Origin of the sequence: Allocoprobacillus halotolerans (assembly GCF_024399475.1) — a bacterium.
Lineage (GTDB): Bacteria > Bacillota_I > Bacilli_A > Erysipelotrichales > Coprobacillaceae > Allocoprobacillus > Allocoprobacillus halotolerans.
The window spans coordinates 1,321,031-1,378,701 of sequence record NZ_CP101620.1; the positions used below are offsets into that span (position 1 = coordinate 1,321,031).

The 57,671-nt window shown below is 31.2% G+C and carries 53 protein-coding genes, 9 tRNA genes and 3 pseudogenes (1 of these 65 cut by a window edge); 44 read left to right on the forward strand and 21 right to left on the reverse strand.

Annotation, left to right across the window (positions count from 1 at the left end):
* The first annotated feature begins 407 nt into the window (after positions 1 to 407).
* From NMU03_RS07900 to NMU03_RS07995, 20 genes and pseudogenes are all read left to right on the forward strand, one after another.
* A complete protein-coding gene (locus NMU03_RS07900) occupies positions 408 to 1,811 on the forward strand; it encodes an IS110 family RNA-guided transposase (protein ID WP_290137705.1) in 1,404 nt (467 codons plus the stop codon).
* A 254-nt stretch (positions 1,812 to 2,065) separates the two neighbouring features.
* Positions 2,066 to 4,129 carry a helix-turn-helix domain-containing protein gene (locus tag NMU03_RS07905; protein ID WP_290142096.1) on the forward strand — a complete coding sequence of 688 codons (2,064 nt, stop codon included), beginning with the start codon at positions 2,066 to 2,068 and terminating at the stop codon, positions 4,127 to 4,129.
* Positions 4,130 to 4,247: 118 nt separating this feature from the next.
* Positions 4,248 to 4,969: pseudogene (locus NMU03_RS07910) on the forward strand (aldo/keto reductase); the annotation flags it as partial.
* A 114-nt stretch (positions 4,970 to 5,083) separates the two neighbouring features.
* Complete coding sequence (locus tag NMU03_RS07915; protein ID WP_290142299.1) at positions 5,084 to 5,314, forward strand: hypothetical protein; 231 nt, start codon at positions 5,084 to 5,086, stop codon at positions 5,312 to 5,314.
* An 88-nt stretch (positions 5,315 to 5,402) separates the two neighbouring features.
* Positions 5,403 to 6,707 (forward strand): N-acetylmuramoyl-L-alanine amidase, encoded by a 1,305-nt coding sequence (locus tag NMU03_RS07920; protein ID WP_290142097.1) that lies wholly within the window; start codon positions 5,403 to 5,405, stop codon positions 6,705 to 6,707.
* Between the two features lie 9 nt (positions 6,708 to 6,716).
* A complete protein-coding gene (locus NMU03_RS07925) occupies positions 6,717 to 7,157 on the forward strand; it encodes a PH domain-containing protein (RefSeq protein WP_290142098.1) in 441 nt (146 codons plus the stop codon).
* A 132-nt stretch (positions 7,158 to 7,289) separates the two neighbouring features.
* Positions 7,290 to 8,699 (forward strand): annotated as a pseudogene (locus NMU03_RS07930) (amidophosphoribosyltransferase).
* A gap of 92 nt (positions 8,700 to 8,791) precedes the next feature.
* Complete coding sequence (locus tag NMU03_RS07935; protein ID WP_290142099.1) at positions 8,792 to 9,115, forward strand: adenine nucleotide alpha hydrolase family protein; 324 nt, start codon at positions 8,792 to 8,794, stop codon at positions 9,113 to 9,115.
* Positions 9,116 to 9,153: 38 nt separating this feature from the next.
* Complete coding sequence (locus NMU03_RS07940) at positions 9,154 to 9,627, forward strand: tRNA lysidine(34) synthetase (protein WP_290142100.1); 474 nt, start codon at positions 9,154 to 9,156, stop codon at positions 9,625 to 9,627.
* A gap of 1 nt (position 9,628) precedes the next feature.
* The gene (locus NMU03_RS07945; protein WP_290142101.1) at positions 9,629 to 10,321 is read left to right on the forward strand and encodes a tRNA threonylcarbamoyladenosine dehydratase; all 693 of its coding nucleotides are present in this window, start codon (positions 9,629 to 9,631) and stop codon (positions 10,319 to 10,321) included.
* 58 nt (positions 10,322 to 10,379) lie between these two features.
* Positions 10,380 to 10,793 carry a hypothetical protein gene (locus NMU03_RS07950; protein WP_290142102.1) on the forward strand — a complete coding sequence of 138 codons (414 nt, stop codon included), beginning with the start codon at positions 10,380 to 10,382 and terminating at the stop codon, positions 10,791 to 10,793.
* A 260-nt stretch (positions 10,794 to 11,053) separates the two neighbouring features.
* The gene (locus NMU03_RS07955) at positions 11,054 to 13,051 is read left to right on the forward strand and encodes a penicillin-binding transpeptidase domain-containing protein (RefSeq protein ID WP_290142103.1); all 1,998 of its coding nucleotides are present in this window, start codon (positions 11,054 to 11,056) and stop codon (positions 13,049 to 13,051) included.
* A gap of 90 nt (positions 13,052 to 13,141) precedes the next feature.
* A complete protein-coding gene (locus NMU03_RS07960; RefSeq protein WP_290142105.1) occupies positions 13,142 to 13,300 on the forward strand; it encodes a hypothetical protein in 159 nt (52 codons plus the stop codon).
* Between the two features lie 17 nt (positions 13,301 to 13,317).
* A complete protein-coding gene (locus NMU03_RS07965; protein WP_290142106.1) occupies positions 13,318 to 13,797 on the forward strand; it encodes a helix-turn-helix domain-containing protein in 480 nt (159 codons plus the stop codon).
* Positions 13,798 to 13,930: 133 nt separating this feature from the next.
* The gene (gene tnpA / locus NMU03_RS07970) at positions 13,931 to 14,377 is read left to right on the forward strand and encodes an IS200/IS605 family transposase (protein ID WP_290142107.1); all 447 of its coding nucleotides are present in this window, start codon (positions 13,931 to 13,933) and stop codon (positions 14,375 to 14,377) included.
* A gap of 102 nt (positions 14,378 to 14,479) precedes the next feature.
* Positions 14,480 to 15,190, forward strand: coding sequence for a hypothetical protein (locus NMU03_RS07975; protein ID WP_290142108.1), 711 nt, complete (start codon positions 14,480 to 14,482; stop codon positions 15,188 to 15,190).
* 172 nt (positions 15,191 to 15,362) lie between these two features.
* A complete protein-coding gene (locus NMU03_RS07980) occupies positions 15,363 to 15,734 on the forward strand; it encodes a hypothetical protein (RefSeq protein ID WP_290142109.1) in 372 nt (123 codons plus the stop codon).
* Between the two features lie 105 nt (positions 15,735 to 15,839).
* On the forward strand, positions 15,840 to 17,828 hold the full coding sequence (locus tag NMU03_RS07985; protein WP_290142110.1) for an ATP-binding cassette domain-containing protein: 1,989 nt from the start codon (positions 15,840 to 15,842) through the stop codon (positions 17,826 to 17,828).
* Positions 17,829 to 17,904: 76 nt separating this feature from the next.
* Positions 17,905 to 19,890 carry an ATP-binding cassette domain-containing protein gene (locus tag NMU03_RS07990; protein ID WP_290142111.1) on the forward strand — a complete coding sequence of 662 codons (1,986 nt, stop codon included), beginning with the start codon at positions 17,905 to 17,907 and terminating at the stop codon, positions 19,888 to 19,890.
* A gap of 12 nt (positions 19,891 to 19,902) precedes the next feature.
* Positions 19,903 to 21,687, forward strand: coding sequence for an ATP-binding cassette domain-containing protein (locus NMU03_RS07995; protein WP_290142112.1), 1,785 nt, complete (start codon positions 19,903 to 19,905; stop codon positions 21,685 to 21,687).
* Positions 21,688 to 21,893: 206 nt separating this feature from the next.
* On the opposite strand, the gene NMU03_RS08000 is transcribed toward NMU03_RS07995, so the two are convergent.
* The 15 genes from NMU03_RS08000 to NMU03_RS08070 all read right to left on the reverse strand — a co-directional run bounded on the left by NMU03_RS08000 (position 21,894) and on the right by NMU03_RS08070 (position 31,566).
* Entirely contained in the window at positions 21,894 to 23,456 is a 1,563-nt protein-coding gene (locus NMU03_RS08000; protein WP_290142113.1) for a DDE-type integrase/transposase/recombinase, read from the reverse strand.
* A 464-nt stretch (positions 23,457 to 23,920) separates the two neighbouring features.
* Positions 23,921 to 25,777, reverse strand: coding sequence for a vWA domain-containing protein (locus tag NMU03_RS08005; protein ID WP_290142114.1), 1,857 nt, complete (start codon positions 25,775 to 25,777; stop codon positions 23,921 to 23,923).
* Entirely contained in the window at positions 25,774 to 27,417 is a 1,644-nt protein-coding gene (locus NMU03_RS08010; protein ID WP_290142115.1) for an AAA family ATPase, read from the reverse strand. The genes NMU03_RS08005 and NMU03_RS08010 overlap by 4 nt, the downstream gene beginning before the upstream one ends.
* Positions 27,418 to 27,523: 106 nt before the next feature.
* A tRNA-Glu gene (locus NMU03_RS08015) sits at positions 27,524 to 27,599 on the reverse strand.
* 7 nt (positions 27,600 to 27,606) lie between these two features.
* Positions 27,607 to 27,682 (reverse strand) — tRNA-Asn (locus tag NMU03_RS08020).
* 10 nt (positions 27,683 to 27,692) lie between these two features.
* Positions 27,693 to 27,765: transfer RNA gene (locus NMU03_RS08025), tRNA-Gly, on the reverse strand.
* 8 nt (positions 27,766 to 27,773) lie between these two features.
* Positions 27,774 to 27,862 (reverse strand) — tRNA-Leu (locus tag NMU03_RS08030).
* A gap of 16 nt (positions 27,863 to 27,878) precedes the next feature.
* Positions 27,879 to 27,953: transfer RNA gene (locus NMU03_RS08035), tRNA-Lys, on the reverse strand.
* Between the two features lie 6 nt (positions 27,954 to 27,959).
* Positions 27,960 to 28,043, reverse strand: a tRNA-Tyr gene (locus NMU03_RS08040).
* A gap of 5 nt (positions 28,044 to 28,048) precedes the next feature.
* Positions 28,049 to 28,124: transfer RNA gene (locus NMU03_RS08045), tRNA-Thr, on the reverse strand.
* Positions 28,125 to 28,127: 3 nt separating this feature from the next.
* Positions 28,128 to 28,203, reverse strand: a tRNA-Val gene (locus NMU03_RS08050).
* A gap of 4 nt (positions 28,204 to 28,207) precedes the next feature.
* A tRNA-Gln gene (locus tag NMU03_RS08055) sits at positions 28,208 to 28,283 on the reverse strand.
* Positions 28,284 to 28,393: 110 nt separating this feature from the next.
* The gene (locus tag NMU03_RS08060) at positions 28,394 to 29,674 is read right to left on the reverse strand and encodes an aspartate aminotransferase type Ic (protein ID WP_290142116.1); all 1,281 of its coding nucleotides are present in this window, start codon (positions 29,672 to 29,674) and stop codon (positions 28,394 to 28,396) included.
* Between the two features lie 75 nt (positions 29,675 to 29,749).
* The gene (locus tag NMU03_RS08065; protein ID WP_290142117.1) at positions 29,750 to 30,874 is read right to left on the reverse strand and encodes a sensor histidine kinase; all 1,125 of its coding nucleotides are present in this window, start codon (positions 30,872 to 30,874) and stop codon (positions 29,750 to 29,752) included.
* Positions 30,871 to 31,566 (reverse strand): response regulator transcription factor, encoded by a 696-nt coding sequence (locus tag NMU03_RS08070; RefSeq protein WP_290142118.1) that lies wholly within the window; start codon positions 31,564 to 31,566, stop codon positions 30,871 to 30,873. Before NMU03_RS08070 ends, NMU03_RS08065 begins: the two co-directional genes overlap by 4 nt.
* Before the next feature lie 238 nt (positions 31,567 to 31,804).
* On the opposite strand from NMU03_RS08070, the gene NMU03_RS08075 reads away from it, so the two are divergent.
* Genes NMU03_RS08075 through NMU03_RS08085 form a run of 3 tightly spaced genes read left to right on the forward strand, consistent with a single transcriptional unit; the run spans position 31,805 to position 34,182 of the window.
* Complete coding sequence (locus tag NMU03_RS08075) at positions 31,805 to 33,121, forward strand: PTS sugar transporter subunit IIC (RefSeq protein ID WP_290142120.1); 1,317 nt, start codon at positions 31,805 to 31,807, stop codon at positions 33,119 to 33,121.
* Positions 33,122 to 33,143: 22 nt separating this feature from the next.
* Positions 33,144 to 33,413: a hypothetical protein gene (locus NMU03_RS08080; protein ID WP_290142122.1), complete on the forward strand. Its 270-nt coding sequence runs from the start codon at positions 33,144 to 33,146 to the stop codon at positions 33,411 to 33,413.
* A 49-nt stretch (positions 33,414 to 33,462) separates the two neighbouring features.
* Positions 33,463 to 34,182, forward strand: a complete 720-nt coding sequence (locus tag NMU03_RS08085; RefSeq protein WP_290142123.1) for a 6-phosphogluconolactonase — start codon at positions 33,463 to 33,465, stop codon at positions 34,180 to 34,182.
* Between the two features lie 184 nt (positions 34,183 to 34,366).
* Here the strand turns inward: NMU03_RS08085 and NMU03_RS08090 are convergent, their stop codons facing one another.
* Positions 34,367 to 35,770 (reverse strand): IS110 family RNA-guided transposase, encoded by a 1,404-nt coding sequence (locus NMU03_RS08090; RefSeq protein ID WP_290137705.1) that lies wholly within the window; start codon positions 35,768 to 35,770, stop codon positions 34,367 to 34,369.
* A gap of 340 nt (positions 35,771 to 36,110) precedes the next feature.
* Between NMU03_RS08090 and NMU03_RS08095 the strand changes: the two genes are divergently transcribed.
* Positions 36,111 to 37,517, forward strand: coding sequence for a 6-phospho-beta-glucosidase (locus NMU03_RS08095; protein WP_290142124.1), 1,407 nt, complete (start codon positions 36,111 to 36,113; stop codon positions 37,515 to 37,517).
* A gap of 76 nt (positions 37,518 to 37,593) precedes the next feature.
* Here NMU03_RS08095 and NMU03_RS08100 read toward each other — a convergent pair whose 3' ends face one another.
* The 3 genes from NMU03_RS08100 to NMU03_RS08110 form a co-directional block, all read right to left on the reverse strand.
* The gene (locus tag NMU03_RS08100) at positions 37,594 to 38,457 is read right to left on the reverse strand and encodes a MurR/RpiR family transcriptional regulator (protein ID WP_290142125.1); all 864 of its coding nucleotides are present in this window, start codon (positions 38,455 to 38,457) and stop codon (positions 37,594 to 37,596) included.
* Positions 38,458 to 38,483: 26 nt separating this feature from the next.
* Positions 38,484 to 38,855: a hypothetical protein gene (locus NMU03_RS08105; RefSeq protein WP_290142126.1), complete on the reverse strand. Its 372-nt coding sequence runs from the start codon at positions 38,853 to 38,855 to the stop codon at positions 38,484 to 38,486.
* 983 nt (positions 38,856 to 39,838) lie between these two features.
* Positions 39,839 to 40,264, reverse strand: a complete 426-nt coding sequence (locus NMU03_RS08110) for an IS1/IS1595 family N-terminal zinc-binding domain-containing protein (RefSeq protein ID WP_290142128.1) — start codon at positions 40,262 to 40,264, stop codon at positions 39,839 to 39,841.
* A gap of 921 nt (positions 40,265 to 41,185) precedes the next feature.
* Here NMU03_RS08110 and NMU03_RS08115 point away from each other — a divergent pair.
* The 8 genes and pseudogenes from NMU03_RS08115 (at position 41,186) to pyrG (ending at position 48,848) form a co-directional block, all read left to right on the forward strand.
* Positions 41,186 to 41,899, forward strand: coding sequence for a MurR/RpiR family transcriptional regulator (locus tag NMU03_RS08115; protein WP_290142129.1), 714 nt, complete (start codon positions 41,186 to 41,188; stop codon positions 41,897 to 41,899).
* 158 nt (positions 41,900 to 42,057) lie between these two features.
* Positions 42,058 to 43,398, forward strand: coding sequence for a PTS sugar transporter subunit IIC (locus NMU03_RS08120; RefSeq protein ID WP_290142130.1), 1,341 nt, complete (start codon positions 42,058 to 42,060; stop codon positions 43,396 to 43,398).
* A pseudogene (locus NMU03_RS08125) lies at positions 43,395 to 44,818 on the forward strand (6-phospho-beta-glucosidase). Before NMU03_RS08120 ends, NMU03_RS08125 begins: the two are co-directional and overlap by 4 nt.
* Positions 44,818 to 45,693, forward strand: a complete 876-nt coding sequence (locus tag NMU03_RS08130) for an ROK family protein (RefSeq protein ID WP_290142134.1) — start codon at positions 44,818 to 44,820, stop codon at positions 45,691 to 45,693. The pseudogene NMU03_RS08125 and the gene NMU03_RS08130 overlap by 1 nt, the downstream one beginning before the upstream one ends.
* A gap of 23 nt (positions 45,694 to 45,716) precedes the next feature.
* Complete coding sequence (locus NMU03_RS08135; RefSeq protein ID WP_290142135.1) at positions 45,717 to 46,355, forward strand: RDD family protein; 639 nt, start codon at positions 45,717 to 45,719, stop codon at positions 46,353 to 46,355.
* 55 nt (positions 46,356 to 46,410) lie between these two features.
* Complete coding sequence (locus NMU03_RS08140; protein WP_290142136.1) at positions 46,411 to 46,764, forward strand: MurR/RpiR family transcriptional regulator; 354 nt, start codon at positions 46,411 to 46,413, stop codon at positions 46,762 to 46,764.
* 14 nt (positions 46,765 to 46,778) lie between these two features.
* Positions 46,779 to 47,135 carry an SIS domain-containing protein gene (locus tag NMU03_RS08145; protein ID WP_290142300.1) on the forward strand — a complete coding sequence of 119 codons (357 nt, stop codon included), beginning with the start codon at positions 46,779 to 46,781 and terminating at the stop codon, positions 47,133 to 47,135.
* A 108-nt stretch (positions 47,136 to 47,243) separates the two neighbouring features.
* Complete coding sequence (gene pyrG / locus NMU03_RS08150) at positions 47,244 to 48,848, forward strand: CTP synthase (protein ID WP_290142137.1); 1,605 nt, start codon at positions 47,244 to 47,246, stop codon at positions 48,846 to 48,848.
* A gap of 45 nt (positions 48,849 to 48,893) precedes the next feature.
* Here the strand turns inward: pyrG and NMU03_RS08155 are convergent, their stop codons facing one another.
* A complete protein-coding gene (locus NMU03_RS08155; RefSeq protein ID WP_290142138.1) occupies positions 48,894 to 49,448 on the reverse strand; it encodes a nitroreductase family protein in 555 nt (184 codons plus the stop codon).
* Between the two features lie 107 nt (positions 49,449 to 49,555).
* Between NMU03_RS08155 and NMU03_RS08160 the strand changes: the two genes are divergently transcribed.
* The 3 genes from NMU03_RS08160 to NMU03_RS08170 all read left to right on the forward strand — a co-directional run bounded on the left by NMU03_RS08160 (position 49,556) and on the right by NMU03_RS08170 (position 51,337).
* Positions 49,556 to 49,873: a winged helix-turn-helix transcriptional regulator gene (locus NMU03_RS08160; RefSeq protein ID WP_290142140.1), complete on the forward strand. Its 318-nt coding sequence runs from the start codon at positions 49,556 to 49,558 to the stop codon at positions 49,871 to 49,873.
* A gap of 70 nt (positions 49,874 to 49,943) precedes the next feature.
* A complete protein-coding gene (locus NMU03_RS08165; protein WP_290142142.1) occupies positions 49,944 to 50,690 on the forward strand; it encodes a 4Fe-4S binding protein in 747 nt (248 codons plus the stop codon).
* Positions 50,684 to 51,337 (forward strand): HAD family hydrolase, encoded by a 654-nt coding sequence (locus tag NMU03_RS08170; RefSeq protein ID WP_290142143.1) that lies wholly within the window; start codon positions 50,684 to 50,686, stop codon positions 51,335 to 51,337. The genes NMU03_RS08165 and NMU03_RS08170 overlap by 7 nt, the downstream gene beginning before the upstream one ends.
* 148 nt (positions 51,338 to 51,485) lie before the next feature.
* Here NMU03_RS08170 and NMU03_RS08175 read toward each other — a convergent pair whose 3' ends face one another.
* On the reverse strand, positions 51,486 to 52,127 hold the full coding sequence (locus NMU03_RS08175) for a TetR/AcrR family transcriptional regulator (protein ID WP_290142145.1): 642 nt from the start codon (positions 52,125 to 52,127) through the stop codon (positions 51,486 to 51,488).
* A gap of 140 nt (positions 52,128 to 52,267) precedes the next feature.
* Between NMU03_RS08175 and NMU03_RS08180 the strand changes: the two genes are divergently transcribed.
* The 9 genes from NMU03_RS08180 to NMU03_RS08225 form a co-directional block, all read left to right on the forward strand.
* Positions 52,268 to 53,143, forward strand: a complete 876-nt coding sequence (locus NMU03_RS08180) for an SDR family NAD(P)-dependent oxidoreductase (RefSeq protein ID WP_290142146.1) — start codon at positions 52,268 to 52,270, stop codon at positions 53,141 to 53,143.
* Between the two features lie 4 nt (positions 53,144 to 53,147).
* A complete protein-coding gene (locus NMU03_RS08185; protein ID WP_290142147.1) occupies positions 53,148 to 53,774 on the forward strand; it encodes an SDR family NAD(P)-dependent oxidoreductase in 627 nt (208 codons plus the stop codon).
* A gap of 39 nt (positions 53,775 to 53,813) precedes the next feature.
* Positions 53,814 to 53,987: a hypothetical protein gene (locus tag NMU03_RS08190; RefSeq protein WP_290142148.1), complete on the forward strand. Its 174-nt coding sequence runs from the start codon at positions 53,814 to 53,816 to the stop codon at positions 53,985 to 53,987.
* 129 nt (positions 53,988 to 54,116) lie between these two features.
* A complete protein-coding gene (locus NMU03_RS08195; protein ID WP_290142150.1) occupies positions 54,117 to 54,965 on the forward strand; it encodes a Cof-type HAD-IIB family hydrolase in 849 nt (282 codons plus the stop codon).
* Positions 54,966 to 55,013: 48 nt separating this feature from the next.
* Positions 55,014 to 55,862, forward strand: a complete 849-nt coding sequence (locus NMU03_RS08200) for a MurR/RpiR family transcriptional regulator (RefSeq protein WP_290142152.1) — start codon at positions 55,014 to 55,016, stop codon at positions 55,860 to 55,862.
* 9 nt (positions 55,863 to 55,871) lie between these two features.
* Positions 55,872 to 56,102, forward strand: coding sequence for a MurR/RpiR family transcriptional regulator (locus NMU03_RS08205; RefSeq protein ID WP_290142154.1), 231 nt, complete (start codon positions 55,872 to 55,874; stop codon positions 56,100 to 56,102).
* A 226-nt stretch (positions 56,103 to 56,328) separates the two neighbouring features.
* Positions 56,329 to 56,706 carry a MurR/RpiR family transcriptional regulator gene (locus NMU03_RS08210; protein ID WP_290142155.1) on the forward strand — a complete coding sequence of 126 codons (378 nt, stop codon included), beginning with the start codon at positions 56,329 to 56,331 and terminating at the stop codon, positions 56,704 to 56,706.
* 468 nt (positions 56,707 to 57,174) lie between these two features.
* On the forward strand, positions 57,175 to 57,585 hold the full coding sequence (locus NMU03_RS08220) for a Gfo/Idh/MocA family protein (RefSeq protein ID WP_290142158.1): 411 nt from the start codon (positions 57,175 to 57,177) through the stop codon (positions 57,583 to 57,585).
* Positions 57,585 to 57,671, forward strand: the beginning of a protein-coding gene (locus NMU03_RS08225) for a hypothetical protein (RefSeq protein WP_290142160.1). Its footprint extends 366 nt past the window's final position; only the first 87 of its 453 coding nucleotides appear in the window; the start codon lies at positions 57,585 to 57,587; its stop codon lies beyond the right edge, outside the window. Before NMU03_RS08220 ends, NMU03_RS08225 begins: the two co-directional genes overlap by 1 nt.

Below are 57,671 nucleotides of genomic sequence, written 5' to 3' on the forward strand. Positions count from 1 at the left end.
TCCTGCTTTTATTTTACACTTTTTTCAAAAAAAATAAAGATAATCATCAATATATGAAAAACATGTTATAATTCTCCTCGTATAATATGTATAGAAGTTTGAATTAAGGATTTCTCTTTTTAAACAACTGAGATATCTCAGTTGTTTAAAAAATCCTTGCTTCTACACTCTCTTTTAAGATAATAGTTTCGTTTTGAATCAAGGTTTTATTCTTTTCTCCTGCGGCCATCTTGTTATGTTCCGCTTCTAAAAGACTTAATCCTCTGTTCAAGGCGTACTTTATACCCGAATGAGTTTGTTGCAGCAGTGTATTCTCACTTGTCTCCGCATTTACGAGGTTGCGTTTGTCTTGATTTAGAGGTGCAATTCAAAACCATTTACATACTTTAGAAAGAAGGTCATTTTTTATGAAAAATTACAATTACAATCTTTATGTTGGCATTGATGTCTCTAAAGGCAAGGCTGATGCTGCTGTTCTGGCTGTCCCTGAATTAAGATCGGTCAAACCTCATTTCCTTAGAAAAAAATTATCTTTTAAGTTTATTAAATCTGAAGTTGTTGAGTTTTTAAATACTGTTAGAAAGTATTCCAGTGATCAGTACTGTCTCCACACTTATTTTGCTTTGGAAGTCACTGGCATATATTCTACTAATATCTACACCTTTATTAAACAAAACTGTAATAGCGATGAAGAAATCCATCAGCTTAATACGGATTTCGTTAATAAATGGAGAGAAAGCCATAATATATCTAAATCTGATCCTTTGGATGCTCAAACCATCTGTTCCATTATCGGTACTGATGATCAGGTCAAATATGTTTCAGATTCTGTTTTTGAAAACAAAAACGGATATCAAGATCTTAAGGCTCTCGTTCACAGACACTATCAGATTAAAAAACTCTATTCTCAGGAAACTAACCGTCTCATTGCCCTTTGTGATTGTTATTTCCCTGAACTTCAGTATGTTTTTGAACCTAAATCAGCTGCTTTCCTGGCTGTCTTATCTCAATATCCTACTTCGCATGATATCATAAATGCTTCCAAAAATGAAGTGTTTCATCTTGTTTACGAAGCAACTAGACATCGCTGCAGTATGGATAAGATTGATAAGCTTTTCAATTATGCTCAGGATACACTGGTTCCACATGTATCCGATCATATGAGATATGTTATTTCCAACACTGTTGAAAGCATCATCCATATTCGTACACAATTGAAACTGATTGAAAAAGATATCAGAAAGCTTGCTGCCACTTTTAATGTTTACAGTCTGCTGTTGACCATCACTGGCTGTGGTCCTTTGACTGCCGCTGTTATCATCGCTGAAACCGGAGACATCTTCAGATTCAAAAATGCTGATCATTATGTCTCTTACAGTGGTTCATCACCACGTAACAAGCGTTCTGGCAAGTCTGTGGAAATCATGGGCAAGATTTCCAAGAAAGGCTCAAAATACCTGAGACACGCTCTTTACATGATTGCCGAATTTGCCAGACGACATAATCCTGTTCTTAAACACTTATTTGAAAGAGTGAAGAACGGAAATAAAAAGCGTCATAAATTAGCGGTCATTGCAGTTGCCAATCGCATTGCCAGATATATCTATTCAATCATGAAAAACGAAAGCAGTTTTATAATCATGCATGAAAATATCATGCGATTACCAGAAGAAACCCGAAATACGTTCTTCAATTCAATATCTTTAGATTTTCCAAAGAATACCAGAAAACAGATTTATCAGTATTCTGATATCAATGGTGAAATCCATCGCTTTGTTTATAGGAACGAAGCAACGGAATCAGTAGCTTAAAAACAAAGAAAACCTAAAATGTAAGAGCTTTCAAACACTGAGTTTTGAGAAGTTGTTTTTAGTGCACCCAAAAATCCACTAAAAACATCAAAGAACATCGGATTGCTCCTCTAAATCAGGACAAACACTATTAAAATCATTTTTTTAAATTAATTATTGACATTTAATAGTTTGTCTTATAGGAGAGTAAATCTCTTGAAGATAAGTTGTTATTTTATGAAAAATTCTCATAATGGTAGATGGGAGGAAAAAATATGGATAATCAAAAAATTGGTCAATATATTGCATATAAGCGTAAACAACAAGGAATGACTCAAAAACAATTGGCAGAAGCTTTACTTGTCACAAATAAAGCTGTGTCAAAATGGGAAACGGGTACGAGTCTACCCGATGTTTCTTTATTAAAAGACTTGGCTCATATTTTAAATGTGACAGTTGATGAATTGTTGAATGGTGAAGATGCTTTAGAAAAAGAAAACAGTCCTAAATATCATTATCAGACAATTACGATGACAAAAGCTTTATATAAAGATTATTTTCAACAAATGTACTATGATCATTCATCTTTATTCGTTATTTCTATCATTGGAGGGTGTTTATGCATTTGTGGAGGCTTGGCTATCTATTTATTAAATCGTTATTTACAACATCATTTTGATGTTATTGGATTGTTTATGATGATGGTAGGAATGATTTGTTTAGTGAGTGTAAAAGGTAAACAGTTTTTACAGCTTCATTTCTATAAATCAAAAGATATACAATATCAGATGAATTCTCAAACTTTTGACTATATTCAAGATGGTCAAAAAATATCTTATTTTTATCAAGATATTCAAAATATATGGATATTTGAGACATTCTTTGTTTTTAATATTCAAAATAAAAAGTTCTATATGGATATAAAAGATTTAGATATGATTCAACAACATAGTTCACCAATAATCCATGAAAGAATCACTCAAAAAGAAAAAATAATTCTATGGGTCAAAACCGTCTCACTATTAATTTTTATTTTATTAGTGTGTCTAGAATTAGGTTATGTTGTCATTTTGAAAAGATTAGGATTTGAGTATTTCTTTGATGTGTTAGAATGGTATGTTATCGTAACAATGCTTATATCTTTATATATTTCTTTAACTTTTGGATTGAAACAGTGGACACGTCAAAATCTTAAGGTTGGTTGTTTGTCATTTGTTATTTTTTATATAGTATTGTGGCTTGTTGGTAATCAAATTTCTTCACAACAGACTTATTATTCTCTATCACCTGATTTGTCAAGTCAGCTTGTTTTAAAACAAGATAAAACAACGGGACAAGTCAAAGATTTACATTATACTTTTTTATGTTTTGGAAAGGCTAATGGTATTTATGATGCCAATGGGCAAAGTATTTCTACGCAATGGTTAAATGGTGATAATAATCTTGTTGTTTATTATGATCATGAAGGCAAACGACAAGTTCATGTCGCAACTTATGGTGATCGTGGTGATGGTATTTCTTATTATTATGTTGTATCAACACTTTCAGGAAATTGGATGACCCAAGATAATAAAGATAAAAACTATGCGGTCAGTGTAGAAAATGGAACAGTTGAGATTAATGATCAGGGAGAAACATCAACTTTTAATGTTTCACAAATTGAACAATTTGGTACAACAGCGTTGGCTTGTTATGATGATTATGGAAATCCATGTTATGTTATAGCAATGAATAAAGATTGTGAATTAAATGATGATGGATTAGTTAGTTCTGATGGTACAATCACTATTATAAATTTAAATGATATGGTTCCAGTTGATTTGTTTTGTACAACTTATAAATCAGATCCTCTTGTTCAACAACAAATAGATGATGATATGGAAGAAAGAGCTAAGAGTCAAATCAACGATATGAAAAAAACATTGCTTCAAAATCCTACTTTAAAAAACTTTGAAAATTCACATGATCTCTTTAAAATAGAAACAACATCAGAAGATTTTTTTGAAATTGTAAGATTGGCTTATCAAATGGATATAGGAAGTCAATCAATGAGTGGGTATAAGTCAACAGACCAAATAAACAATATTGAAATAAAAGCGGGAACTCTCAATGATTTTTATGTTGAAGTCACAGCAGATACGTGGATGGAAAATGAAGCAACAGGCAAAATCAATGAAAATGGTCATATTCCACGATATCGTATGATACAAGGGGAAGGATGTTATCTTGTGAGAAAAATGGAATATCGTGTACCTGGTGATGTCTATCTTGTACCACTTTCTTCACCTTTAGAAAAGGATGTATCCAATGATTTATCATATCGTTTTGAAAGAGGATGAGTTGTTATTGAACAACTCTCTTGATGTGATTTATAATAAGGATTAGGAGTGTGAATATATGGAAAAAAGAAAGTTTGAAAAATTAGGAATTGAATCTTCATTGTTGGGTTTTGGTTGCATGAGATTTCCATTAGATGAAAATGGCAATATTGAAGAAAAAGAAGCAGAAGCGATGTTAGATTTAGCGATTGCTAAGGGAGTCACTTATATTGATACAGCTTATCCTTATCATAATGGGGATAGTGAACCTTTTGTAGGAAAGGTCTTAAAAAATATGATAGACAACAATACACTTTAGCAACCAAGTTACCTATCTGGAATGTTCATAGTCAACAAGAAGCAAGAGAGATTTTTGAATCACAGCTACAAAGATTAGACGTTGATTATGTAGATTTTTATTTATTACATGCTTTAGATGATAAAAAATGGCAACAAGTTTTAGATTATCAGATTCTTGAATTATGTGAACAGTTAAAGCAAGAAGGAAAAATCAAATATTTAGGTTTTAGTTTTCATGATGAATATCCTGTTTTTGAAAAAATATTGAAAACACATGATTGGGATTTTTGTCAATTACAGCTAAACTATATGGATATGGAAATACAGGCAGGACAAAAAGGGGTTGATTTAGCCAATCAATTAGGTGTGCCATTAGTTGTCATGGAACCTATTAAAGGAGGAAGTTTAGCCTCTTTGCCAGCCGATGTGACAAAAATCTTTACGGATTATAATTCTCAACGCACATTGGCATCATGGGCTTTACGATATGTAGGAACATTACCAGGTGTTAAAGTGATTTTAAGTGGAATGTCCACTTTGCAACAAGTTGAAGATAATTTAGAAACATTTATCAATTATCAAGATTTAAATGATGATGAACTTACGATTGTCAGCCAAGTTGAAAAGACATTACATGCCAGAACAAAAAATGGTTGTACGGGTTGTGGTTATTGTATGCCATGTCCTTTTGGGGTGAATATTCCAACAAATTTTAGATATTGGAATCATTGTTTTGTCTATGATGATCCAAAATCTTTTCAAGAAAAGTATCAACAAATGGATGAAAAAGCCAAAGCATCTCATTGTCAACAATGTGGAGCATGTGAAAGAATGTGTCCACAACAATTACCAATTCGTGAGGATTTAAAAAGAGTTGTAGAAGATATCAAAAAATTAGGAAGTTAAAGACTTCCTTTTCTTTTTCAAATGAGTCACAATGCTTTTTTTCATTGACTGAAGATGATAAAATAGAAAGCAAGAAAGGTTGGATATTATGAAGAATAAAAAATGGATGATGATTGTCTTATCAGTAATTGTTGTGATTGGAGGATGTATTGGTGGTTATATCTGGTATCAAAATGATCAAAAACAAAAGATTTTAGATTCCATTCAATTGACATTTACTGATCAAACAGTGATTGAATATGGAAGTGAGTGTCATGGAGAAGATTTAGTTGATAAACAAAGTGGAGAGTTAATGGCACCTACTATTGATACAATGAAAATAGGGAAACAGACTTTGGAGTATAAACTTTCTAAAGGTGAGTTAAGTAAGACTTTTACTCATGAAATAGAAATCAAAGATACCCAATTACCTGAAATCAAGTTATCCAAAGAATCAGTAAGCTTGGCATATGGGGATACATTTGAGATGAAAAAATATGTTGAGTCAGTCAAAGATAAAGTTGATGGTGATTTAACATATGTGAGCTATGATAAGGTAACAGATGACCAAACAGGTTATTATACATATCAAAATAAAGTGAATACGAAAAAAGCGGGAATATATCAAGTTGTTGTAAAAGCTGTGGATAAAAATCAAAATAAAAGTGAAAAAACTTTAAAGGTTACAGTCAAAGAAAAACCAAAAGAAGAAGTCACATCAAATCATCAAACATCATCAACGGCTTCTTCATCTTCGACTTCGTCATCGACAACACAATATGTGGCTTCGCCTAATAATCGTGTGATTGTGATTGATCCAGGACATCAAGGCAAAGGCAATAGTTCTTTAGAACCAATAGGACCAGGTGCTTCTACGAAAAAAGCTAAAGTAGCTGGAGGAGCAACCGGTACTTCAACAAAGATTCCTGAATCCAAAACAACATTAGAAATTGGTTTGAGATTAAAAAGTGAATTACAAGCACGAGGATATACAGTGATTATGACAAGAACAAGCCAAAGTGTGAATATTTCTAACAAGGAACGTGCCATGATTGGCAACAACAACAATGCGGCTGCAGTGATTCATTTACATTGTGATGGAGCGGGATCAAGTGCGAGAGGGGCACATACAATTGCTCCTGCAAAAAACAATCCTTATTGTCCATCTATTTATAGTGCCTCTTCAAAACTTGCAAAAAATGTCATTAACTCTTATTGTGCAAAAACAGGTTTAAAAAATAGAGGGGTATCTTATCGTAATGATTTATCTGGTATTAACTGGAGTGAAGTACCATCTATTTATATTGAAATGGGATTTATTACAAATCCTACCGAAGATAAATTATTAAATGATGATGCTTTTCAAACAAAATGTGCTCAAGGCATTGCAGATGGAATAGATGCTTATTTTTAAGGGGTGAAGATGATACGTTATCGTTCTCAAATTGGTGTTTTATGGATGATAGTTATAGGTGTTATGATTTATACAAACATAATTCTCATTAAACCATTAATAGAAGATTTTTCTTGGTTAGGATTTTCGATTGTATTGATAATTTTAGGTATTGTTGATGTGATTATGATAAGTATGACTGTTCAGACATATTATGAGTTTCATGATGATTATTTATGTGTTCAATGTGGATTCTTCTGTCATGAAGAAATTCCTTATCAAGATGTCCGTTCTTTTAAAGAAACACATAATCCATTATCATCAATGGGGTTATCATTAGATCGCATAGATATTATTTATAAAGCCCAAAAAGGTAGAAATGGAAATAGTGAAGTTTTGATTTCTCCTGTTAAAAAACAGGAATTTATCAAAGAACTGGAAAAGCGTACCAAAATATTTATCACAAAGTAGTCTGTCAAAGACTGCTTTTTGTTTGTTGATAACGATAAAAAAGTTGTAAAATAAGAAAAACTTTGTAGACATTTATAGTGAAATTGATTAGAATAGGTGTGTAAATTGATTGATAAAGGAGATAGAAACGATATGAGTGGTTTTTTTGGGGTAGCATCACAAAATGATTGTGTTATGGATTTGTTTTTGGAGTTGATTATCATTCGCATTTAGGAACAAGAAGGGGTGGAATGGCTGTTTACGGAAAAGAAGGTTTCCAACGTTCTATTCATAATATTGAAAATTCACCTTTTAGAACAAAGTTTGATAAAGATGTTGAAGAATTTGCAGGTAATATTGGGATTGGATGTATTTCTGATAGTGAAGCCCAACCATTATTGGTCAATTCGCATTTAGGGTCTTTTGCGATTACAACAGTGGGAAGAATTAACAACTTAGATGAATTAAGAACATTATGTTTTGAACAGGGCAAAACGCATTTCTTAGAAATGAGTGGTGGAGAAATCAATCCTACAGAAATGGTTGCGGCATTAATTAATCAAAAGAATCTATTGTTGAAGGGATTCAACATGCACAAAAGTTAGTGAAAGGTTCTATGAGTATTTTAGTGATGACAAGTGAAGGAATCTATTGTGCAAGAGATAAATTAGGAAGAACACCTGTTATTATTGGTCGTAAGGATGATGCATATTGTGTGACTTTTGAAAGTTCGGCTTTCTTAAATTTAGGATATCATCATTATAAAGACTTAGGTTCTGGAGAAATTGGATTTATTTATCCTCATGGCTTTACTCAAAAGTAAAACCAAATGATCAAATGAAGATTTGTTCATTCTTATGGGTTTATTATGGTTATCCAACATCAACATATGAAGGTGTGAATGTCGAAAAGATGCGTTATGACTGTGGTAGTATGCTAGCAAAACGTGATCAAAGAACAGTGAATCCAGATAGTGTGGCTGGTGTTCCTGATTCAGGACTTGCCCATGCGATTGGATATGCGAATGAATCTGGTATCCCATTTGCAAGACCATTCATTAAATATACACCAACTTGGCCTCGTTCATTTATGCCACAAAGTCAAGGTCAAAGAAATTTAATTGCGAAAATGAAATTAATTCCTGTGAAAGAATTAATTAAAAATAAAAGCCTGTTATTAATTGATGACTCTATTGTAAGAGGAACACAATTAAGAGAAACAACAGAATTTTTATATCAATCAGGAGCTAAAGAAGTTCATGTAAGACCAGCATGTCCACCTATTTTATATGGATGTAAGTATTTGAATTTCTCACGTTCTAATTCAGAATTAGATTTAATCACAAGACGTGTCATTAAAGATTTAGAACAAGGTGAAGTGACTGATGAAGTATTGGCAGAATATGCAAATCCTGATAGTGAAAAATATCAAGCAATGTTAGATGAAATCTGTAAGAGATTAAAATTTACTTCTTTAAGATACCATCGTTTAGATGATTTGATTGAATCTATTGGTATTGAACCATGTCATTTATGTACATATTGTTGGGATGGTAAAGAATAGAGTAAAGGCAGGACGTATAATGCGTTCTGTTTTTTATTTCCTATTGTTTTTCAAGAAGTGTTCATGTACAATAAAACAACGAGGAGAGAAGCATGGATAGAGTAAAACAAATAGAACAAAGTATTATTAAAAAATATCGTAAACCAATATGGCGAAAGTTTGTCAAAGCAATTCAAACATACGATTTGATACAACCTGATGATAAAATTGCAGTCTGTATATCTGGTGGAAAAGATTCAATGTTGATGGCTAAATTATTACAGGAAATTAAGCGTCATGGACAATTTGATTTTGGATTGGTGTTTTTATCGATGGATCCTGGATATAATGAAAAAAATCGTAGGAAAATTGAAGAAAATGCAAAAATAATGGGGATACCCGTACAATTTTTGAATCAGATATTTTTAAAGTTGTAACAAATATTGAAAAATCACCATGTTATTTATGTGCAAGGATGCGTCGTGGTTTTTTATATGCGAAGGCGAAAGAAATTGGATGTAATAAGATTGCTTTAGGACATCACTATGATGATGTGATTGAAACAATTTTGATGGGTATGTTTTATGGTTCACAAATTCAAACGATGATGCCTAAACTTCATAGTACTAATTTTGAAGGAATGGAATTAATTAGGCCGATGTATTTGATTGAAGAAAAAGATATTATTCATTGGTGTCAATATAATGATTTATCATTTATTCAATGTGCTTGTCGTTTTACAGAAGAAATGGAGGAACTAGGAGAAGTCCATCATACTTCTAAACGAGAAGAAATGAAGAACTTATTAAAATATTTAGAAACAATGAATCCTAATGTGAAAAAGAATGTTTTTAAAAGTGTAGAAAATGTCAATTTGGCAACCATTATTTCATATAGTGATGAAACAGGTAAACATCATTTTTTAGATGATTACAATAAAGGAGAATAAAATGTTTTCAAGATTTGAATTATTAGTAGGTCATGATTGTATGGATAGACTGAGTCAAGCCCATGTGATTGTTTTTGGAGTAGGTGGCGTTGGTGGATATGTCGTAGAAGCATTGGTAAGAAGTGGAATTGGACATATTACCATTGTTGATAATGATACAGTTTCACTGTCTAATTTAAATCGTCAGATTATTGCTACACAAGAGACTATTGGTAAAAAGAAAGTCGAAGTGATGAAAGAAAGAATTTTATCTATCAATCCCGATTGTGATGTTCATACTTTAGAGATGTTCTATTTACCAGAAAATGCAGATAGAATTGATTTAACACAATATGATTATGTTGTAGATGCCATTGATACCATCACATCAAAGATTGAACTAGCAATGCGTTGTGATCAAAAGATTCCTTTAATGAGTTCAATGGGAACAGGCAATAAAATGAATCCTGCTTTACTAGAAGTCAGTGACCTTTATAAAACTTCTGTCTGCCCACTTGCCAAAGTCATGCGTAGGGAATTAAAGAAAAGACAAATCAAACATTTAAAAGTTGTATATTCTAAAGAAGTTCCTATAAAACCTCAAAAATCAAATGAACAAACCAATAAAAGAACTGTACCTGGAAGTACTTCTTTTGTACCTTCTAGTGCAGGATTATTAATAGCGAGTGAAGTTGTGAAAGATTTGTTGAAATAAACAAATCTTTTTTTCACATTTGTTAGAAATAGGCATATGTTAAATTGAGGTGTAAAACATGCGAGATCAGCTTCAATCTTATATTTATACAGAAAAATTTTTGGCTCAACTCTATCGTCGTGCAGCCGCTTTAGCTTCATCACAGGATGAAACAGAGGCATTATTGAGATTTGCTCAAAATGCTGAACAAAATGCTGTTTTTTTAAATCATTTTTATAAACTAGAATATGGTATTAATTTTGATCCAATGGTTCCGGATGTGAATTTACAGGGTGGATACCGAGCTGTATTAAATGAAATTTTAAAATTAGAAATTAGTTCATTCTTACAATATCGTACCAACACTTATAATCAAGGAAATACTGATTTTAGAGAAACAATGAGAGCTATTTCTGATACAAAGTTAGGACATATTTTAACGACTCTAGCCATTATTACAAATTTAAATACGCCACCACAGACAACAGAATAAAACAGTTTTATATGAAAATGAACTTCTTTCTTATGTTAAAGAGGTTCATTTTAACATTGACTTTTATATTTTAACTTTATAAATGTTAAAATATAAATAGGAAAGTTAAATAAAGTCAACTATGTGATTATATAAGAGTTATTATCCAAGTAAAGATGTATAACTCTTTTTTATTCTCTTAAAAAGCGACAAAGTCTATTATGTAAATATTCCTTTTATTTTTTAAAAGTGCTATACTAAACATACGAGGAGGAAAAATAATGGGAACTGTTTATACAAATAATAATTCAAAGAAGTATTGGATTATTGGGGGCGTGGTTGCTGTAGTGGCTGTTGTTGCAGTGGTTTTATTCTTTTTATTATCAGGCAATAATGACGAAAAAAAGCTCAAAGATTTTTATACATTAATTTCAGAAAAGAAATATGATGAAATGTATGAATGTTTAAGTGAAGAATCTCAAAAAACATATGACAAAGAAACATTTATAGCAAGAAATCAAAATATTTATGAGGGAGTAGAAGCGAGTCAATTCAGTATTGAGGTAACTGATGAAGCAGATCATCAATTAACTTATACTGTGAAAATGAGTACTGTGGCTGGTGAAGTTTCTTTTGAAAATAAAACAATGATTGAAGATGGGAAAATTGTATGGAATGATTCATTTATTTTCCCAAATTTAACATCTTCAGATAAAGTCAGAGTGTCAGAAGATGAAGCTAATCGTGGACAGATCTTAGACCGTAATGGGAAGATGCTTGCAGGTGTAGGAAAAGCTTATTCTGTTGGTTTAGTCAGAGGAAAATTGAATGGTGAAAATGACTATGATAAATTAGCTGATTTATTGTCATTAACAAAAGAAAGTATCCAAAAAACTATGAGTGCATCTTGGATTAAAGATGATTCTTTTGTTCCATTGACAACAATTCCATCAACAGATACACAATTAGAAAATCAATTATTACAAATACCAGGTGTTCAATTAAATACAGAAGAAGTGCGTAGTTATCCTTATGGAGAAGTGACATCACATTTAACAGGGTATATGCAAAAAGTAACAGCTGAAGATTTAGAAAAACATCAAGGTGAAGGTTATACAGAAAATTCTATGATTGGTAGAAGTGGTATTGAAGCTGCTTATGAAAAAGAATTAAAAGGAACAAATGGTGCGACTATCTCTATTATTGATGAAACAGGAAGTACTAAGGGTACTGTAGCAAAGCAAGAAAAGCAAGATGGACAAGATATTACTCTTACAATTGATGTTAATTTACAAAAAGATTTATACAATGCATTTGAAAAGGATCAAAGTGCCTCAGTCGCAATAAATCCAACAAATGGTGAAGTTCTTGCATTAGTGAGTACTCCATCATTTGATAGTAACGATTTCATTTATGGATTCTCAACTGAAGAATGGGATGCTTTAAACAATGATAAAGCTCAACCATTAACGAATCGTTTTAGATCAACTTGGGTACCAGGTTCAACAATGAAATCAATTACTGCGGCTATTGGATTAGAAACGAATTCATTAGATTCATCTAAAGATTTTGGGGCAGAAATGAAATGGCAGAAAGATTCTAGTTGGGGAGATTATTATGTCACAACATTACATGCACCTAATCCGAATCATTTAAAGAATGCTTTGATTTATTCTGATAATGTTTATTTTGCAAAAGCTGCATTAGAAATAGGAAAAGATAATCTTGAAAAAGGATATAAGTCTTTAATGATTGGTGAAGATATTCCTTTTGAATTAGCTTTAACAAAATCTCAATATACAAGTGATTCATTTGATAATGATATCCAGATTGCTGATAGTGGTTATGGTCAAGGACAAATCTTAATGAATCCCGTTCAAATGGCTTCTATTTATAGTTCATTGATGAATGATGGAAAAATGATGACGCCTCATGTTGTTAAATCAACAGAATCATCTGTTTGGGCTGAGCCATTCTCAAAAGAAACAACTGATGAAATAAAAGCTGATTTAATTCAAGTTGTAGAAGATAATAATGGTACGGCTAATAGCTTAAAAAATAACCAATATCAACTTGCAGCAAAAACAGGAACTGGAGAAATTAAAGCTTCACAAGATGATACAACAGGAACTGAAATTGGTTGGTTATCAGTGGCTTCTACTGATTCATCAAAACCTATTGTCATTACAACAATGGTAGAAGACGTTAAAAATCGTGGTGGAAGTGGATATGTTGTAAGTCATGTCAAACAACCATTAATGTCATATTTACAAAAATAAAAACGGAGCAATCCGTTTTTTGTTGTGTAACAAAAAGTTATTGATAAAGAAAATAGTTGTTTGATAGAATGAGTACAAGGAGGAAAAATTATGAAAAAATTAATAACTACTATTTTTGCATTAACTTTATTATTTGGAGGAACATTTATTCATGTACATGATGAAAATTGTGGATATGATTCCCAAGCAAAAACAGGTTGTATTTATGAGGAAGTAGAACCATTTAAACATGAAGGACCTAAAGGATAAAGAAAGAAGTGTATATTGTGAATAAACAATTTGGTGGTATCATAAAAATAAATAGGATTCAACATCGTTTAACTTTAAGATATATAAGTCATATGACTGGATTATCTAGTGGTTATTTGAGTCGTGTTGAAAGAAATAAGGAAGAAATATCTTTTGAGAATGTTCAAAAGATATTTTCCTTAATGAATGTAAAACTATATGATAATCATATTGATGGAGAGTTTGAAAGTGGTTTTTATCGGTTTATAAATGATGTTATATATATGAATGATTTTCAAGAATCATTTTCTAAGTTGGAACAATATAAAAAACAAATATGTAGTTCGTTTTCGTATATAAAATATTTATTGGCTGAAATGATTTATAAAGTAAATACAGAAAATATTGTCAAAATACAAGATTACTTTTATTTAGAAGATTATTTTGATTATTTAGAGGATTATCAAAAAGTGTTATATTATGAATATATCGGATTGTTCTTTTATAATAAGTTCTGAAGTATCCGAGTGAAGGATACGGAAGAACTCAATGGGCATTTCCCGCAGCTTGCTGCGTAATGCCGAACGAAGTATGATATAATAAATTGTGTAAAACAATTTATTATATCATACGAGAGTGAGGGCGATGCTAATGGGAAATAGTCAATTTATACATCTATCACATAATGTGAGTAATCTTGTTTACCACATTGTCTGTCCGGCAAAATATCGTCGCGTAGTATTTGATGATTCTGTTGAAGAACATCTGAAGCAAATTTGCCTTGGGATAGAACTGAGATATGATTATATACATTTTCTTGAAATAGGGGCAGACAAAGATCATGTGCATTTTCTTGTTCAAAGTACACCTGAGTATGCTCCTTCAAAATTGGTAAAAATCATAAAAAGTATAACTGCAAGGCAAATATTTGTTGAGTGTCCGCAAGTCAAAAAACAACTATGGGGAGGACAATTCTGGAGCGACGGATATTTTATCGCATCTGTCGGTAAAAATCAAAACGAAAAAGTAATCAGAGAATATGTGAAAGAACAGGGTAAACAAGATACGGAATATAAGCAGTTGTATTTGAGTATATGATAGCATCGCATAAGCGAAGCGTGAAGATACCCGGGTCTTGACCCGGGGAGCTTCATTGGATCTGTATATAATGAGGCTATAAAATATTATGATAAAGCCTTAATGTTTCAAGGGAATGACTACACCAAAGCAATGCTGAATTATCATAGAAGTGCAAGTTTAACTTTTGTAGGAAATCTAATGGAGGCATTGAATTGTGCATTAGAGGCTAAAGAATTATTTGCAGAACAATTGAATATTAAAAGGTTAGCTTATATATTATTTCAAATGGCAATTATTTATGATCATAGAAAAGAATTTTCAAAAAGTGAAGTGTTAAATTTAAGATGTATAAAATTATTTAGTGATTTAAATATGAATGATGCAGTGAATGGCTCTTATAATAATTTGATTTGGAGTTATATATGTTCATTTCAGTTTGAAAAAATTATTAATATAAAAGAAGAAGTTTTAAAAAATACGAATAATGATATAAGAATCTTATTTTATATATCATATACTTACTATAAATTAAAGAATTTGAAAGAAGCGAAAAAATATATAAAAGAAGCCAAAAAGAATGTATCATTGCTTGAAGATGTCTATTTTATAGATATGATTAATGCTTTTTATATTTTATTGTTTGGTTCGAGTTATCAAAGAAAAGAAAAATATTTATTAAAAGCATATAAAACAGCAAAAAGAATTGAAACAGTAGAAGTATGTATATTTGTATTAGAAATCTTAAAAGATTTCTATAAAGAACATAATGAATATATAAAATGTATTGAATGTTTTGAATCTATGATGGAGTTTTATAAAAATGTGAAATAAAATGCTCAAAATTTGTGTAATATTTTACAAAAATTAGTATTTTTTATAAGTGATTAGTACAAAAATTGTGCAAAAATACACAATTGAAAATAAGTCTATAAAAAGGTACATTTGAAATATAAGATAATTCATATATGAAAAATATCTTTAAAGAAAAAGGTGGACTTATTTAATGAAAAAACTATTAGGATTATTATTTGCAGGGACAATGCTTTTTGCTGGAATTGGAACTGTACAAGCATTGGATAGTCAGCCAAGAGGACCGCAGTTAGATCCTGTGACAAAAACAGCAACAAAAGATTGTAAAGTTGGTTCACTACGATTATTTACCTTGAAACATACAGCAAGATTTATTCCCAACAATTTAGGTACAGCTTGTTCTGTGCAAAATCACAGTATAAGTGCTATTAACCTTTCTTCAAAATTACAAAATAATGTAATTATTTCAAAAACGGTGTCAGCAGATGGTTTTACTTGTAATGGAAGGGGATATACACTGTATAATTCAAAAAATCGTTGGGCTTTTACGGAATTAGAGTACTAAAAGCGGTAGTCAAGGCAAATATGTCTTGGCTATTTTATATTGAAATATAAAATAGTGATATATTATAATATAATCAATTTATAAATCAAGGTTAAGGAGAATCATATGTTAGAAGTAAAAAATATCAATATATCTTTTCAAAGAAATATATTCAATAATGCCAATATTAAGTTTTATGATTCATGTATTCATGCGATTGTTGGGAAAAGTGGCTCAGGAAAGACAACATTTCTAAGAAGTATCATTCAGGATTCTTCTCGTGTACAAATGGAAATATCATATAATGAAGAAGTAATCAGTGAAAAAGATGAGTTTGTCAGAAAGCATATTGGTTATGTGGATCAGCTCGGAAGCTATTTCCCTAATATGTCTATCAAACAGCATTTTTCTTTCTATGCCAAGATGAAAGGTGAAAAGATAAGTGTTCATGATATAAATGAGTTTTTATCAAGAGTCAATTTACATCATGTCAACATCAAGAAATCACCAAGTGTTTTATCTATTGGAGAAAGAAAGAGATTTCTGATAGCTTTATCTTTATACTGTGATAAGGATATTATAATCTTAGATGAACCTACAGCCTCACTTGATAAAAAGAATATTGCTTTATTGAAAGAAGTCTTATTATCATTAAAAGATAAAACTATTATTTTGACAACACATACACAGGAAATATTAGAGATATGTGATGTTGTATATAGGATAGAGAACCAACAATTTGAATGTGAGAAAAATGATAATGATAAGTCTAAAAAAGAAAATAAGACACATGAAATCAAAAACTATCGTTTTTCACCAATCAAATACTTTCAATACAAGACACCAATACAATGGATTCAACTTATAGGAATGATAGTGATTTCTGTGTTTATCTTGGCACAGTCATTACCATTAATACAATCCTTTTTGATTGCGAATACGATAAATCCACAAGTTACGAATCAATCATCAAAAGAAATGATATTTTTAAGAAATAGAAGTGGACAATTGTATTTTATGTATGACCCTATCATGGACTGCTATAATTCAAAACCATTTGCTCGACAAGAATTAGATAAAATAGAACAATTGGAAGGTGTTAAGACAATTGAAAAAATTGATATGTTTCCTTTGTTTAATCCATCTACATATGAGAATTGTGAAAAATTTGAAGTGATTGATGAAAAAGGAAATATGCAAACATATGAATTTGATTCATATGGAAGCCGCGCGCCTGCTATTTATCCATATTATAAATATAATAGTTTTAATGATGGTGATAATGGAATATATATTAGTTCCATGTTATCAAAGATGTGTGATATTCAAGAGGGTGATATGATTAAAGCAAAATGGTATATACCTAAAAATCAATATATAAGAAATGATAATCCATATAGAGTTATATCTTATGTATTAAAGGAATTTGAGTTTAAAGTCACAAAAGTTTTAAAACCTGAAGAAGAATATACCACACCATCTCATGATATGATTGTCTATATTCCATATAGTATGTATAACGAAATATTAAATAGTATTAATCAAGATGATAAAGAAATTATGTCATCAAATGTTATAAGAGCTTCAGAAAAAGTAGATCCTGTTCCATATACAGTAGATGAATATGTTATTTTTGTAGATGAGGATTATGCAAGTGATGTTTATAATGCTATTTTAGAAATGGACGATAGCTATGATGTGTATTCAACCTATATGTCATATCTTGATATAGATGCAATGCAACGTGAGGCATTTCAGACAAAACTGATTAGCACAGGAGGTATTTGTGGTATAGGAATTATCGCATTTATAACGATTCAATATTTCTTGATGAAATCAAGAAAAGAAGAAATAGAGTTGCTAAGAAATAATGGAATAAAGAGGAAACAGATTTATCAAAGTATTCTTTTTGAAAATGGTGTTTATTTTATTGTGACATGTGGTATAGGATTGTTGTTATCTTATTTATATCAAAGTTATATAGAAGATTTTACCAATGTACTTTTATTTAGTGGAGTGATTATTGTCATTAGTTTTGTTTTATTGTGTGTGAATGTGATTGTGTCACAATTTATCTTAAAGAAAAAGAAACGTGTAAGGAAAGTAAAACTATAAGATAAGTTATCTGAAAGATAGGACTTCATTTATGATTATGCTACAATAGAACTATAAATTTTTAAGGGAGAATCATATGTTAGAAGTAAAAAATATCAATATATCTTTTCAAAGAAATATATTCAATAATGCCAAGATTAAGTTTTATGATTCATGTATTCATGCGATTGTTGGGAAAAGTGGCTCAGGAAAGACAACATTTCTAAGAAGTATCATTCAGGATTCTTCTCGTGTACAAATGGAAATATCATATAATGAAGAAGTAATCAGTGAAAAAGATGATTTTGTCAGAAAGCATATTGGTTATGTGGATCAGCTCGGAAGCTATTTCCCTAATATGTCTATCAAACAGCATTTTTCTTTCTATGCCAAGATGAAGGGTGAAAAGATAAGTGTTCATGATATAAATGAGTTTTTATCAAGAGTCAATTTACATCATGTCAACATCAAGAAATCACCAAGTGTTTTATCTATTGGAGAAAGAAAGAGATTTCTGATAGCTTTAGCTTTATACTGTGATAAGGATATTATAATCTTAGATGAACCTACAGCCTCACTTGATAAAAAGAATATTGCTTTGTTGAAAGAAGTCTTATTATCATTAAAAGATAAAACTATTATTTTGACAACACATACACAGGAAATATTAGAGATATGTGATGTTGTATATAGGATAGAGAACCAACAATTTGAATGTGAGAAAAATGATAATGATAAGTCTAAAAAAGAAAATAAGACACATGAAATCAAAAACTATCGTTTTTCACCAATCAAATACTTTCAATACAAGACACCAATACAATGGATTCAACTTATAGGAATGATAGTGATTTCTGTGTTTATCTTGGCACAGTCATTACCATTAACACAATCCTTTTTGATTGCGAATACGATAAATCCACAAGTTACGAATCAATCATCAAAAGAAATGATATTTTTAAGAAATAGAAGTGGACAATTGTATTCAATATATGCTCCAGCATATGAAGATGAAATCATTCAACCTTTTTCTAAAGACGATATGAATAAAATTAAGGATATGGAAGGAGTGAAAGGGATAGAAACATTTACCTCTATAAAACTTTTTAATCCTCATAATACAGAAGAAGCACAAAATATGGAAGTCATAGATGAACAAGAAAATTCCACAGTTTATTCAGTTGATGAAGGAAGTGGAGCGCCTGCTATTTTTCCTTACTATGAATATAATGATTTTAATAAACACGATCAAGGAGTTTATATTAGTTCTTGGTTATCAAAAATATATAATATTCAAGTAGGTGATACGATAAAAGCAAAGTTTTATGTACCATATCAACAATATGTTTTAGGTGATAATCCCTATAGAAAAATTTCATATGTCCTAAAAGAAGTTGAATTAAAAGTAGCGAGAGTACTAAGTGATGAGGAATCTTATTCATCAATAGCAACTGATTTAATGATTTATGTACCTGACAATATATTTAATGATATATTAAATAGTGTTGACCAAAATGATGAAGAAATTATAACGCCCGGGATTATAAGAGCTTCAGAAAAAGTAGATCCTATTCCATATACAGTAGATGAATATGTTATTTTTGTAGATGAGGATTATGTAAGTGATGTTTATAATGCCATTTTAGAAATGGATGATAGCTATGATGTGTATTCGACTTATATGACATATCTCGAGGCAGATGTAATGCAACGTGAGGCATTTCAGACAAAACTGATTAGCACAGGAGGTATTTGTGGTATAGGAATTATCGCATTTATAACGATCCAATATTTCTTGATGAAATCAAGAAAAGAAGAAATAGAGTTACTAAAAAACAATGGAATAAAGAGAAAACAGATTTATCAAAGTATTCTTTTTGAAAATGGTGTTTATTTTATTGTAACATGTGGTATAGGATTGTTGTTATCTTATTTATATCAAAGTTATATAGAAGATTTTACCAATGTACTTTTATTTAGTGGAGTGATTATTGTCATTAGTTTTGTTTTATTGTGTGTGAATGTCATTGTGTCACAATTTATCTTAAAGAAAAAGAAACATATCAAGAAAATACGATTATGAAAGGATTAAAATATGTTAGTTTTAAAAAATATTCATTTAGCATTTGATCATGATTTAATTAAAAATGGAGAAATAGAAGTTGTTGATGGACAATTAACTGTTCTTTTTGGACCAAGTGGTTCAGGGAAAAGTAGTTTATTATATGATATGGCTTTTCTAACGAATCAGGCTCAAATGGATTATTCTTTTAATGGAATTGATGTTAAAACTTTATCACATCATGAAATTAAAGATATTCAAAGAAATCAAATTTCATTTGTATTTCAAAATATACCATTATTTAATAGTATGACTTTAATGGAAAATATTCGTTTCTTTTCTAGTTTGACACATGATACGTTTGATGAAGAAAAAGCAAGACAATATTTGACAGACTTAGAACTTTATTTAGATGATCATACATCTATTGAACATTTATCAGGTGGAGAAAGACAACGTTTAGCGATTATTTGTGCTTTAATGAAAGATACACCTTATATATTTATGGATGAACCAACAGCTTATTTAGATGAAGATAATCGTCAAGAATTCATAAAAATATTAGAATTATTAAAAAATCAATATCATAAAACAATAATTATCGCAAGTCATGATGATTTATTAAAAGAAGTATGTGATACGATTTATGAAATAGAGAATCAAACTATTCATTGTATAAAACATGAAAATCATAGAGAAAACAAAATGACTTATCAAAAAACATCACATATTTTTCATAAATTATCAGTTTTCTTTCAATTCCAATTTTATAAAGAGAGATGGAAACATAGATTTTTCCAAATCTTTTTAACGTTTATTTTATTTATGAGTACATTTATGGGTGTATATTTCCAATATTATCAAAAACAATTAATGCAGTCAGTAGAAGAATATAAAAGTTTACAGTTAGTTGTTGAAATGGAAAATAATATTGGTTCTACTCAATTAAGAGAAATAGAAAGTATGGAACATATTCAAAGAGTAGAAAAGATTTATCCCTTAATAACAAATAATAATTATTTAATATGTCCTTATTTAGAAACAGATTTCTTCTATAATGATATAGAAGAAACATTTGATACACAATCATATACAGGTATTTATATCAATTATGAAACTTATCGAGATACAAAAGATTATCCTATTGAAATTGTTTTAGATAATCAAACAATACATCTACAACCCCAATTTCAATTAAAAAGAACATTTGAACCCTATACATTAAATACATCTTTTGCACGTATTATATATATGCCTTATGATGATTATATCAATATTTATAATCAAATAGATATGGAAAATAATCAAACACCATTTGCTTTAATATCCTTAGATGATAAAGAATGTTATATTGATGTTTTAGAGGCATTATCTTTAAAATATGATGGGATGACTTTACAAAGTCATCAAGATATATTTATGTTGCTGGATGTTAAAAATATGGCTGATTATCTTAGTGGGACAATGATTGTATTGATTTTTATCATTGTTGTGATTTCTATTGTTCTTTTGAAGATGAATGATTATTATCATTCAAGATTTTCTGAAGTCTTATTAGAGGCTAATGGAATTGAAAATCGTAAAATTATGAAAGCACGTATTCAAAGAGAGTGTCTTTTATATATTGTTCCTATTGTTGTGGTATATATTGGATTGATTATTTGTTATTGGGGATTGGATATGTTAAGTGGAATTATTGCGATATATTCATTGATTATATTGATTGCTATGACAGTCTTTATATTTGTTGTATCCATGATGATTTATATGATTATAAGAAAAATCTTTCCTACAACAAAAATACTCAAATCAATATAGTAGGTAGAGTCAAAAATCTATGAAAGTTTTACTCTTTGCAACTTTACAAAGTGTACGATGACTCTGGCAGGATGCATTTATTTGAAAATCTTTCTTTGTCTTTTTCCAAAATTTACGGACTGCCATCTTTCCAATAAAAAAAGCCCATTTTTGGGCGCAATGAGGGTATCGTTTCTCACGTCATTTTTTTTAAAATGGTGAACTTTCTATGCTGCGTGATATTGTGAGCTGTACTCGATAAGTTGCAGCCATCTGTCAGGCATAAGCATATCCTTTTTGAACAGACCGTCATCAACAGGCGTCTTATAGTTCAGTGCTGAATGCCTTCTTAAGAAATTGAAGAAGCATACAAACAGGACCATATAACTATTTGCACATTCAAGCCTGTCATAGCCATTTGTTCCCTGATAGTTTTGCTTGTATGTCCTGTTGAGGCGCTCCTCAATCTGCTTGAAAGGTCTGTATTTCTGTGATTCCTCATCAAGATTCTTTACACCGATGACCTGATGCAGGTCAAACTTGATTCCATTGATTTCAAAGAAAACCTGTGCTGCATTATAGATTGGATTCCCATCTGTTATAAGAGTCATGTCATCTGGGATTTCACTGTAATGACTTAGACACTCATAAATAGATGTACAGGCACATTTTGTATCTCTTACGGGATAAATTGTGTAAGAAGTGATGATCTTTGTCTTGGGATCAGACCAGAAGAACACGTAATGATTCTTGCCTCTTATCTTAATATAGGTTTCATCGCCGGACAATATGGAGCCAAGCCTGTATGGATACCTGTCAACAAGAGGCTTGACTAGACGTGATACAGTTGTCGCATAGTTGATGACTGTCTGGTGTGATATTTTAAAGCCATGGACTTCCCTGATGATCAGTGCAGTCTTTCTTGAAGAAAGACCATAGTTGACGTAATAGGTCAATGCCAATCCAAGGATTCTGTGATCAAAATGAATTCTTGAAAGATTGACAGGAGTTGTGATGTTTTCTTCAGTCTTTTTAAGACTGTCAAGATTGAACTTGAAGTCACGATAGTGATAGCGAAGCCTGTACTGATTGCTTGAAGTCAGAAGGTGTTCTCCCTTTCCTTCATCGACAAGCTTTTTGTTTTTGATGTAATAGGGGCATTTCATGCTTGGGCATACAAAAACAAGATATCCCTGGCGGTCGTGCTTCATATCAAGCTTTTTGCCACAATGAGGACAGAAGATGCCCGTTTCACCGGAAAGAGAGATCTTCAGGGAGAATGTCTGGCAGCATACCTTGCACATGAATTGACCGCGACCATTGTTGTCATAGATATATTCATGAGGAGCACCACAAAAAGGGTAGACACCCTTAAAGTCAAAATTATTGTTTCTTCTGTTGACGGGCTTGATAGGACGACCATCCTTTAATGCATTTCTAAGAATATCTTCAAAACTCAGCTGAACAGGTGCTTCCTTTTTGAAGACAGGAGGCTCGTCAATTTTAAAGTCGGCATAAGGAATGGTATGATCATTCTTATTGGATTTCTTTAATTTCTTAAACTCTTTTTTAAGAGAGGGATTGATGTGTTTATCAAAGAAATCAATCATCCAGTCGAGATGGATTGTCACCTGCTCAAGGTGATAAATAAAATCAGAGGAATTAAGATGATACTCAACAGAATGAGGGATAGAATTTATCAACTGAAAGAAATCAATATATTTGGAAAACTTAAAGTTAGATTTAGAAAAAGAATTTAAATTATTTAAGATATGTGTTATAGTATTCATGTGAAATATCCTTTCGTTAGATTTTGTGTAAAGAATACTATAACATGGATATTTCACTTTTTTAATACAAATTTTAGAGAAATAGTAAAAAAATAAGAATACAAATTATTATTAAAATAGAACAAATAAAACAAATCAAGAGTAGTGCATTTGTGTTGTCATATAGCAACTTTTGACACTACCATATAGTATAAGAGGTGAAAATGATGAAATTAAATCATATATTTATACAAATACAATGGATATTGATAGCTATCACAGGCATATTTTTGTTTATGAATTGGAATGGGAATGTTATTGTTTTTATGGTATGGGGATTAGCTATATTATGTAATGCTTTGTGGATGAGAGATAAACGTATTACAAATATAGAATATGCTTATTCACGTTTATTGAAACGCTATCCTTATATATGGATAGCGATAAGGGTAATATTGATTTTTATAATGTGTTTGTATGTTATTTTAGATTGCAATATCTTTAAGTTTTTGGATTAACATATCAGGTAAGGTTTCAATATCTTCAATAAATAAAGCATTGGGATAAGTTTGTGTAATTAAAGGAGCAGTTTGAATACCAATTCCAATCACATCTATATCTTTATCTTTTTTATAGAGTCGAGTCAGTTCATGAATATGCTCAACACCATGGGTATCACCATCAGATAAAACAAAGACAAAACCTTTTCTATGTCTTTTGTATTGGGCAAGTTTTTTAAGAACATATTCTAAAGCAATATCTTCATGTGTGCCACCAGATGTATGCATTGCATAAATGCAATTTAATAAATATCTTTTTTGACAATCTTGAAATGCAATGATTTCTGTAAGTTGAACTTGTGTTTGTCCTAAGGCTTTATGTGCAGAAATACAGAAAGGAATTTTAAGTGTCTGTAAAACTCTCGCAAGTTCAAAACAACCTTTCATGGTATTGATGATTTTTTCACCTCTCATAGATTCACTTGTATCCACAAGAATATAGACACATAAATCTTTTTTCTTACCTTGCTTATGTTCTTTAAATACACGACCATCCAATGTGGCACGATAGAGATTTTGTTGATCTAATTGCTTGCCATAATCCAATCTATGTTTGGTTTGGCTTTTGGAAGCATACATTCTTTCACGTTTAAATAATCTGGCTAGTTTATTACTTCTTATAATACTTTCATTTTGACTTCTTAAAGCAATCGCTCCATATTGGGTAGGGGTTGTTCTTTCTAAAGGGGATAAAACAATCGATTGTTCAATAGTGGATTGATATGTTTTGGATTGAAAAGATTTTTCTTGTTGTTTCCTTTGTTTTTCTTCACGTCTATGAATCTCTTGTAAGATTTGATGATTCTGTGTTTTTTCAGCTTCGTTTTCAAGTGATTCAATACGTCTAAAATCTTCCTCTGAAAGATCAAGCTGATATTTTGTTGGAGTTTGTTGAGGTTTGTCTTGAGAGGATGAACCTTTTTGAAATTGAACAGCAATTTCACTTGCCATTTGAGAGAAAAGACTTTGTGTCACACCAGCAATCTTAGAACCATTTTGAATTGTATCAAAAATTTCTTTCACCGTTTCATCCATAATAGGTTGACATAACGATAAAATATCTTGTGCAAGTTTTAAACGTTCTTTGGTATTGTGTGTTAATAAACGAGCTTTAATAGCAAGTTTTCTAATGTCTTCAAAACTTTCAGGTAAGTAATGAGGTAAATAGATAATACTTTGATTGAGTTGAAAACGATAACCATAAGTACAAATGACCATAATTTCTTTGATGATTTTATCCATTAAAAAGGTTGTATCTTGTTTGGATTGTTCGCTTTGCATAAAATGGTTGATGATAGCTTGTCTGGCATACATTAATGCATTCCATGTTTCAGGATATTCTATTCCTAAAGCATTCTCTATGGCACCTTCTTCAATGGCTTTTAAGACAAGTGGTAAATTGGTTTGATATACATACCTTGTGAGAATATTTTTTAGATCAGGATAAGCTATTTTTTGATCTAAAAAATATTTGGTAGCATGATTGGTTTGATGCAGTGTCTCTTTGGCATCTTCATAAGTCTTGGATAAAATAGAAAAATTACTATAAAGTAATGAGGCCAATTCATGGAATAATAATCCTTCCATAACCATTTCGTAGCCTTGAGGATGGAAGTTTGCTAGATAACGATAAGGTGCTTTTTCACCAAGTGTAATATATCCATGATGATTTTGAATCTTAGAACTATGTTCAATACTTTCATCAATTTGGAGATGGATGGGCATACGTGCATATAAAACTGTATCTTTTTTGAGTTTGCTTTTTAATTCAGACGTTATCATATTTCATCTTTCTGTTGCATAAATTCATGAACAATTAAAGACATAACTGATGAAGCAGGACCATTTGTCGCAAGAATTTGACGAGCATCTTCTAAATTTAGTATTTCATCATCTTCTTCAGCTAATTCTGAAATGATTGTGACAAGGCTGGCACGAATCACATCACCATCTAAATCAACAGTTTTATTTGCCCAGTTTAATAAAGTTCTTAAATCAATTCTTTGCGTTGTTTCGTTTCCTTCATTGATAATCACATTATGGAAAGCATCGAGTAATGTTGCCATCTTTCTTGCAATAATAGCTTCAATTCCTGTTTCTTTGATAATAATTTGAGCCATTTTATCAATTGGTAATTGACTGATTTTTATTTTATTTTGAATGCGTGATTTATGAGAGAGGTTCATTTCATTTGTTCCAGTATAGCCAATATTCATACTTTCCCCAAATCTAAAGAAAGGATGTGCATGAATGATTTCACCATTATCTAAGATTTTCTGTTTTGTACCATCTAAAACATCATTCAATGATGAAATAATATCACTATCCACCATATTAATTTCATCAAAGATAAACATTCCTCCATACTTCATCATTAAACTTAATGGACCATATTCAAAAACAGTTTCACCATTTCTTAAAACATATTTACCAAATAAAGTGGATTCATCAATCGAACGACTTCCAACCATTTTTAAAGATGGTAAACCCAACGCTCCAGCAATACAAAGCAGTTTGGTTGTTTTTCCAGTACCAGAAGGCCCATAGTATAAACATGACCATGTTTTTCCTCTTTGAAAAGATTTGATTAAATCAAAATCATTTTGATCTAAATATTCACGATTTTGCATATAGAGTTGTTCGTTGCTTTTTATAGATTCTTGAAGAAATAAAGGGAGTTTTTGTCTTTCTTGTTTGGAATAAAGAGGACATATATCTAAAATTGTATAAGATGAAGAAGATAAAGATTGATAAATTTGTTGTTTTGATTGTAAGTCTAATAAAAGTTGTTGAGGATCATTTTGAAATAAATAAGTTGGTGTTAATGATTGGGTATTAAAGGTAATATGGAGATGTTGCATGAGTTCTTCTACGGAATCATAATGTAAAGATAGAAAACAATCGTGTTGTTGGAGAATATCTTTTAATAATTGAATAAGGCTTTGAGCGATATGTAAAACATATTTATATTCATTGGCATCCCAATTATTACCCTGATGATGGTTTGACATTTTGAGTTGTCGCCAGTTTGTATAAATGTCTTCAAAGGATTCAATTTGATAATGGTTATAAATATAGTTAATCGCAATGAAAAGTAAACGATAGAGACTATCGTTTTGTTGTTGAGTTGTGGCTATAATAAAACGTTGGTCATGTAAAGAGTATTCAAGATAGGCTTCCTTTTGGTTTGCGTGAATCATTTGAAACAATAAAGACTGTTCATGAATAAAGAGATAAACATCATCTTCATTGTCAACGCTATGGACAATGCTTTGAATGGCTTTTGCTGTTTCATATTCATATGGATAAGTTGTTCCTTCAATAAGTTCAAGAGATTCTTTTTGACCGTAAAGAATTTGGTCACTATGGTATCCTGGGGAAATAGAGTAAGGTCTATATTGTTTAAGTTCATCGAGTATCATATTTATCGCTCCTTTTCTTGTTTCATATTATAACATGAATCCAACATATCACAAATTATGTGCTTATATAAATAAAAAACGATCTTTCGATCGCTTTGTTTTCATATGGTGACCTGTACGGGATTCGAACCCGTGAATGCATGCGTGAAAGGCATGTGAGTTAACCGTTTCTCCAACAGGCCACAAAAATGGCGCTTGAAGTAGGACTCGAACCTACGACCGATCGGTTAACAGCCGATTGCTCTACCAACTGAGCTATTCAAGCGTTTTATAAATGGAGCGGGTGATGGGAATCGAACCCACGTAGTCAGCTTGGAAGGCTGAAGTTCTACCATTGAACTACACCGCATTTGAAATGGTGCCCAGGGCCGGAGTCGAACCGGCACGGATTTTAAGGTCCGCAGGATTTTAAGTCCTGTGCGTCTACCAATTTCGCCACCTGGGCATATATCAGTTTTTAATGGTGACCGCAGGCGACTCGAACGCCTGACCCTCTGATTAAAAGTCAGATGCTCTACCGACTGAGCTAGCGGGTCAAAAGATGGTGGGGAGGGGCGGATTCGAACCACCGAACCGAAAGGAACTGAGTTACAGTCAGCCGCGTTTAGCCACTTCGCTACCTCCCCGTATATGGTGCCGGCTAAAGGACTTGAACCCTCAACCTACTGATTACAAGTCAGTTGCTCTACCAATTGAGCTAAGCCGGCAAATGGTGGAGGTTAACGGGCTCGAACCGCTGACCCTCTGCTTGTAAGGCAGATGCTCTCCCAACTGAGCTAAACCTCCAACATGGCTGGGATAGCTGGATTCGAACCAGCGCAATGACAGAGTCAAAGTCTGTTGCCTTACCGCTTGGCTATATCCCAACAGTGCTTATTTAATATATCAATTTTTTTGAGTATAGTCAATATTTTTTGAACGAAAATTTGATTTTTTTCATATTTCCTATTTCAAAAGAAAAGATGAATCCACAGATTCATCTTATTTCTAATAATTTTTCAACACTAACAAGTTTTACACATAGGACAAAAAGATCAGTTGCCTGTTTCAATTCTTCTAAAGGTGGGTAAGAAGGTGCAATTCTAATTATAGAATCATGTGGGTCTTTTCCATATGGGAAAGTTGCTCCAGCATCTGTTAAAATGACACCAGCCTCCTTACATTTTTGAACAATGTCTTTGGCACAATCTTGAAGTGCTTCAAAAGTAATAAAATATCCACCCAATGGTTTTGTCCATGTTCCAATTTGTAAATCAGCTAATTCTTTTTCAAAAATATCAATAACCATTTCAAACTTTGGTCTTAATAAGTCAGCCTGTTTTTGCATATGCTCAGTTAAACTTTCAAAGTTTTGGAAATACTTAGCGTGTCTTAACTGATTCAATTTATCATGACCAATAGATTGTACAGTCATATGTTTTAATGTATCTTTTTTATTATTCATAGAAGTTGCCATCGCTGCCACACCAGCTCCTGGGAAAGTGACTTTAGAAGTTGAACAGAATTCAAACACCATATCAGGATGACCAGCATCTTGACAAGCTTTTAAAATATCTTTGACATGACTTTGCTTATCATTATAAAGATGATGAACGACATAGGCATTATCCCAGAAAATTCTAAAATCTTTAGCAGCTGGTTTTAAATGTGCAAATCTTTCAACGACTTCATCACTATATGTAATTCCAGATGGATTAGCATATTGTGGGACACACCAGATTCCTTTTACACTTTCATCTTCTTGAACATATTTTTCTACTAAATCCATATCGGGACCATTATCATCCATTGGAATTGGAATCATTTCAAAACCAAAATGTTCAGTAATCGCAAAATGACGATCATAACCTGGTACAGGACATAAAAATTTAATTTTATCCAAACGACACCAAGGTGTATTTCCTAAATAACCATGTGTATAACCACGACTGATTTGATCAAACATGATTGTTAGACTTGAATTGCCATAAACAATAATCTGATCAGGTGTTGTTTCTACCATATCAGCAAAGAACTTCTTGGCCTCATCAATACCATCCAAGATCCCATAATTACAATAATCCTTTTGTTTAGAAAAATCATAATGACTATTGATTGTATCTAACATTGGCATAGAAAGTTCAACCTGTGAAAAATCAGGTTTTCCACGTGCCATATTTAACTGTAAATGCAAATCTTTCATGTCTTGATATTGTTTTGATAATTGTTGATGTAAAGTTTTTAATTCATCTTGATTCATCTCTTGATATGCTTTCATTGTCTATCCCTCACTTTGAAGTCATTGTACCTTTTCGACGCATAAATTGCAATCTTTATTTTTATTAAAAATTTTTTATTCATTTACTTGTAATCTATGTAAAATCACAACAAACGTTGTCTTATCTTTATGACTGGTTGCTAGTATTTCTCCATTATGAATTTGAACAATATTTTTCGCAATCGCTAATCCTAAACCTGTTCCTCCTGTTGAAGAAGAACGTGAGGCATCACTACGATAAAACTTATCAAATATATAAGGTAAATCAGCACTGTCAATAGGATTACCATAATTCCTAATTTTGATAGTGACTGTTTCATCATCATTTAAAACTTCAATCTTAATCTTTTTACCATCTTCACCATATTTAACAGCGTTAGATAATAAATTATCAAAAACTCTCGCAATTAACTGACCATCACCTTTAATAAATAAATTGTTTTGACTGATTTTCACTTCTGGGGTGATGTGATGTTCCTGAAATGTTGGATAAAATTCATCCACAATCTGTAAAACTAACTCTGTAATATTGATTGTTGTCATATGTACTTTAACATTAGCTTGATCTAAGCTTGTAAATTCAAATAAATCATCCATCATACTTTGTAATCTTTTGGATTTTTCATAAGCCACACTAGAATATTTTTGGATTTCTTCTTTTGTTAATTGTTGATTGTTTTTAATTAATTCTAAATAACCAACAATTGTTGTCAGTGGAGTACGTAAATCATGTGCCACATTTGTAATCAAATCATTTTTCTGCTTTTCAGCATTTCTTTCAGCATCATAAGCCATACGTTCATTTTCTTTAAGAATTTCACTTTCTTTTTCTTTATCACTTAAAGTTTTTGCAAGAGCATTAATATTGGCAGCTAATAACCCTAATTCATCATCATATTTAATTGGTGCTTCAACTTCATAGTCACCAGCTGTAACCTTTTGAATCGTACCACTTAAAACATCGATATACTTTAAAGTAATGTTCATTAAATCAGAGAAAGTTACTAAAAATATTAATAAAGAAATCAAAAACGCAAAAATGTATAACCATTCATAAGGTAAGTCGAAGAAATTCGTATGTTCAAATATAATCATTAATGCCGAGTCACATATAAAAGCTATAAAATAAGCCACAATAATATTAATAAATAAACGCCAACGAAAACTACTGATAAATAATCTTTGTAATTTTTGAATCATAGTTCAAATTTATAACCTACGCCCCAGACTGTTTTAATATGTCGAGGATTTCTAGGCTGCCTTTCTATTTTTTCTCTTAGTTTTCTAATATGCACCATAATTGTATTATTAGAATTATTTGATTTCATCTGCCAGATTTTTTCAAATATATCATCAATAGAAAAGACTGTTCCTGGTTGACTAGCTAATAAAACAAGAATTTCATATTCGATTCTTGTAAGAGCTAAAGGCGTTCCATCCAAAGTCACTAATTTCTTTTGTGTATCAATGATTAAATCAGTAGCCTCAATTAAATGAGAAGAATGATTGATAGGTTTATTTAAAACATGATAACGACGTAATTGTGATTTCACTCTGGCAACAAGTTCCATCGCATTGAATGGCTTGCTGACATAATCATCTGCACCAGTCAGTAAGCCTTCAATCTTATCCGAATCAGCTGTTTTGGCTGACACAATAATCACAGGAATATTATATTGTTCACGAATCATTTTTAAAGCTTGAATGCCATCAATTTCAGGCATCATAATATCTAAAATCACAAGATCAATTTGATACTTGACAATATCTTCAATCAAGGTAAAAGCATCATACCTTTTTTCAACCATATAACCTTCTTGGGTTAAATAAATTTCAATCAAATCAGTAATTTCTTTTTCATCATCTACCACAAGTATATGAGGTGTTTCCATTGCTTATCGCCTCCTAAACATATTATATAGAAATTCATAAAAACAACAATCATTTTCAAGAGAAAAACTGTATTGTTTTGATTCATCATACAAGAGTATGACGGAAAATTGGAAAAAAATTTTAAAAAAATAATCAAAAATGAGAAAATATTGAAAGAAAATGCCATTGATATGACAAATAATTGAAAGCGTTATCATTTGTTTTTTATAATAGCCCTAGAAGAGGAGGAAAAGAAAAATGAAAGACAAATTAATGGAAGCTATTTTAAAAGTAGCAGAAAAATTACAAACAAACCGTTATATGTCAGCAATTAGAAATGCTTTTACAGCATTATTGCCAATCACGATTTGCGGGGCATTTAGCGTTTTGTTTACAAGCGTTATCTGTACACCAAATGAAAAGGGAATAAGTTTAGCTAACTTTGAAATGTTTAGTTGGTTAGAAAACTTAAATCCAATGTTTAATGCTGCATATTATGCTACATTAAATTTCTTGACTATTGGACTTATTGTGTTGATTGCCATAGAATTGGGGAGATATTATGGATTTCAACAAGATATGACATTACCTTTAGTCGCACTTTCTTGTTATATCACATTATGTGCTACAAGTGTACAAGCTACAAATGATGATGGAATTGTATTTGATGTTGCAAATGTACTTGCAGTGAATTATACAAATGCACAAGGGTTATTCATGGCTATGATTTCAAGTGTTCTTTCTAGTGAACTTTATATGAGATTTGTTCGAGGGGGAAAACTTAAAATTTCTTTGCCTGAAACTGTACCAAGCAATGTAGCGAATGCATTTAATGTATTGATTCCTGGAGTTGTCACAATTTTCATTATTTCAGGTATTGGATTATTATTTGATACTGTTTTTGGATATTCTTTCTACGATGCGATTACAAAGTGGATCCAAGCACCACTTACAGGAGTATTGACAGGATTACCAGGATACTTATTATTGTTCTGGGTATCTACATTATTATGGGTTGTAGGTATTCATGGAACACAAACTTTAGGAGCTATTTATTCAGCACCAATGTTATTAGCATTAACAGAAAATACAGATGCTATTACAAAAGGACTTGAACCAACAAATATATTAAATACAGGATTTATTAGTTGTTTTTCAATCATTACAGGAGCAGGGCTTACTGGTGGTTTATTAATAGCAATCTTGTTGTTCTCAAAACGTGATGACTATCGTACGATTGCAAAATTATCAATTGCACCAGCTGTATTTAACATTAATGAAACAATGACATTTGGATTACCAATTGTATTGAATCCTATTTTAGCGATACCATTTATGCTTGCTCCAGTTGTTTCAGCGACTTTTGCATATTGGATGACAACCATTGGTTTTGCGCAAGTGATTTCCTTCCAGGTTCCTTGGACAACACCTGTTGGGATTATGGCATTCCTCGCTACAGGAGGACATATTGGAACAGCAATTACACAAATTATTTGTGTGGGATTATCTATCTTGATTTATACACCATTTGTACTTGTTGCAAATAAGCAGGCATCAATAGAAGAAAGCGCATAACAATAAAATGAGAGGAAAAAACATGAGTAAAGTAGAGTTGACAGAAACACAGAAAAATATTATTCAAATAAGAAAAAGAATGAATCGTCGTGCTTTTGAAGAAGAAAAGTTTAATGGTTTTACAAAAGAAAAAATGTGGACATATTTATGGGTTTTCCTTTTTACGCCTTATGGTATATATCGCTTATTTGATAAGAAAAACGAATTTCTCTATCAACAAAAGGTCGCATGGTTAATAGTGGCTATTGTATATATGGTTTGTATCATTAATCAATGGATGAGAATTTTTTAAAGTATATCCCAGATGATGTTTTTCTGGGATATATAGAAAGGGAAACGATATGAAATTAATTATAGAAGAAAATGAACAAAAGATGAGTGAAAGTTGCATGCATATTGTTTTAGGTGCAATGATGCAAGATAAACGTGTTAATATTTCATTAACATCAGGACGTTCTCCAAGAAAAATGTATGAAATGATGATTCCTTATGTGAAAGATCAAGATAAATTTAAGGATATTCAATATTATATTTTTGATGATGGTCCATGGAAAGGACAGGAGCATGGACCTATTTGGGATGAAATGCATGAGTTGTTTTATACGCCAGCTCATATTCCAGATTCACAAATACATTGTGTTACTGAAGATAATTGGGAAACATATGATGAAGAAATCAGAAATGCAGGCTGTATAGACGTCATGGTTATTGGTTTAGGATGGGATGGACATTTTTGTAGTAATTGTCCACGCTGTACACCAATGGATAGCTATACTTATAAAATTTTACGTGATGATCAAGTGAAGGTGAATCCAACATATCGTCCACGTGATAATATTCCTTATGTTTATACGATGGGACCTAAAAGTTTGATGCGTGTTAAACATTTGGTTATGATTGTTAATGGAAAAGAAAAAGCAGAAATCTTGAAGCGTATGTTAGATAGTGAAATAAGTGATGAATTGCCTTCAACTGTCTTAAAATTACATCCAAATTTTACAATTATTGCTGATCAGGATGCAGCGTCATTGTTAAATCCTGAAGATTATAGAAGATATTAATAGAATAAGACAAACTATTAAATGTCAATAATTAATTTAAAAAAATGATTTTAATAGTGTTTGTCCTGATTTAGAGGAGCAATCCGATGTTCTTTGATGTTTTTAGTGGATTTTTGGGTGCACTAAAAACAACTTCTCAAAACTCAGTGTTTGAAAGCTCTTACATTTTAGGTTTTCTTTGTTTTTAAGCTACTGATTCCGTTGCTTCGTTCCTATAAACAAAGCGATGGATTTCACCATTGATATCAGAATACTGATAAATCTGTTTTCTGGTATTCTTTGGAAAATCTAAAGATATTGAATTGAAGAACGTATTTCGGGTTTCTTCTGGTAATCGCATGATATTTTCATGCATGATTATAAAACTGCTTTCGTTTTTCATGATTGAATAGATATATCTGGCAATGCGATTGGCAACTGCAATGACCGCTAATTTATGACGCTTTTTATTTCCGTTCTTCACTCTTTCAAATAAGTGTTTAAGAACAGGATTATGTCGTCTGGCAAATTCGGCAATCATGTAAAGAGCGTGTCTCAGGTATTTTGAGCCTTTCTTGGAAATCTTGCCCATGATTTCCACAGACTTGCCAGAACGCTTGTTACGTGGTGATGAACCACTGTAAGAGACATAATGATCAGCATTTTTGAATCTGAAGATGTCTCCGGTTTCAGCGATGATAACAGCGGCAGTCAAAGGACCACAGCCAGTGATGGTCAACAGCAGACTGTAAACATTAAAAGTGGCAGCAAGCTTTCTGATATCTTTTTCAATCAGTTTCAATTGTGTACGAATATGGATGATGCTTTCAACAGTGTTGGAAATAACATATCTCATATGATCGGATACATGTGGAACCAGTGTATCCTGAGCATAATTGAAAAGCTTATCAATCTTATCCATACTGCAGCGATGTCTAGTTGCTTCGTAAACAAGATGAAACACTTCATTTTTGGAAGCATTTATGATATCATGCGAAGTAGGATATTGAGATAAGACAGCCAGGAAAGCAGCTGATTTAGGTTCAAAAACATACTGAAGTTCAGGGAAATAACAATCACAAAGGGCAATGAGACGGTTAGTTTCCTGAGAATAGAGTTTTTTAATCTGATAGTGTCTGTGAACGAGAGCCTTAAGATCTTGATATCCGTTTTTGTTTTCAAAAACAGAATCTGAAACATATTTGACCTGATCATCAGTACCGATAATGGAACAGATGGTTTGAGCATCCAAAGGATCAGATTTAGATATATTATGGCTTTCTCTCCATTTATTAACGAAATCCGTATTAAGCTGATGGATTTCTTCATCGCTATTACAGTTTTGTTTAATAAAGGTGTAGATATTAGTAGAATATATGCCAGTGACTTCCAAAGCAAAATAAGTGTGGAGACAGTACTGATCACTGGAATACTTTCTAACAGTATTTAAAAACTCAACAACTTCAGATTTAATAAACTTAAAAGATAATTTTTTTCTAAGGAAATGAGGTTTGACCGATCTTAATTCAGGGACAGCCAGAACAGCAGCATCAGCCTTGCCTTTAGAGACATCAATGCCAACATAAAGATTGTAATTGTAATTTTTCATAAAAAATGACCTTCTTTCTAAAGTATGTAAATGGTTTTGAATTGCACCTCTAAATCAAGACAAACGCAACCTCGTAAATGCGGAGACAAGTGAGAATACACTGCTGCAACAAACTCATTCGGGTATAAAGTACGCCTTGAACAGAGGATTAAGTCTTTTAGAAGTGAACATAACAAGATGGCCGCAGGAGAAAAGAATAAAACCTTGATTCAAAACGAAACTATTATCTTAAAAGAGAGTGTAGAAGCAAGGATTTTTTAAACAACTGAGATATCTCAGTTGTTTAAAAAGAGAAATCCTTAATTCAAACTTCTATACATATTATACGAGGAGAAAAATGATGGAAAAGAAGCCTGTAAAAATTGTGACTATTGGTGGTGGAAGTAGTTATACACCTGAATTAATGGAAGGATTTATCAAAAGATATGATGAACTTCCAATCAAAGAAATCTGGTTAGTTGATATTGAAGATGGTAAAGAAAAATTAGAAATCGTTGGGACAATGGCTCAACGTATGTGGGATGCATCTCCTTATGATGTGAAAGTGCATTTGACTTTAGATCGCAGAGAAGCTTTAAAAGATGCTGACTTTGTCACAACACAATTTAGAGTTGGCTTATTAAATGCTCGTATTAAAGATGAAAGAATTCCATTGTCATATGGGATGTTAGGACAGGAAACCAATGGCGCTGGAGGAATGTTTAAAGCTTTAAGAACAATTCCGGTTATTCTTGATATTGTAAAAGATATGAAAGAATTATGTCCTGATGCATGGCTTGTTAATTTTACAAATCCAAGTGGAATGGTAACTGAAGCTGTCATGAGATATGGAAAATGGGATAAAGTCATTGGATTATGTAATGTACCAGTTGGAGCGATGATGAAAGAACCAAAAATGATTAATAAATCATTAGATGACTTGACATATAAGTTTGCTGGATTGAATCATTTCCATTGGCATAAAATATTTGATAATGCAACAGGGCATGATATAACACAAAAAGTGATTGATGCTATCTATGATCCAAATGTAGATGATGGCACACCAAAAAATATTTTCAATGTCAAATTTTTTAAAGAACAATTAGATCAAATGCAAATGATTCCATGTGGATATCATAGATATTACTATCGTCAAGAAGAAATGTTAGCACATGCTTTAGAAGAATATAATGATCCACAGGTTGGAACAAGAGGACAACAAGTCAAACAAACAGAAGCAGAACTCTTTGAATTGTATAAAGATCCTCATTTAAATTATAAGCCAGAACAACTTGCAAAAAGAGGTGGAACACATTATAGTGACGCTGCATGTGAAACTATTGCATCTATTTATGCTAATAAAAATACGCATATTGTTGTATCTACAAAAAATAATGGAGCTATCCCAGATTTACCAACAGATTGTACAGTAGAAGTATCTGCATATATTGGCTCAATAGGAGCTAAGGCTATTGCTTTTGGAGAATTACATCCAGCTGAAAGAGGATGGCTACAATGCATGAAAAATATGGAATTGTGTGTAGAAGAAGCAGCAGTAACAGGTAATTATGATTTGTTACTTCAGGCATTTATTTTGAATCCACAAGTTGTATCAGGGACAACAGGAAAACGTATTATGGATGAATTATTGATTGCTCATAAAAAGTATTTACCACAATTTGCTGATAAGATTGCTCAGCTTGAAGCTGAAGGTGTAACAATCAAAGACGATATTGCTAGAGAATTAACTGAAAAAGGATTATAAAAAAGACCACTTAAGATGAATCTTCTTTATTTGTCTATTCAAATAAAGAAGATTTTTTTCATGAAGTCGTCTTGTATTATGTTCTATCATTACGTTCTTTAATCACTTTATTTTCAAAATGATGGATATAATTGATATTTTCTTCATAATCTTTCATAAAGAGAAGCATATAAATGTTATCTAATAGAAAGGTCATAGATATTTTAGATGCAAATGCACCTTGTTTAATCACATCATTTTCACCATGATTTAAAATGACTGCATATTTACAAAGTTTAATAAGAGAAGATTTCTCGTTTGAAGTAATCAAGATAACGGGAATATTAAGATTAATATTTTCAAAAGCCCAATTCTTGACTCTTGAACTTGATGCATTATTACTGATAATTAAAGCAATGGGATTTTTAGATGATTTGAAACGATGGACATTTTCAAATCCGATTTGAGTATTGCAATAGATAGGGAGTCTTAGTTTTTGACATTTAAGAACAAAATCTTGTGCAATTAATAATGAAGAACCCACCCCATAGACAGTAATGGCATCTGAGCGGTAGAGGAGATTGGCAATATTTTTGAGTTGATCAATATCTAAAGAATGGTACACATCAGCAATGATTTGATGATACATTTGATAGAATCTTTTTGGAATATCATTTTCATGAATTTCTTGTTCAATAGGCATATTAATTTCAATACGTTTCTTACTAAGAACTAGGGAATTAAGTTCTGATGCAAACTTGATTTTAAAATCTGAATATCCCTTGACACCTAATTTTTTTGTCAATCTCACGATACAAGAAGTTGAAGTATAAGTGGCTTTTGCTAATTCATCAACACTTAAATTAATAACTTTTTCTGGATTTTTTAAAATGAATTCAATAACAATCAGTTCATTATGCGTAAAGTTTTTATGATCTTTTAATTTATTAAATAATATCATTTGTACCTCTATCAGTAATAGCTTTATTACTTTTTATTCAATTTCCATTGAATAATACGATGCATCAATTTTTTAGAATTCTTCTTTTGTTTGTTATCAAATTCAATTTTATAAGATGTAAATAACGCATTGATTTTTCCAGTAGGATCTTCAATAATATAAAAACCAGAAAAAATTCCTTCTTTTTTTGAAATATCATGAGCATCAAAAGGAAGATAGTAATAATAGTCCTGGGTATCATCAATGATTTTTAAAAGATTATTATGGATTCCAACAACATAATAATTCTTACCGTCTGTTAAATCAACTTGCGTATCATCTCCTTTAAATTGCACAATACCCATATATTCAAGCATTTCTACATGATTTGTTTCTAAATTCAATCTTTCTACTAACATATTTATCCTCCAATCGTATTTTGAAAGCTATACTCATATAAATATTTTAGTCAAAAATGATGATAAATACAATGAAAAAATCTTCAATTAAAGGTCATTGATAAATGTTTGCTTATCAATGATATGATAAGCAATAAAAAATGGTTTAAAGAATAGAAAAGGTACATCTAATCTTCGTGATTGGTATATCTTGTTTATGGTTTTCATAGATAAAATAATGGTAAACGTCAATCCTTAGGCATACTATCTTCAGAGTTTGTGATTATAATATAGATGTAGAAATGGGTATGAGAATCGTACATTTGATGTGATGGGATAGGTATTATTTTTTTGTCTATTAAATCATGAAAAATCATCACACAGTCTATTGATTGGAGAAAGATGATTTATCATAAAATAACCTATGCGCAAGCAAAGAATAATTAAAATGCTCATAATAGCTAATAAAGAAATCATGGATTGATAAGTTAACATATGCAAAAGATATATACATAAATTAAAAATCCTAATTTGCACCGTGTTGGTTTTCTTATTTGAAAAAGTACCATTTTATCAGGTTTTAGAAATAAATACATCTCTATATTTAAGTGTTTTGGGGTTGTTTATTGCTCTAATCAATAGCTTTTCAACTTTTTCCAGCTTGTTTGTTGGTGGATTCATTATGAATGAATATAGATTTAGATAATTTTGCAAATCATCTCTATCAAAACCACTATGTGCTTTTAGAAATCCTTGTAACATCCTGCATTGTTGATTTTTTTCGTTTAATGGATTGTCTTTGTCTTTTAATTTCTTGCATTCATTTGCATCATAACTTTCTTCGGGTAAAGCCAGTTCTTTAATTAATATTTTATGTGATTTTTCTTTATCGTGTACAAGATGTGATTTGGATGCAATATGATTTATAAACGCTACTTTTGTTTTCTTTTGAGATGTTTTTCCTACACCCTCAAGAAAGGCATAAACATTCGTTCTATCATACCCTATGGCAATGCAATATTGATTTCTTGACAGTTCACGTAACTGCTTTCCATTTTTAGTTGCTTTTTTAAACTGACTACTGGATAATAAGTTTCATCTATCATGACTTTACCTTTTAAGATGATATCATCCTGATAATTTTCCAGTAACAGAAACAACTTTTTTAGCCAGTATTTGGTTGTCGTATTAGCATTTTTATTGGTTTTTGATGTCACATTCAGACTTTCATAACGGAATATATCTAAGCAGAATTCTATCCATTCAGTTATAAATATTTTTCGGTTATCAAAAATCGTATTGGTAATGATAGTAAACGAATGCTTACAGCCATTGCAAAAATATCGTTGAATTCCTGTTTTCGTATGTCCATGCTTGTGAATGTTGTGAGAATTACATAATCGACAGCAGTCAACAGAAAAAGAATTCAAAAGTGTTATTTCCTTTGAATTAGAGATATCAGGATGCTTATTATCATATTCCTGTTGATATCTTTTTTATAAATTCCTGCATAGGAGATAGTTTGTCTAGGTTATCCCAAGGTGTTTTTCTCCTGGAAGAATTACGTTTATATTTAGTTTTCATGGTGGTGCTCCTCTCTGCTTAAGTGAGTAACTATACAGAGGACCACCACAGACACAAATGCATAGTTACTCACTTAAGCATACTTGTATTTGCTTAAATAAGCTATGCATATTGTATCATAAATGGATGAAAACAACGACACAGTGCAAAAAATATGATCTTAAATTAAATAATATTAAAGGAATTATAATAAAGGAGTTCATGATAAATGATAGCCAGTATACCTTTCCTCTTTTATCCATCATTTCATATAATAGATGAAAGTTATAGATAAGAATAAGACACCAACAACACATAAGATCATTTGACGAGAAAAAATGAGTTTGTTCTTTGTTATTTGAAGTAATTCAATATGTTGAAAAGAGTTATTCACAGAAATATTCATAATGTGAAGTTAAGAAATGAATATTTTTAAATCATGGAAATTTTCACAAAAAAGTGTGTAAGCAACACAAGTTTTGTTTTGTATTTTGTGATAAGTCAGATGGTTGAAAACTTTTTGGAAGAATATCCAAAATATTGTGTGTATGGGTTTGATTAAGGATTGAAAGCAAAATTTCTTTGTCATTCATGAGTAAAGAAGAAAGATTGGCATAGGCTTGTTTGTTAAGGATATCTTGATAAAGAGAATTGGAATTTTGAAATTCATGAATAATTTTTGTCTTCAGACTGTGAATAGTAACGAAACGATTATAACAAAAGAAAATAGAGATGCTAATATTATCGTTTTTTAGGAAAAATTTGTTATAATGAAAAAGGTGATTATTATGTTTACAAAAGAACAAATCAAACAATTTAATGCTATGGATATGAAGATTTATGAATATATTATTACCCATGAATTAGAATTTCCTTATATGAGTATTCGCGAACTGGCTGATGGTGTTTCTACATCCACAGCATCTATTTTACGTTTTTGTAGAAAATTGGGTTATGATGGATTTAAAGAATTAAAATATGTCTTTAAAAATGATTTAAGAGAGAAATCGTTGTTGAAAAAATATGACTTTGCTGAAATTATTCATTGTATAGAAAAATTGGATAGTCCTTTTTATCGTGAAAAGTTTACTGAGGCGACAATGATGATTGGTAATGCTGATATTCTTTTGTTTATTGGAATAGGAGATTCGGGGATTATGGCTGAGTATGGAGCAAGATGTTTTACAAACTATGGCAAGTTATCTGTGGCAGTGAAAGATCCGTATTCAAATATGGCTTTTTCCGGAGAAAAATGTGTTGTTATGGCGTTATCTGTATCAGGTGAAACAGTAGAAACTATTGAAATGTTAAAAGGATGTCGAAAAAGTGGTTGTCGTATTATTGGGATAAGTGCAACGGAAAATAATACATTATCGAGATTAAGTGATTTAATGATTCCTTATTATATTAATAGAAAGCGTGTGAATGAAAGAGAATTAACTTCACAATTACCGGCTATGAGCATTATTGAAAAATTAGCTGGGATGACTATGGAGATGTAACAAATTGTTACAATAATGTTACTTTTTGTTAGAATTGAATGATTGTTATGAATGGGGAAACCCCTTTTTTGTTGAGTTGGCTTTGCTATAATGCAGACGTAGATAAGAAACCGGTTTCAAATTATCTGTCAAAACAACAGAATAAGGGAGGAAAAATTATGGACAAGATGCAAGCAACGATGGAAAAATATTTCGTTCCATTTGCTGCCAAAATCAATGGTCAGCGCCATGTAGCTGCGGTTCGTGATGCGTTTACGTTATCATTCCCACTTACAATGGCTGGGTCAATGGTTTTATTGATTAATTATGTTTTCTTAGATCCAAGTGGATTTATTGCGAGTTTACTTCATTTAGGAGATTTGATTCCAAATCTAGCTGATTATCAAGCTATTTTAAATTCAGTTATTAATGGGACAACAAATATCCTAGCAGTTTTAATTGCTTTTTTAACAGCTTATCAGTTAGCTGAAGAAATGGATGGAGATAAAGTTTTATGTGGTGTCACTTCTTTATCTGCATACTTCATTTTATATCCTGCTGCCAGAACTTTTGAAGATGGTTCAGGTACAGGTTTAACAACAACTTATTTAGGAGCACAAGGTTTATTCGTTGCTTTATTTGTTGGTTTATTTGTGGCAGAAGTTTTAACACGTTTAGGACGTAATTCTAAATTAAGAATTTCTATGCCGGCAATGGTACCACCTGCTGTTTCAAAATCATTTAACTTATTAATTCCAATTATGATTGTTCTTGGATTAACAGGTTTAATTAACTTTATCTTTAGTAATATTACATCTGATGGTATTCAAGTGTTAATTTACAATGTCATTCAAGCACCGTTAACATCTTTAGGAAGTTCAATGGGTACTATCTTAACATTTGTTGTGGTACAACAATTCTTATGGGTATTAGGTATTCATGGTCCAAATACATTAAGTGCATTACGTTCAGTGATCTTTACTGAACAACAAAATATGAACTTGGCTTATGTGGCAGCTAACGGAACTGCATGGGGTGCTCCTTATCCTGTCAACTGGGGTTCAATCAACGATGCATTTGGTAATACAGGTGGTTCAGGAGCGACTTTAGGTTTGATTATCGCGATGTTTATTGCAGGACGTAAAAACAAAGCACAATATCAAATTGCTAAAATGTCATTGGCACCAGGATTGTTCAATATCAATGAACCAATTATCTTTGGGTTCCCATTAGTTATGAACCCAATGTATGTTGTGCCATTTATATTGGCACCAGTTGTATGTAATATCTTTGGTTGGTTCTGTGTTGAAGTCATTAAAATTATTCCACCAGTTGCTTATAGTGTAGCTTGGACAACACCAGGTTTCTTGATCCCATTCTTAGGTTCAGGAGCGAATAATGTCATGGCATTAGTGATTGGTTTTGTCTGTGTAGCTATTAGTACAGTGATTTATTTACCATTTGTTATCGCAAGTACAAGAGCAGCCATCAAAGCTGAACAAGCAGGCGAAGGTGAATAGTTATGCAAGATAACTTTTTATGGGGCGGGCAGTAGCCGCCCACCAAGTTGAAGGTGGTTGGAAAGAAGGGGGCAAAGGACCTAATGTTTCAGATATTATGACAGTAGGGAGCCATGCCAGTCCAAGAAAAATCACACCAGTGATTGATGAGAATGAATATTATCCTAATCATGAAGCAATTGATTTCTATCATCGTTATAAAGAAGATATTGCTTTGTTTAAAGAAATGGGCTTTAAATGTTTTAGAACATCTATTTCTTGGGCAAGAATCTTCCCTCAAGGTGATGAAGAACAACCAAACATTGAAGGGTTAAAATTCTATGATGATTTATTTAATGAATTATTAAAAAATGATATTCAACCAGTTATTACTTTATCACATTTTGAAATGCCTTATGGATTAGTAGAAAAATATGGTGGTTGGAGAAATCGAAAATTAATTACATTCTTTGAAAGATTTGCGAGAGTATGTTTTGAAAGATATCATCATCAAGTGAAATACTGGATGACATTTAATGAAATCAACAATCAAGCGAATTATCAATCTGAAGTTTCAGTATTAACAAATTCAGGTATTCTTTTTAAAGAGGATGAAGATAAGGAAGAAGTTGTCTATCAGGCAAGTTTATATGAACTTATTGCCAGTGCCAAAGCTGTCAAAATTGCTCATGAAATTGATCCAAGTTTACAAGTTGGATGTATGATGGCAATGACACCGATTTATCCTTATTCATGCAATCCTGAAGATATGTTGAAAGCCGTTGGAGCGAACCATAAACGTTTCTGGTATGTTGATGTTCATGTGCGAGGAAAAATTCCTGGATATATGCAAACATTCTTTAAACGTAAAGGATATGCTATGGATATCACACAAGAAGATTTAGAGGCTTTAAAACAAGGTTGTGTTGATTATATTGGACTCAGTTATTATATGTCTTTTGCGACAAAAGGCGATGGTAATGAAAATCTTGACTACAATGAAGCAACTGATTTATGTGATAATCCATATATTCCAAAAACAAAATGGGGTTGGCCAATTGATGCCAAAGGTTTAAGATATACTTTAAACTGGTTATATGATCGTTATCAGATTCCATTATTTATTGTAGAAAATGGTTTTGGTGCTATTGATGTTTTAGAAGAAAATCATCAAGTTCACGACCAATATCGTATCAATTACTTAAAAGAACATATTATAGAAATGAAAAAAGCTATTGATGTTGATGGTGTTGAAGTTTTAGGATATACAGTATGGGGATGCATTGATTGTGTCAGTTTCTCTACTGGAGAAATGAAAAAACGTTATGGTTTTATCTATGTTGATAAAAATAATGATGGTTCAGGAACTTTAACACGATATAAAAAGGATTCTTTTGAATGGTATAAACAAGTCATAGCAAGTAATGGAGAAAAGTTATAATGAAATATCTTGTTTTGGATGTGGGTGGCAGTTCTATTAAATATGCTTTGATGAATGAACAGGCTCATATTGAAGAACGTGGTTCAATACCAACACCACAAGATACCTTAGAACATTTTATTGAAACAATAGGACAGCTCTATGATCGCTATCAAGATTGTATTGAAGGAATAGCTATTTCTATGCCAGGTATCTTAGATCCTCAAAGTGGTTATTGTTTTACCGGTGGTGTGTTGTCTTATATTCGTGAGATTCCAATGAAAGAAAAACTCCAACAACGTTGTCCTTGTCCTATTACAATTGGTAATGATGCCAAATGTGCAGGAGCAGCTGAACTTGGTTTTGGAAATTTAAAGGGCATTGAAGAGGGTGTTGTCATTGTTTTAGGAACAGCTATTGGAGGTTGTGTCATATCACAAGGTGAGGTACAATATGGAAAGCATTTCTTTGGTGGAGAATTTTCAATGATTTTCTCTCAAGGAATAGAAGGTGAAGATTTTTGGTGGGCAACCAATGGTATTCTTGGTTTGTTAAAATGTGTGCAAAAGTGTCTTGGTACAGATCAAGAATATAATGGTGTGCAAATCTTTGAAATGGCCAATCAAGGTCATTCAAAAGTTCAAGAAGCCATTAAAGATTTTGTAAGAATCTTAGTGAAACGCATTTATAGTTTACAATGTGTTTTAGATCCTGAAAAATTTGTTATTGGTGGTGGTATTAGTGCTCAACCTATTCTCTTTGAATATATTGAAGAAATTAATAATGAAATATTTGAAAACAATGACTATTATGTCAAACCAGTCATTGAACCATGTTATTATCGTAATGATGCTAATTTAGTAGGTGCATTATATCAGTTTTTAAATCAAGAATAAGGAAGGAAAGGAATAGATGTCAAATGAAAAACTTTTTTAATCAATTAAGAAATGAATCTAAAAATTCAACGAGTTATATCAAAAGATTTATCGCATACGCTATTGATTGGTATTTAGGAGGTGCATTAGCATCTATTCCTCTTATCCTTCTTTATATGTCTTTACATGAAGATGCCTCATACATACCACAAGTGATTACTATTTTTGAGGGCTCTTATCAGTTGATTGCAGGGTGCTTATCTTTTTCAGTGAGTTTACTCTATTATATTGGTATTCCACTTTATACAAAAGGTCAAACTTTAGGTAAGAAATTCTTAGGCTTAAAAATCGTTGGTGATCACTATGATGATATAACTGTTAAACAACTTCTTATAAGACAAGGAATTATGATTTTATTGGTTGAAGGAAGTATTTACACTGCAAGTAATATGTTACATCAAATGATTAATGTTGTGACAGGATTTAACTTTGCTTCATTGTATGCTTATATTGGTATAGTTATTAGTTTAATTTCTGTGATTTGTGTGTTTGTTTTTCAATCTAAGAAATCTTTACATGATATTGTCGCAAAAACTTTAGTGGTTGATATCAAATCACCACAATATGCATATGAAGTGAAGAAGAATAAAAAAATACGTAAAAAACAATTGAAACTTTCTTAAAACTTATTTAAACTGAACTTAAGGGTTCAGTTTTTTCTTTATAAGGGGTGATTTGATGATTACAATTGAAAAATTGAATACACTCAATGATTTAGAAATGGCGATTTATCATTATGTTGAAGCTCATCGTGATGAGGTTGTGAGAATGAAATTAAAGGATGTAGCAGATGTGATTCATGTCTCACCATCCATGGTCACACGTACAGCCCAAAAGATTGGTTTTGATGGTTTTGTAGAGTGGAAAACAGCTATTAAAATGGAAAATAAAAATCATTTACATCATAAAGAAAATAAATTAAATTATATTTTAGATTATTTTCAAAAAGTAGATAATAAAGAATTTGATGAAACAATAAATCAGGCTGTGCAAATGATTGTCAAAAGTCAAGAAGTTTTATTTTTGGTATAGGCATTTCAGGAGCCATTGCTAAGTTTGCCAGTTACTTATTTAATCGTAAGGGAAAAAGAAGTGCAGTTTGTGATGATTTTAGTATGCGTACGAATATTTATGATAAAAATGATTGTGCCATTGTTTTAACGGTATCAGGAGAAACAGATAAGATTATAGAACGTATTATTGCGTTGAAAAATGATGGTATTCGTGTAATCGTGATTGCTAATAGTGCGTCTTCATCTGCAGCTAAAATGGCTGATTTAGCTATTTGTTATTATGTGCCAAGTGATCGTAATCAATATTTTTATAGTTCAGCGACACAAGTTCCTGTTATTTATATACTAGAAACATTAGCTGATTCATTGATAGAATATGGAATTGAATAAATAATAAAAAATGATTGAAACGATAATTCTTTTTTGTTAGAATAAGAAAGGGCACTCTGGCTTTCCGTCAGAGCGCTTTTTTATTTGAAATTAAAGGAGATGAAAACGATGGCAAAATTTATATTTGTAACAGGTGGAGTTGTTTCAGGACTTGGAAAAGGATTAACAGCTGCATCTTTAGGAAGATTGTTAAAACAACGTGGATTAAAAGTATTTATGCAAAAATTAGATCCTTATATTAATGTAGATCCAGGAACAATGTCACCATTCCAACATGGGGAAGTTTTTGTGACTGCTGATGGGGCAGAAACAGATTTAGACTTAGGACATTATGAACGTTTTATTGATGAAGAATTAAATCGCAGCTCATCAATTACAACAGGAAGAATATATAGCGATGTGATTTCTAAAGAACGTCGTGGTGATTATTTAGGCGCAACAGTACAAGTTGTACCTCATATCACTAATGAAATTAAAGCAAAAATTTATGCAGCTGCCAAAAGTAGTCAAGCTGATATTGTGATTACTGAAATCGGTGGAACGGTTGGAGATATTGAAAGTTTACCGTTTATTGAAGCCATTAGACAAGTACGTTTGGACTTGGGATATAAAAACACTCTTTATATACATACAACATTATTACCTTATATTGGTGCCAGTCATGAAGTGAAAACCAAACCAACACAACATAGTGTTAAAGAATTAAGAGGTTATGGGATTCAACCAGATATTATTGTTTGTCGTAGTGAGAAACATATTGATCAGGAATTAAAAGAAAAGATTTCTTTATTCTGTAATGTACCAACAGAAGCTGTTATTTCAAACTATGATGTTGATGTTTTGTATGAATTACCAATGATGTTATTGGATCAACATATGGATGATTTAGTATTAGATCATTTAAGATTAGAAGCACCAAAAGCGAATATGCAAGAATGGCAAGAATTAATTCAACGTGTCAAAGGCTTAAACAAAGAATTAACAATCAAAATGGTTGGTAAATATGTACAATTACCTGATGCTTATTTATCAGTGAATGAAGCTTTACGTCATGCTGGATATTATGAAAACAGTGTTGTGCATATTGAATGGGTAAATGCTGAAGAAATTCATGATGACAATGTGGCTGAAATGCTTGCAGGAGCAGATGGTATTTTAGTTCCTGGAGGTTTTGGACAACGTGGTATTGAAGGTATGATTAAAGCGATTCGTTATGCAAGAGAACAAAAGATTCCATTTTTAGGTATTTGTTTAGGTATGCAATTGGCTTCAATTGAATTTGCGAGAAATGTATGTCAGTTGCCAGATGTTAATTCAGTAGAATTTGATGATATGTGTGAAACACCTTTAATTCATTTAATGAGTGATCAGACACTAGATGATATGGGTGGTACACAAAGATTAGGAAATTATGATTGTCAATTGCTTCCAGGTACAAAAGTTCATGAATTATATAATCAAGATATGATTCAACAAAGACATAGACATCGTTATGAATTTAATAATAAATATCGAGAAATGTTAGAAGAACATGGTTTAACTGTATCAGGTATTAATCCAGAAAGAAATTTAGTGGAAATTGTTGAGTTAAAAGATCATCCTTATTTTGTGGCTTGTCAATTCCATCCTGAATTTGCTTCAAGACCTAATCGTAGTGAACCTATTTTTCAAGGTTTCGTTACAGCAGCATACAATTATAAATACAAAAAATAAGGCTGTAAGGAATAACTTTTAAAGTTATTTCCTACAGCTTTTCACTTACAATTGCGCATCAATATAAGAAATATTATCAGCTTCTTTATGGCGTTTCTCAAATGAATCATCAATATTTCCTAATAAAACCATGACAAGGGGTGTGTAACCATCAGGTAAATGCAACATTTGAAGAATAGATTCTTGGCTAAAAGCCATAATAGGTCCCATGGCAAATCTTGAACCTATTCCTAGTTCAGTAGCCGCTAATAACATATTTTGGGCTGCACATGAAACATTTGCCATATTAAATCCATTTTCATCATTGCCTCCAAGTGCTGATAAAACAACAACAGTAGGTGCATTTCTGGTAGCATTATACCCTGGCTGATTTGCCATCGCTTTAGCAAATTCATTTCCAGAATTTTTCATCATTTCTAAAGTGACAATATTGATTTTATTTATCATTTCTTTGTCATTGATGACTGTAAAATGAATTTTTCCAAAAATTGGTGCATAGAGTCCAGCTTCAACAATTGTTTGCATATCATTTGTAGAAATCGGTGTGGATAAAAAAGTTTCTGGACTTTTTCTTTTTTGAATTGTGTCTAATGTTTTCATATAAAAACCTCTCTTTCTTTACTTATTTGGTTTGACGTAGTAATATTAGCTTATCAATAAAATAAATACAAGTACTGAAATTTTTCTTAGTGTAAAGGAGGCTTATTATGAAAGATTGTCCAGTCAAATATGCATTAACAGTTTTATCAGGAAAATGGAAATTATATATCATTTATGTATTATCCCAAGAAAAGACTATTCGCTTTAATGAACTTCAAAGAAAAGTTGGAGATATTTCAGCTATTATGCTTTCAAAAAATTTACAAGAACTTGAAAAAGATGGTATTGTTATGAGAAAGCAATTTGAGGAAATTCCACCACATGTTGAATACTCATTATCCAAGTTAGGTCAAAACTTAACACCTGCTTTAGAGTCATTAGGAAAGTGGGGAACGGAAGTTTATCTTCATCAAACACAGCAATAAATATGTTTTTATTGATTTGATTATGGAATGTTGAAAGAAATATGATAAAATAGTCCTAGGGGGCTTAGATATGGCTATACATTTGATATATTTTAGTGGAACAGGAAGTACACAAAAAGTTGTTCGATTTATAGGTGAACAATGGGAAGAACCTTTATTAGAATATGATTTATCAAAACGAGATTTTTCATCGCATGAATTTCAACAGGATGAATTATGTATTGTCGGTGTTCCTTCTTTTGGTGGAAGAGTACCAACAATTGCAATTCAAAGACTACAATTATTAAAAGGACATCAAACGCCAGTTATTCTTGTGGTGACATATGGTAATAGACATTATGATGATACATTTCTTGAATTAAAAGATACACTTGAATCATTAGATTTTGTATGTGTTGGGGCAATGGCTGTGGTTTGTGAACATTCTATTGTGCACGAATATGCGAAAGGTAGACCCAATCAACAAGATTATCAACAGATTCAAGAACTTGTTAATCAACTCCAAAATAATCTCCATCCTATTGATGTTCCTGGCCATAAACCATATAAAGAATTTAAAGGTGGTTTGAAACCAACAGTGACTTCTCAGTGTACAAAATGTGGAATATGTGCTAAACTTTGTCCAGTGGGAGCTATTGATCTTTTGCATTTAGATTCAACAGATGAAAACTGTATTTCATGTATGCGTTGTGTATCTGTTTGTCCATCACAGGGTCGTATCTGTGATCCACAAATCGTAGAAGCAACACGTATCAAATTGCAAAAGATTTGTACAATTGATAAACCAAATGAATTGATAGGAGGGTCAACATGTTAAAGGCGATATTTATTGATCATATGGGAACATTGGTATATGAACAAAGTGAATGGTTAACAAAATTAATGGATGTATGTGTTGAAAATTCCAAAGAGAAAGATGCTCAAAAGATTGGGGAATTATGGTATCAAAAACATGATGAATTGATTGCTCAATATAATGGAGAAAATTATAAAAAAGAATATGATATAGCTTTAGAAGCATTTGAAAAGATTAAAGATGAAATAGGATTAGAAGGAGATAGTCGTCAATATTGTGACTTGCTTGTTCAACATTGGATTCATACACCTGCTTATGATGATTCTTATGATTTCTTTGAACAATGTCCTTTACCTATTTATATTATTACAAATAATGATTTGACTTATGTTGAAGAAAGTATGAAAAACTTAGAACTTGAACCAAAAGCTATTATATCAAGTGAAACCACACATTATTATAAACCAGCGAAAGAAATGTTTGAAAAAGCATTAGAAATCACAAAATTGAAAGCTGATGAAGCTGTTTATATTGGTGATAGTTATAATAAAGATATGCAATCAGCGAAAAGTGTTGGTATGAGAGCTTTCTTAATTGGACATAAGGATATAGATGATCCTGAAATTACATGTATTGATACATTATTAGATGTATTTGAATATTTATAGTCCTTCAAAAAGGACTATTTTTAATGAGCCTCATATTTTATAAATATCACTTTCATTCATTCAAAGGTTACCAAGACAAAGATTGAAAATAGTACTTATACACATTGAAAGATTGCTGAATACTTCAATAAGAACTGAGTTTTATAGATTAATCTAAACAAGATTGATCTTTTCTTTTAGCTGTTTGAATCCAAAAATTTAACATATTAATGGATGTTATAATGAGTTCATTGCCTTCGGTTTCATTATAATCATTTTGATAATTCCAACGACTATAATAATAATCTGCAATACTTGTAAGAGAAGTAACAGCTAAATCAATGAATTTATCATCCATTTGAAGATGAAGTTTTTGGAAAATGTCTTCAAGCAATTTCTTTCTTCCTATGCATTCACATTCATGGCGATAATTATTAGGATTATTTTTATCATGACAATGAATAAACATATGATACCCAATGATAGGTGGATATTGTTTTAACCATAATTGAACTCTTTTACTTAATAATTCTTCAGATCCCTCTACAACATGCAATAATAAGGGATTTCCTAAACAAATATCTTTATAAATGCTATCTGTATATAAAAAATCTTTGATATTTTCAGATTCGATTTCATTGGTCATATAGGTTGCTAAATCATATTTATCTTGAAAATGATAATAAAAGGCTTTTTTACTTAAACCACATTCTTGACATATTTCATAAACACGAATTTGATCTAATTTCTTTGTTTGAAGTAAAGACATAAGTGACTGAGATAATAATGTTTTTGTATCCTTAATTTCCATTTTTAACACCTCTTTGAAATTATCTTATCACTATCAAAAGATAAAGACAATGAGGGTTACGATTTTATAAAGTGTCCCTATGAGTAAAAAAATAAATTTGATATATTAAAATGAGAAGAAATCACAAGGAGGAATTTCAGATGGGACAATTATTAAAAGGAAAAGCAGCTGTTGTGACTGGAGCAGGTGGAGATTGTGGAATTGGTCGTGCCATTGCATTGGCATTTGCTAGTGAAGGTGCAAGTGTTGTTGTGAATGATTTTGCACAATATGAAGATGGGACAAAGATGGCTGATACTGTTGTTCAACAAATTGTTGAAAATGGTGGTCAGGCGGTAGCAAATTATGATAGTGTAGCAACTATGGAAGGTGGAAAAAATATTATTCAGACATGTATTGATCATTTTGGAAAAATTGATATTCTTGTGAATACTGCAGGAAATCATATTGGTGGATTGATTGAAGAAGCAACGGAGGAACAGCTTGATTCTTTGTATCAAGTGCATATGAAAGGACATTTTGCTTGTACCCAAGCAGCCGTTAAGGAAATGAGAAAACAAGGAAATGGTGGAAGTATTATTAACTTTTCTTCACCTAGTGCTTTTGGTGGTGAAGGCGCACAAGGTTGGCAATTATTATATGGTTCTATCAAAGCAGCAATCTTAGGATTTACACAACATTTATCAGTTGGATTGGCTAATGATCACATTCGTGTGAATGCAATTATGCCTGCAGCTATTTCCAAATTAAATACCTCAGCAACACAATTTGTAGATATGGGAGATGGTTTACCATATACAGATGGTTATCAAAGTGCTGAACATATTAGTGATGTTGTTCTGTATTTAGCGAGTGATACCTCTCAACATATTACTGGAAAATATTTATATATTCGTTCATCAGATATTTGTTCCTTTGCAAGATCTTGCAGTATTATTGATAGCCAACATAAATTTTTTAGAAAAGCCAATGGTGAACATTGGACTCAAGAAGAATTGGCAAAGTTGCCTTTATAAGCTTATGAATCAAGAAACAAAAGTTTGGCTCATTACAGGGGCAAGTAAAGGAATAGGGAAAGCCATCCTTCAATGTGCTTTAAAAAATGGTGACTGTGTTGTAGCAACAGTAAGAGATGTAAAAGCTATTGAAGTTTCAGAAGAATTATTGGATAGATTGATGGTTTTTAAGTTAGATGTTTCATGGCTAAATCAAAAGATTTATGAAGAAATGGTAGCAAAAGCAATAGAGAAATTTGGAAAGATTGATATTCTTGTAAATAATGCAGGATTTGCAGTTATTACAAATTTTGAAGAAACAAGTGAAGAAATGATTAAACAAATATTTGAAGTGAATTTATTTGGAATGATGAGAGTAACACGTGCTGTTTTACCCGTAATGCGAAAACAACAAAAAGAGCATATTATTAATATAGCTTCAGCAGCTGGATATGGTGTTGGACCAGTTGTCTATCATACGTCAAAGTTTGCTGTCACAGGTTTTTCAACTTCTTTAGCATTTGAAGTTGAACCCTTTGGCATAAAAGTGACAAATGTAGCACATGGTTTGTTTAGAACTGGTTTTTATGATCAAGGAGTTTGGAAAACAGAGGTTGATCAACATGTTTGTGATTATGATGTAATCAGATAGCAAACTGAATTTGTAGAAAATGCTCGTCAACATCAACAAATGGGTGATCCAGATAAATTAGCTGCATTGTTGTTAAAAGTTGTTAATAGTTCATGCTCACCATTACATTTGCCTGTTGGTGAGGATGCAGTTGAAACAATGGAACAATATTGTCAAAAGATAAATGCTGATATTGATTTATGGAAGGAAAAGGCTAAAAAAACAAGTTATTGATTTGATAAAAATTTTCTTGAAAAGATAGTCATTTTAAAAAGTTATGATACGTTTTTTTCATCTTGTGTTTGTTTTCTTGTGTCACTATAAAAAAATGATAAAATAAAATCATATGAGGAGGAAAATGATATGACAATAAAAGTGATTATTATGGATGTAGATGGGACACTCACAAATAGTCAAAAAGTAGTGACACCAGAAACAAAAGAAGCATTATTAAAAGCACAAGATGCAGGAGCAATCTTAATTTTAGCATCTGGTAGACCAACATCTGGTTTAAGAGATTTATCAAAAGAATTACAAATGGATAAACATAATGGATTATTGGTTTGTTATAATGGAGCTAAAGTTGTGGACTGCCAAAGCGAAGAAGTTTTATTCAATCAAGCTTTAAGCATTGAAGAAGCCAAAGCTGTTTTAGAACATATGAAAAAATTTGATCGTGTTCGTCCAATGATTGATCATGGTGAATATATGTATGTCACAAATGTCTATGATAACATCATTCAATTTAATGGTGGACCATTTAATGTTATGGAATATGAATCTCGTGGTGGAAAATATAAATTATGTGAAGTGGATGATTTAGCTGCTTTTGTTGATTTTCCATTAAACAAAATTTTAACAACATCTGACCCTGAATATTTACAGGAACACTACAAAGAGATGCAAGCACCATTTATTGATACATTAAGCTGTATGTTTACAGGACCTTTCTATTTTGAATTTACAGCAAAGGGTATTGATAAAGCCAAAGCTTTAGATATTGTTTTAAAACCAATGGGTTATAAACAAGAAGAAATGATGGCTTTTGGAGATGGGCATAATGATACTTCAATGGTCAAATATGCAGGTATCGGTGTGGCTATGGCTAATGCTGTGGAAGATTTAAAAGCGATTGCGGATGATGTGACTTTATCTAATGATGAAGATGGTATTGCAAAATCTATTTACAAATATATGCCAGAAATAAAATAAATTGTATATTCATAAAATATTGATTATAATGTTCATGAGGTGAAGCTTATGAACATTTTTAATAAACTTGATCAAGTGATTGACTTAACAGATAATGAAAAAATACTTGTTGATTATATGAAACAACATACTGATGATTTTATTAAATATAATGCTTCTCAGATTGCTGAAGAATGTTATGTATCCATGTCAACAATCTATCGTTTATGTCATAAATTAGGCATTGCAGGATTATCAGATTTAAAACTTCAAGTATCAGCTTCGATTGAGGATTATTTAAAAGAAGCTGATGATTTTGATTATAATTATCCTATCAAGCAAAATGAAACACAGTATCAGATTGCGCATAAATTAAAAGATGTTTATCAACAAACAGTCACTTCAACATTGAATTTGCTTGATTTAGAACAATTACGTTTATCAGCCAGTCTACTTAAAAAAGCACAGTATATTGATGTGTATACATCAGCTGGAAATATCTATTTTGCCCAAAATTTTAAATTTCAGATGCAAGAAATTGGTATTTATGTCAATGTACCTATTGAAGATTATCAACAAAATTTACTTGCGGTAAGTAGTGATGCCAAACATGTCGCCATTGTGATTTCTTTTGGTGCAAGAGGAACTTCAGCTGAACATATTACCCATTTATTAAAGAAAAATAAAACACCAATTATTTTAATCACATCAACTTTAGAAAATCCATTAGAAAAATATGCTCAGCATATTTTATATATGAGTTCATATGAAGATCACTATAATAAGATTTCTTCTTTTGCGACACGCTTATCTTTATTGTATTTACTAGATTGTTTATATACTTGTTATTTTAGATTGGATTATCAAAATAATATTGATAAGAAATTACGTTATTATGAAACAATGACAAAACAATAGGTGAAAATGATGAATATTTTTACTAAGATTAAACAAGAAAAACATTTTACAGAAGGAGAAAAAGTATTTGCTGAGTATATATTAAATCATCCTCATGATATTGTTCAATATGATGTACAATATATTGCAAAAAAGAGTTATGTGTCTGTTTCAGCCATTTACAGAGTTATTGAAAAATTAGGATTATCTGGTTTTAATCAGTTAAAAGTTGAGATTTCTTTACAATTAGAAAATTATTAACGTAAAGATAAAGAGGTTGATTATAATTATCCATTTCAAAAGAAAGATACTCACTATCAAATAATGGAAAAGATGTATGCATTATATAATCAAACGATTCAATCAACCATTGAAATGATTGATTTAGATGTTTTTTAAAAGTTGTTCAAGCTTTATATAATGCCGACCACATTGTGGTCTTTCCATCTGTTGGAAACTATTTTGTGGAGAGTGTTTTCAACAGAATATGTTAGAGATAGGTATCCATATTGATGTGGCTACGGAAAGATATTATCAGCATTGGTATGCAAACTCATGTCAAAAAGGGGACGTTGTGATGTTGATTAGCTATGCTGGCAGAACACCACAGATGGCTGAATTAGTCAAGGTTCTTAAGAAAAAGGAAGTCACAATGATTTTGATTTCATCAATGATTGAAATAGATTTTGCTAAAGATGTAGATTATCATTTGTATTTTTCTCCATATGAAGATTCTGAAGAAAAGATTGCTTCCTTTTCATCACGTGTTTCTTTACAATATTTATTAGATTGTATTTATGCAAGTTATTTTAATAGAGATTATGAAAAGAATTTAGAAGAACGCTTTGCGCATTATATTGAATAAAGATATAACTGGAAAGAATAATTTCAAAAGTATGACTTCATCATTCCATAGTCACGCATATCAATAACGATGATAGGCATAATCCGTTGTCGGAATTGTCACAATTGGTTTATCAATATATTGAAGTAGCTGTGGTTTATAATGGAAATAGAAATTTTTTTACAAAAAGTTATCAAATATCATCGCACATTAACGATTTATCTAGAAACATTAATCTAAAATGGATTGACAATTTTAAATGTTATAGAACCTCAACCATCTTTAGAAATGATGGATATAGAAGGTATGCAAGATGAATTACGTAGACCAATGATGTTGTTGATATCTGCACAAAAGAGGTGAAAAGATGAAATTAGGAATTGTTGGAAGTGGCATGATTGTAAGGAATTCCTTTCCTTTGTTCATGAATTAAAAGATATAGAATGTATTCATATTTCTGGTACATTAAGAAGTGAAGAAAAACTTAAAATGTTGGCTAAAAAATATGGGTTTCAACGTTATTCTACCAATTATCAAGATTTATTAAAAGATTCACAAGTAGATACTATTTATATAGCATTACCAAACCATCTTCATTATGAATATGCAAAACAAGCATTAGAACATCAAAAACATGTGATTATTGAAAAGCCAATGGCTTCAACATATAAAGAAGCTAAAACATTGCAAACATTAGCTATAAAAAATCATTTGTTGATATGGGAGGCGATTACAAATCAGTACTTATCACAATATGTCTATATCAAAAAAATTTTGAATGATATAGGTAATATTCAAACTGTAACATGTCAATTTTGTCAATATTCATCACGTTATGATGCTTTTTTAAAGGGGAAGTTTTACCTGTTTTTGATTATCAAAAATCAGGTGGAGCTTTAATGGATCTTAACATTTATCAAATTCATTTTATTGTAGGATTATTTGGAGAACCAACAGATGTTTTGTATTATCCTCATATAGAAAAA

What these genes read in the sequence shown, in the direction of transcription:
- NMU03_RS07900 (WP_290137705.1), top strand. Translation starts at nt 408, where the DNA reads ATGAAAAATTACAATTACAATCTTTATGTTGGCATTGATGTCTCTAAA.
- NMU03_RS07905 (WP_290142096.1), top strand. Translation starts at nt 2,066, where the DNA reads ATGGATAATCAAAAAATTGGTCAATATATTGCATATAAGCGTAAACAA.
- NMU03_RS07915 (WP_290142299.1), top strand. Translation starts at nt 5,084, where the DNA reads ATGCCATGTCCTTTTGGGGTGAATATTCCAACAAATTTTAGATATTGG.
- NMU03_RS07920 (WP_290142097.1), top strand. Translation starts at nt 5,403, where the DNA reads ATGAAGAATAAAAAATGGATGATGATTGTCTTATCAGTAATTGTTGTG.
- NMU03_RS07925 (WP_290142098.1), top strand. Translation starts at nt 6,717, where the DNA reads ATGATACGTTATCGTTCTCAAATTGGTGTTTTATGGATGATAGTTATA.
- NMU03_RS07935 (WP_290142099.1), top strand. Translation starts at nt 8,792, where the DNA reads ATGGATAGAGTAAAACAAATAGAACAAAGTATTATTAAAAAATATCGT.
- NMU03_RS07940 (WP_290142100.1), top strand. Translation starts at nt 9,154, where the DNA reads ATGCGTCGTGGTTTTTTATATGCGAAGGCGAAAGAAATTGGATGTAAT.
- NMU03_RS07945 (WP_290142101.1), top strand. Translation starts at nt 9,629, where the DNA reads ATGTTTTCAAGATTTGAATTATTAGTAGGTCATGATTGTATGGATAGA.
- NMU03_RS07950 (WP_290142102.1), top strand. Translation starts at nt 10,380, where the DNA reads ATGCGAGATCAGCTTCAATCTTATATTTATACAGAAAAATTTTTGGCT.
- NMU03_RS07955 (WP_290142103.1), top strand. Translation starts at nt 11,054, where the DNA reads ATGGGAACTGTTTATACAAATAATAATTCAAAGAAGTATTGGATTATT.
- NMU03_RS07960 (WP_290142105.1), top strand. Translation starts at nt 13,142, where the DNA reads ATGAAAAAATTAATAACTACTATTTTTGCATTAACTTTATTATTTGGA.
- tnpA (WP_290142107.1), top strand. Translation starts at nt 13,931, where the DNA reads ATGGGAAATAGTCAATTTATACATCTATCACATAATGTGAGTAATCTT.
- NMU03_RS07975 (WP_290142108.1), top strand. Translation starts at nt 14,480, where the DNA reads ATGTTTCAAGGGAATGACTACACCAAAGCAATGCTGAATTATCATAGA.
- NMU03_RS07980 (WP_290142109.1), top strand. Translation starts at nt 15,363, where the DNA reads ATGAAAAAACTATTAGGATTATTATTTGCAGGGACAATGCTTTTTGCT.
- NMU03_RS07985 (WP_290142110.1), top strand. Translation starts at nt 15,840, where the DNA reads ATGTTAGAAGTAAAAAATATCAATATATCTTTTCAAAGAAATATATTC.
- NMU03_RS07990 (WP_290142111.1), top strand. Translation starts at nt 17,905, where the DNA reads ATGTTAGAAGTAAAAAATATCAATATATCTTTTCAAAGAAATATATTC.
- NMU03_RS07995 (WP_290142112.1), top strand. Translation starts at nt 19,903, where the DNA reads ATGTTAGTTTTAAAAAATATTCATTTAGCATTTGATCATGATTTAATT.
- NMU03_RS08000 (WP_290142113.1), bottom strand. Translation starts at nt 23,456, where the DNA reads ATGAATACTATAACACATATCTTAAATAATTTAAATTCTTTTTCTAAA.
- NMU03_RS08005 (WP_290142114.1), bottom strand. Translation starts at nt 25,777, where the DNA reads ATGATAACGTCTGAATTAAAAAGCAAACTCAAAAAAGATACAGTTTTA.
- NMU03_RS08010 (WP_290142115.1), bottom strand. Translation starts at nt 27,417, where the DNA reads ATGATACTCGATGAACTTAAACAATATAGACCTTACTCTATTTCCCCA.
- NMU03_RS08060 (WP_290142116.1), bottom strand. Translation starts at nt 29,674, where the DNA reads ATGAAAGCATATCAAGAGATGAATCAAGATGAATTAAAAACTTTACAT.
- NMU03_RS08065 (WP_290142117.1), bottom strand. Translation starts at nt 30,874, where the DNA reads ATGATTCAAAAATTACAAAGATTATTTATCAGTAGTTTTCGTTGGCGT.
- NMU03_RS08070 (WP_290142118.1), bottom strand. Translation starts at nt 31,566, where the DNA reads ATGGAAACACCTCATATACTTGTGGTAGATGATGAAAAAGAAATTACT.
- NMU03_RS08075 (WP_290142120.1), top strand. Translation starts at nt 31,805, where the DNA reads ATGAAAGACAAATTAATGGAAGCTATTTTAAAAGTAGCAGAAAAATTA.
- NMU03_RS08080 (WP_290142122.1), top strand. Translation starts at nt 33,144, where the DNA reads ATGAGTAAAGTAGAGTTGACAGAAACACAGAAAAATATTATTCAAATA.
- NMU03_RS08085 (WP_290142123.1), top strand. Translation starts at nt 33,463, where the DNA reads ATGAAATTAATTATAGAAGAAAATGAACAAAAGATGAGTGAAAGTTGC.
- NMU03_RS08090 (WP_290137705.1), bottom strand. Translation starts at nt 35,770, where the DNA reads ATGAAAAATTACAATTACAATCTTTATGTTGGCATTGATGTCTCTAAA.
- NMU03_RS08095 (WP_290142124.1), top strand. Translation starts at nt 36,111, where the DNA reads ATGGAAAAGAAGCCTGTAAAAATTGTGACTATTGGTGGTGGAAGTAGT.
- NMU03_RS08100 (WP_290142125.1), bottom strand. Translation starts at nt 38,457, where the DNA reads ATGATATTATTTAATAAATTAAAAGATCATAAAAACTTTACGCATAAT.
- NMU03_RS08105 (WP_290142126.1), bottom strand. Translation starts at nt 38,855, where the DNA reads ATGTTAGTAGAAAGATTGAATTTAGAAACAAATCATGTAGAAATGCTT.
- NMU03_RS08115 (WP_290142129.1), top strand. Translation starts at nt 41,186, where the DNA reads ATGTTTACAAAAGAACAAATCAAACAATTTAATGCTATGGATATGAAG.
- NMU03_RS08120 (WP_290142130.1), top strand. Translation starts at nt 42,058, where the DNA reads ATGGACAAGATGCAAGCAACGATGGAAAAATATTTCGTTCCATTTGCT.
- NMU03_RS08130 (WP_290142134.1), top strand. Translation starts at nt 44,818, where the DNA reads ATGAAATATCTTGTTTTGGATGTGGGTGGCAGTTCTATTAAATATGCT.
- NMU03_RS08135 (WP_290142135.1), top strand. Translation starts at nt 45,717, where the DNA reads ATGAAAAACTTTTTTAATCAATTAAGAAATGAATCTAAAAATTCAACG.
- NMU03_RS08140 (WP_290142136.1), top strand. Translation starts at nt 46,411, where the DNA reads ATGATTACAATTGAAAAATTGAATACACTCAATGATTTAGAAATGGCG.
- pyrG (WP_290142137.1), top strand. Translation starts at nt 47,244, where the DNA reads ATGGCAAAATTTATATTTGTAACAGGTGGAGTTGTTTCAGGACTTGGA.
- NMU03_RS08155 (WP_290142138.1), bottom strand. Translation starts at nt 49,448, where the DNA reads ATGAAAACATTAGACACAATTCAAAAAAGAAAAAGTCCAGAAACTTTT.
- NMU03_RS08160 (WP_290142140.1), top strand. Translation starts at nt 49,556, where the DNA reads ATGAAAGATTGTCCAGTCAAATATGCATTAACAGTTTTATCAGGAAAA.
- NMU03_RS08165 (WP_290142142.1), top strand. Translation starts at nt 49,944, where the DNA reads ATGGCTATACATTTGATATATTTTAGTGGAACAGGAAGTACACAAAAA.
- NMU03_RS08170 (WP_290142143.1), top strand. Translation starts at nt 50,684, where the DNA reads ATGTTAAAGGCGATATTTATTGATCATATGGGAACATTGGTATATGAA.
- NMU03_RS08175 (WP_290142145.1), bottom strand. Translation starts at nt 52,127, where the DNA reads ATGGAAATTAAGGATACAAAAACATTATTATCTCAGTCACTTATGTCT.
- NMU03_RS08180 (WP_290142146.1), top strand. Translation starts at nt 52,268, where the DNA reads ATGGGACAATTATTAAAAGGAAAAGCAGCTGTTGTGACTGGAGCAGGT.
- NMU03_RS08185 (WP_290142147.1), top strand. Translation starts at nt 53,148, where the DNA reads ATGAATCAAGAAACAAAAGTTTGGCTCATTACAGGGGCAAGTAAAGGA.
- NMU03_RS08190 (WP_290142148.1), top strand. Translation starts at nt 53,814, where the DNA reads ATGGGTGATCCAGATAAATTAGCTGCATTGTTGTTAAAAGTTGTTAAT.
- NMU03_RS08195 (WP_290142150.1), top strand. Translation starts at nt 54,117, where the DNA reads ATGACAATAAAAGTGATTATTATGGATGTAGATGGGACACTCACAAAT.
- NMU03_RS08200 (WP_290142152.1), top strand. Translation starts at nt 55,014, where the DNA reads ATGAACATTTTTAATAAACTTGATCAAGTGATTGACTTAACAGATAAT.
- NMU03_RS08205 (WP_290142154.1), top strand. Translation starts at nt 55,872, where the DNA reads ATGAATATTTTTACTAAGATTAAACAAGAAAAACATTTTACAGAAGGA.
- NMU03_RS08210 (WP_290142155.1), top strand. Translation starts at nt 56,329, where the DNA reads ATGTTAGAGATAGGTATCCATATTGATGTGGCTACGGAAAGATATTAT.
- NMU03_RS08220 (WP_290142158.1), top strand. Translation starts at nt 57,175, where the DNA reads ATGTTGGCTAAAAAATATGGGTTTCAACGTTATTCTACCAATTATCAA.